Origin of the sequence: Acidisoma cellulosilyticum (genome assembly GCF_020621385.1) — a bacterium.
GTDB lineage: Bacteria > Pseudomonadota > Alphaproteobacteria > Acetobacterales > Acetobacteraceae > Acidisoma > Acidisoma cellulosilyticum.
Window position 1 is genome coordinate 221,652 of record NZ_JAESVA010000007.1, and the last position, 40,486, is coordinate 262,137.

Annotated in this window: 38 protein-coding genes and 2 tRNA genes (1 of these 40 running past the window's edge); 19 read left to right on the top strand and 21 right to left on the bottom strand. The window is 63.9% G+C overall.

The annotated features are described in order from the left end of the window. Both ACELLULO517_RS19810 and ACELLULO517_RS19815 read left to right on the top strand, forming a co-directional pair. A protein-coding gene (locus tag ACELLULO517_RS19810) for an NAD(P)-dependent alcohol dehydrogenase (RefSeq protein WP_227309150.1) crosses the window boundary here: on the top strand, positions 1–429 show its 3' portion. 606 nt of this gene lie to the left of the window's left edge; 429 of the gene's 1,035 nt are visible here — the last part of the coding sequence; its start codon lies beyond the left edge, outside the window; it ends in the stop codon at positions 427–429. A gap of 11 nt (positions 430–440) precedes the next feature. Continuing rightward, positions 441–1,208, top strand: a complete 768-nt coding sequence (locus ACELLULO517_RS19815; RefSeq protein ID WP_227309151.1) for an SDR family NAD(P)-dependent oxidoreductase — start codon at positions 441–443, stop codon at positions 1,206–1,208. 78 nt (positions 1,209–1,286) lie between these two features. Here ACELLULO517_RS19815 and rlmB read toward each other — a convergent pair whose 3' ends face one another. Beyond that, positions 1,287–2,093 (bottom strand): 23S rRNA (guanosine(2251)-2'-O)-methyltransferase RlmB, encoded by an 807-nt coding sequence (gene rlmB, locus ACELLULO517_RS19820; RefSeq protein WP_227309198.1) that lies wholly within the window; start codon positions 2,091–2,093, stop codon positions 1,287–1,289. A 717-nt stretch (positions 2,094–2,810) separates the two neighbouring features. On the opposite strand from rlmB, the gene ACELLULO517_RS19825 reads away from it, so the two are divergent. Next, positions 2,811–2,896 (top strand) — tRNA-Tyr (locus ACELLULO517_RS19825). Between the two features lie 677 nt (positions 2,897–3,573). Then, positions 3,574–5,514: a hybrid sensor histidine kinase/response regulator gene (locus ACELLULO517_RS19830; RefSeq protein ID WP_227309152.1), complete on the top strand. Its 1,941-nt coding sequence runs from the start codon at positions 3,574–3,576 to the stop codon at positions 5,512–5,514. A 6-nt stretch (positions 5,515–5,520) separates the two neighbouring features. Here the strand turns inward: ACELLULO517_RS19830 and ACELLULO517_RS19835 are convergent, their stop codons facing one another. The 5 genes from ACELLULO517_RS19835 to ACELLULO517_RS19855 all read right to left on the bottom strand — a co-directional run bounded on the left by ACELLULO517_RS19835 (position 5,521) and on the right by ACELLULO517_RS19855 (position 9,177). Continuing rightward, positions 5,521–5,748: a hypothetical protein gene (locus tag ACELLULO517_RS19835; RefSeq protein ID WP_227309153.1), complete on the bottom strand. Its 228-nt coding sequence runs from the start codon at positions 5,746–5,748 to the stop codon at positions 5,521–5,523. Positions 5,749–5,771: 23 nt separating this feature from the next. Next, positions 5,772–6,017 carry a hypothetical protein gene (locus ACELLULO517_RS19840; RefSeq protein WP_227309154.1) on the bottom strand — a complete coding sequence of 82 codons (246 nt, stop codon included), beginning with the start codon at positions 6,015–6,017 and terminating at the stop codon, positions 5,772–5,774. A 40-nt stretch (positions 6,018–6,057) separates the two neighbouring features. Beyond that, the gene (locus ACELLULO517_RS19845) at positions 6,058–6,537 is read right to left on the bottom strand and encodes a DUF2938 domain-containing protein (protein WP_227309155.1); all 480 of its coding nucleotides are present in this window, start codon (positions 6,535–6,537) and stop codon (positions 6,058–6,060) included. A gap of 44 nt (positions 6,538–6,581) precedes the next feature. Further along, a complete protein-coding gene (locus ACELLULO517_RS19850) occupies positions 6,582–7,577 on the bottom strand; it encodes a sensor domain-containing diguanylate cyclase (RefSeq protein ID WP_227309156.1) in 996 nt (331 codons plus the stop codon). Between the two features lie 112 nt (positions 7,578–7,689). Beyond that, complete coding sequence (locus ACELLULO517_RS19855) at positions 7,690–9,177, bottom strand: mechanosensitive ion channel family protein (protein ID WP_227309157.1); 1,488 nt, start codon at positions 9,175–9,177, stop codon at positions 7,690–7,692. A gap of 269 nt (positions 9,178–9,446) precedes the next feature. Here ACELLULO517_RS19855 and ACELLULO517_RS19860 point away from each other — a divergent pair, with 269 nt between their 5' ends. Continuing rightward, entirely contained in the window at positions 9,447–10,079 is a 633-nt protein-coding gene (locus tag ACELLULO517_RS19860) for an ABC transporter substrate-binding protein (RefSeq protein WP_227309158.1), read from the top strand. Positions 10,080–10,099: 20 nt separating this feature from the next. Here ACELLULO517_RS19860 and ACELLULO517_RS19865 read toward each other — a convergent pair whose 3' ends face one another. The 3 genes from ACELLULO517_RS19865 to ACELLULO517_RS19875 form a co-directional block, all read right to left on the bottom strand. Next, entirely contained in the window at positions 10,100–10,900 is an 801-nt protein-coding gene (locus tag ACELLULO517_RS19865; RefSeq protein ID WP_227309159.1) for a Cof-type HAD-IIB family hydrolase, read from the bottom strand. After that, positions 10,900–11,859, bottom strand: coding sequence for a carbohydrate kinase family protein (locus ACELLULO517_RS19870; protein WP_227309160.1), 960 nt, complete (start codon positions 11,857–11,859; stop codon positions 10,900–10,902). The genes ACELLULO517_RS19865 and ACELLULO517_RS19870 overlap by 1 nt, the downstream gene beginning before the upstream one ends. 78 nt (positions 11,860–11,937) lie before the next feature. Then, positions 11,938–13,998, bottom strand: a complete 2,061-nt coding sequence (locus ACELLULO517_RS19875) for a bifunctional aldolase/short-chain dehydrogenase (RefSeq protein ID WP_227309161.1) — start codon at positions 13,996–13,998, stop codon at positions 11,938–11,940. A 127-nt stretch (positions 13,999–14,125) separates the two neighbouring features. On the opposite strand from ACELLULO517_RS19875, the gene ACELLULO517_RS19880 reads away from it, so the two are divergent. After that, positions 14,126–15,151 (top strand): sugar-binding transcriptional regulator, encoded by a 1,026-nt coding sequence (locus tag ACELLULO517_RS19880; protein ID WP_227309162.1) that lies wholly within the window; start codon positions 14,126–14,128, stop codon positions 15,149–15,151. Between the two features lie 172 nt (positions 15,152–15,323). On the opposite strand, the gene tal is transcribed toward ACELLULO517_RS19880, so the two are convergent. The 3 genes from tal to ACELLULO517_RS19895 form a co-directional block, all read right to left on the bottom strand. Beyond that, positions 15,324–16,406 (bottom strand): transaldolase, encoded by a 1,083-nt coding sequence (gene tal, locus ACELLULO517_RS19885; RefSeq protein ID WP_227309163.1) that lies wholly within the window; start codon positions 16,404–16,406, stop codon positions 15,324–15,326. Positions 16,407–16,503: 97 nt separating this feature from the next. Beyond that, positions 16,504–17,502, bottom strand: a complete 999-nt coding sequence (gene glk / locus ACELLULO517_RS19890) for a glucokinase (protein ID WP_227309164.1) — start codon at positions 17,500–17,502, stop codon at positions 16,504–16,506. A gap of 130 nt (positions 17,503–17,632) precedes the next feature. Then, entirely contained in the window at positions 17,633–18,382 is a 750-nt protein-coding gene (locus ACELLULO517_RS19895) for a helix-turn-helix transcriptional regulator (RefSeq protein ID WP_227309165.1), read from the bottom strand. Between the two features lie 465 nt (positions 18,383–18,847). Between ACELLULO517_RS19895 and ACELLULO517_RS19900 the strand changes: the two genes are divergently transcribed. The 3 genes from ACELLULO517_RS19900 (at position 18,848) to ACELLULO517_RS19910 (ending at position 21,695) form a co-directional block, all read left to right on the top strand. Next, a complete protein-coding gene (locus ACELLULO517_RS19900; RefSeq protein ID WP_227309166.1) occupies positions 18,848–20,086 on the top strand; it encodes a type III PLP-dependent enzyme in 1,239 nt (412 codons plus the stop codon). Positions 20,087–20,156: 70 nt separating this feature from the next. Next, entirely contained in the window at positions 20,157–21,563 is a 1,407-nt protein-coding gene (locus ACELLULO517_RS19905) for a homospermidine synthase (RefSeq protein ID WP_227309167.1), read from the top strand. A 58-nt stretch (positions 21,564–21,621) separates the two neighbouring features. Continuing rightward, positions 21,622–21,695 (top strand) — tRNA-Gly (locus ACELLULO517_RS19910). A 470-nt stretch (positions 21,696–22,165) separates the two neighbouring features. Here the strand turns inward: ACELLULO517_RS19910 and ACELLULO517_RS19915 are convergent. The 3 genes from ACELLULO517_RS19915 to ACELLULO517_RS19925 all read right to left on the bottom strand — a co-directional run bounded on the left by ACELLULO517_RS19915 (position 22,166) and on the right by ACELLULO517_RS19925 (position 24,155). Beyond that, positions 22,166–22,549: a type II toxin-antitoxin system death-on-curing family toxin gene (locus tag ACELLULO517_RS19915; protein WP_227309168.1), complete on the bottom strand. Its 384-nt coding sequence runs from the start codon at positions 22,547–22,549 to the stop codon at positions 22,166–22,168. Further along, entirely contained in the window at positions 22,546–22,770 is a 225-nt protein-coding gene (locus tag ACELLULO517_RS19920; protein WP_227309169.1) for an AbrB/MazE/SpoVT family DNA-binding domain-containing protein, read from the bottom strand. Before ACELLULO517_RS19920 ends, ACELLULO517_RS19915 begins: the two co-directional genes overlap by 4 nt. Before the next feature lie 155 nt (positions 22,771–22,925). Beyond that, positions 22,926–24,155: an argininosuccinate synthase gene (locus tag ACELLULO517_RS19925; RefSeq protein ID WP_227309170.1), complete on the bottom strand. Its 1,230-nt coding sequence runs from the start codon at positions 24,153–24,155 to the stop codon at positions 22,926–22,928. Positions 24,156–24,241: 86 nt separating this feature from the next. Here ACELLULO517_RS19925 and ACELLULO517_RS19930 point away from each other — a divergent pair, with 86 nt between their 5' ends. The 3 genes from ACELLULO517_RS19930 to ACELLULO517_RS19940 all read left to right on the top strand — a co-directional run bounded on the left by ACELLULO517_RS19930 (position 24,242) and on the right by ACELLULO517_RS19940 (position 27,338). After that, positions 24,242–25,201: a DUF2125 domain-containing protein gene (locus tag ACELLULO517_RS19930; protein ID WP_227309171.1), complete on the top strand. Its 960-nt coding sequence runs from the start codon at positions 24,242–24,244 to the stop codon at positions 25,199–25,201. A 97-nt stretch (positions 25,202–25,298) separates the two neighbouring features. Next, on the top strand, positions 25,299–26,264 hold the full coding sequence (gene hslO, locus ACELLULO517_RS19935; protein WP_227309172.1) for an Hsp33 family molecular chaperone HslO: 966 nt from the start codon (positions 25,299–25,301) through the stop codon (positions 26,262–26,264). A 12-nt stretch (positions 26,265–26,276) separates the two neighbouring features. Beyond that, positions 26,277–27,338, top strand: coding sequence for a hypothetical protein (locus tag ACELLULO517_RS19940; RefSeq protein WP_227309173.1), 1,062 nt, complete (start codon positions 26,277–26,279; stop codon positions 27,336–27,338). An 8-nt stretch (positions 27,339–27,346) separates the two neighbouring features. Here the strand turns inward: ACELLULO517_RS19940 and ACELLULO517_RS19945 are convergent, their stop codons facing one another. From ACELLULO517_RS19945 to ACELLULO517_RS19960, 4 genes are all read right to left on the bottom strand, one after another. Continuing rightward, entirely contained in the window at positions 27,347–27,754 is a 408-nt protein-coding gene (locus tag ACELLULO517_RS19945) for a DUF2000 domain-containing protein (RefSeq protein WP_227309174.1), read from the bottom strand. A 31-nt stretch (positions 27,755–27,785) separates the two neighbouring features. Beyond that, positions 27,786–28,628, bottom strand: a complete 843-nt coding sequence (locus tag ACELLULO517_RS19950) for an AraC family transcriptional regulator (protein ID WP_227309175.1) — start codon at positions 28,626–28,628, stop codon at positions 27,786–27,788. Between the two features lie 19 nt (positions 28,629–28,647). Next, entirely contained in the window at positions 28,648–30,099 is a 1,452-nt protein-coding gene (gene tldD / locus ACELLULO517_RS19955; protein WP_227309176.1) for a metalloprotease TldD, read from the bottom strand. A 157-nt stretch (positions 30,100–30,256) separates the two neighbouring features. After that, positions 30,257–30,520 carry an usg protein gene (locus ACELLULO517_RS19960; protein ID WP_227309177.1) on the bottom strand — a complete coding sequence of 88 codons (264 nt, stop codon included), beginning with the start codon at positions 30,518–30,520 and terminating at the stop codon, positions 30,257–30,259. Positions 30,521–30,857: 337 nt separating this feature from the next. Here ACELLULO517_RS19960 and groES point away from each other — a divergent pair, with 337 nt between their 5' ends. The 3 genes from groES (at position 30,858) to ACELLULO517_RS19975 (ending at position 33,332) form a co-directional block, all read left to right on the top strand. Next, entirely contained in the window at positions 30,858–31,145 is a 288-nt protein-coding gene (groES, locus tag ACELLULO517_RS19965) for a co-chaperone GroES (RefSeq protein ID WP_227309178.1), read from the top strand. A gap of 71 nt (positions 31,146–31,216) precedes the next feature. Next, a complete protein-coding gene (gene groL, locus ACELLULO517_RS19970; protein WP_227309179.1) occupies positions 31,217–32,860 on the top strand; it encodes a chaperonin GroEL in 1,644 nt (547 codons plus the stop codon). A 268-nt stretch (positions 32,861–33,128) separates the two neighbouring features. Next, positions 33,129–33,332 (top strand): cold-shock protein, encoded by a 204-nt coding sequence (locus tag ACELLULO517_RS19975; RefSeq protein WP_227309180.1) that lies wholly within the window; start codon positions 33,129–33,131, stop codon positions 33,330–33,332. A gap of 156 nt (positions 33,333–33,488) precedes the next feature. Here the strand turns inward: ACELLULO517_RS19975 and ACELLULO517_RS19980 are convergent, their stop codons facing one another. Together ACELLULO517_RS19980 and rpsU are read right to left on the bottom strand one after the other, a co-directional pair. Further along, complete coding sequence (locus ACELLULO517_RS19980) at positions 33,489–34,544, bottom strand: glycosyltransferase family 4 protein (protein WP_227309181.1); 1,056 nt, start codon at positions 34,542–34,544, stop codon at positions 33,489–33,491. A 232-nt stretch (positions 34,545–34,776) separates the two neighbouring features. Beyond that, the gene (gene rpsU, locus ACELLULO517_RS19985) at positions 34,777–34,980 is read right to left on the bottom strand and encodes a 30S ribosomal protein S21 (protein ID WP_141459012.1); all 204 of its coding nucleotides are present in this window, start codon (positions 34,978–34,980) and stop codon (positions 34,777–34,779) included. Between the two features lie 141 nt (positions 34,981–35,121). Between rpsU and def the strand changes: the two genes are divergently transcribed. The 4 genes from def (at position 35,122) to clpB (ending at position 40,167) form a co-directional block, all read left to right on the top strand. Continuing rightward, positions 35,122–35,670: a peptide deformylase gene (gene def, locus ACELLULO517_RS19990; RefSeq protein ID WP_227309182.1), complete on the top strand. Its 549-nt coding sequence runs from the start codon at positions 35,122–35,124 to the stop codon at positions 35,668–35,670. Positions 35,671–35,712: 42 nt separating this feature from the next. Further along, on the top strand, positions 35,713–36,366 hold the full coding sequence (locus ACELLULO517_RS19995) for a COQ9 family protein (RefSeq protein ID WP_227309183.1): 654 nt from the start codon (positions 35,713–35,715) through the stop codon (positions 36,364–36,366). Positions 36,367–36,413: 47 nt separating this feature from the next. Continuing rightward, entirely contained in the window at positions 36,414–37,484 is a 1,071-nt protein-coding gene (locus ACELLULO517_RS20000) for a transglutaminase family protein (RefSeq protein WP_227309184.1), read from the top strand. 97 nt (positions 37,485–37,581) lie between these two features. Further along, a complete protein-coding gene (clpB, locus tag ACELLULO517_RS20005; RefSeq protein WP_227309185.1) occupies positions 37,582–40,167 on the top strand; it encodes an ATP-dependent chaperone ClpB in 2,586 nt (861 codons plus the stop codon). The last annotated feature ends 319 nt before the right edge of the window (positions 40,168–40,486 follow it).

The following is a 40,486-nucleotide window of genomic DNA, read 5'->3' on the forward strand; positions in this document are numbered from 1 at the left end:
AAGCTCGCCATCGCCGGTGGCTATGACGGCATCGTGCCGGTCAATGTCTCCGAGGTGAAGGCGGCCGACCGCGTGAAGGAACTCACTGGCGGGTGGGGTGCCGATGTGGTCTTCGAAGCCTCCGGCAGCCCGCATGCCTTCAAGGGTATCTTCGATCTCGTCTGCCCGGGCGGTTGCGTCGTGCTTGTCGGCATGCCGCCGGCCGAAGTGGCACTCGACGTCGTCGGCGCGCAGATCAAGGAAGCGCGGATCGAGACGGTCTTCCGCTATGCCAATGTCTATCCGCGCACGATCGCGCTGCTGGGCTCCGGCAAGATCGACCTCAAGCCGCTGATCTCCCGCACCTTCCCGTTCGAGCAGTCGGTGGAAGCCTTCGAATTCGCGGCCCAGGGCTCGCCCGAGGTCGTGAAGACGCAGATCGTCTTCTGAGGAAAAGCCCCATGAGCGTTACCGACAGGTTTTCGCTATCGGGCAAAAAGGCCTTGGTGACCGGTGCCTCCAAGGGCATCGGCACCGAGCTGTGTTCCGTTCTTGCCGAGGCTGGGGCCGATATCGTGGCCTTGGCGCGGGATCAAGCGGGCCTTGCCGAGGTGCAGAAGGCGGTGGAGGCGCGGGGCCGCCGCTGTCTGGTGATTCCAGCCGATCTGGGCCAGCCCGAGGCGCCGGAACGGGCGGCGCGGGAGGCCTTGGCGGCCTGGGGGACGATCGACATCCTGGTCAATAATGCCGGCGTCAGCTTTCCGAAGCTGATGGTCGATCAGACGATCGCGGAATGGGATCTGATCCAGGCGGTCAATCTGCGCGCGCCCTGGCTTATCGCCCGCACCTTGGTCCCGGCCATGATGGCGCAAAAGTCTGGCAAGATCGTCAATGTCAGCAGCCAGACGAGTGCGGTGGCCCTGACCGAACACGGCGCCTATGCGGCGTCGAAGAATGGCCTCAATGGCCTCACCAAGGTCATGACGGCGGAATGGGCGCCCTACAATATCCAGTGCAATACCGTCTGCCCGACGGTGACGATGACGCCGATGGGCCAGCAGGTCTGGGGCGACCCCGCGAAGCTTGGTCCCATGGTCGCGAAAATCCCGGCCGGCCGCGTGGCGCAGACGGTCGAGGTCTGCGACGTGATCCTGTTCCTCTGCTCCCAGGCATCGGACATGATCAACGGCCAGGATATTTTCGTCGACGGCGGTTACACGGCGGTTTGAGAAAAGCGTCGCCCGCGCACTTGTTGCGCGGGCGACGGCTTTTTTCTCCTGCGCGTGACGCGCTTTTGCAGGCGAGCCTTAACCCTTACGCCCCAGTTCATACAGCGAAACGGCAGCGGCGGCCGAGACGTTCAGGCTTTCCATCTCGCCCGGCATCGGCAGCTTGGCGAGTTCGTCACAGGATTCGCGCGTCAGGCGACGTAGCCCTTCGCCTTCCCCACCCAGCACCAGCGCCACGCGGCGCTCGGCGAAGGACGGACCGTTGAGGGCCTGGGTCGCTTCCGCGTCCAGCCCGACCACCCAGCAATCGGCGGCCTTCAGCATGACGAGGGTGCGCGCGAGATTGACGGCGCGCAGCAGCGGCACCGTCTCCAGCGCGCCGGAGGCAGCCTTGGCGAGCGATCCGGTCTCTTCCGGCGCATGGCGTTCCTGCACGATGACGCCGGCGACGCCAAAAGCGGCGGCCGAGCGCAGAATGGCGCCGACATTGCGCGGGTCGGTGATCTGATCCAGCACCAGGACCGGGCCCGGACGCTCCAGCACTTCGCCGATCGTCAGCTGCGGCAGCAGATCGGCCAGAACCGCCAGGCCTTGATGCACGGAGTCGCGGCCGAGCATCTGGTCCAGCCGGGCGCGATCGACCGTTTCGGCCTGCACGGCCCAGGGCTGCGGCAGGCGGGTGCTGAGATTGGCCTCGCCCTCTTCCGTCGTCAGCAGCCGGCGCAGGCGCCGGGCAGGGTTGGCGAGGGCCGCCTGCACGGCGTGGGTGCCATAGATCCAGACGGTGCCGCGCGGCGTGTCGGCCGCGTTCGGACGGGGTGCGCGCGGGGTGAAGCTCTGCTCCTCCCGATCACGGTCGAGCCCTTCGCGGGCGCGGTCCTGCACACGGGACGGGGCGGTCAGCGGCGCGCGCTCGCGAGGCTCAGCGCGCGGCGCGCGGTCGCCGTCATGGGAACGAGGGCGGTCGGCCTGCGGCGAGCGCGGCCGGTCCGTCTGCGCCGGGCGGCGATCCGGCCGTTCGTCGCGCGCGGGACGCTCTGGCCGTTCAGCACGTTCGGGGCGGTCTGACCGCTCGGGGCGTTCGGTGCGGTAGGTCGGTTTGACGTCACGCTCGACGCGCGGACGCGGTGTCGCCGGACGCGGCCCGTGGGAATTGCGCATCCCTGGCTTGGCCGTACGCGGCGTGGCCGAACGCGGCGCGGCCAAACCTGGACCGGCCGAACCTGAGCTGGCCTGACGGGGCGCTGCCGAGCGGGGCCCAGCCGAACGCGGCGCGGCGGAGCGCGGTGCCTCGTCACGAGATCCGTCACGATCGCGGGTATTGCCTGCGCTGGATGCATGGCTTTGGCTGCCATGCGGCTTTGCCGGACGGCTATCGCCGCCACGGCCGGCGCTTGCCGAACTGCCTTGATAGGGCTTGGAATAAGCTTTGCCGCCGGCCGGCTGGCCGCGAGAACGGTCTGAACGGGGCGGTTTCATGAGGAGCTTCCTTGCATGGACGGGGTAATGGGCTGTCGCGGCCGCAGGTCAGATTATCGGCCGCCGCACCCATAGCCTTCGTTGACAAGAACGAGCAAATGAGGGATTTGCACGTCCCACGCTGGAGGGGTGCCCGAGTGGCTAAAGGGGACGGACTGTAAATCCGTTGGCGCACGCCTACGTTGGTTCAAATCCAACCCCCTCCACCATTGCCTCGCGCTAAGGCAATGACATGGTTCCCCAAATTCCAAATGAGATATCGGCATCCGGCAGGCCTCTGGTCAGCCAGTCTGGCCGACCGCACTGCGCTTGGCGCAGACAAGCCCTGCCGTCGCATCTGCGATGCGCCGCATCAGTGGGCCTTCGGGGGCCGGGATTTTTCGTTTGTCCCGATATCGGCCGGCGAGGCGCGGCCGGCGAGGCGCGGCCGGCGAGGCGCAGCCAGTCAGGATTCCGTCAAAGCCGGACGGACTCTCTGGCTAGAGGGGAACCCAGCGTAATCGATGCGGTGCTGCGGGAGCCCCGATGCGTCGGACAAGCTTAAAGATCCATGCCTGATATGGAAATCAGGACGTTTCTTTTAAGAAATATCAAAGAATCTAAGCTAAAATCCGCATCGCAGGCGGCTTGAATCAGGACCGCTATACTGATCTCATTGGTCCTGGGCATCATGCACCGAGCGCAAGGGAACGCCAGGTCTTGAAGGCTAGGTATGCGCTGCGCTCTATCAGGGGCCGGTTTGATGAGGCATAGTACAGGCCTGCGGGCCTCACGGACGCATAGGTCCGATTTCTGACGATTTTAGCCGTGGATAGTGCCGTGTGTAGAGAGTTTTCGAGCCAGGCCAGGGCTGCGCGCAGTCCGACCGATCCGTCGGCGGCATAGTATGGCGCGCGAAACCTCAAGCGAAATCGCTAATCTGCACGAGCTTCTGGTGCGGGAAGTGGTTGATTACGCGATCTATATGCTGAACCCGGACGGCCAGGTCATCAGCTGGAACACCGGGGCGGAGCGTATCAAGGGCTATAGCGAGGCCGAGATCCTCGGGACGCATTTCTCGCGTTTCTATACCGATGAGGATCGGGAAGCCGGCATTCCGGCACGCGCTCTGCAAACCGCCGCCGATATCGGCCGTCTGGCGGCCGAAGGCTGGCGGGTGCGGCGGGACGGCAGCCGATTCTGGGCGATGGTCGTAATCGACGCGATCTATCAGGACGGTAGCGTCATGGGCTTTGCCAAGATCACGCGTGACATGACCGAGCAACGTGCGGTTCAGATGGCGGCGCTGGACAGCGAGCGCCGCTTCCGCCTGCTGATCGAGAGCGTCACGGACTATGCTATCTGCATGCTGGATACGGTCGGCTTCGTGACGCATTGGAATGCCGGCGCGGAACGGATTACCGGCTATCGGGCCATCGATATCATCGGGCGCCATTTCGAGGATTTCTACGCCGAGGAGGACAAGGTTCTGGGCCTGCCGGCCTTGGCCTTGCTGACGGCCCGTGCCGAGGGCCGCTACGGGATCGAGGGGTGGCGCGTGCGCCGCGACGGCAGCCGCTTCTGGGCAAGCGTTGTGCTCGATCCCATCTACGATAACGGCATCCTGGTCGGTTTCGCTAAGATCACCCGCGACCTGACGGAGCGGCGAGACACGCAGCTGCAACTGGAGGCATCGCGCCAGCAGCTGTTTCAGGCACAGAAGATGGAGGCGGTGGGCCAGCTGACCGGCGGCCTGGCCCATGACTTCAACAACGTCCTGACCGGCATCATCGGCAGTCTGACCTTGATCGAAGCGCGTATCCGCGCCGGCCGCCGTGACGGGCTGGATCGCTATATCGCGGCCGCCCAGGGCGCGGCTGCCAGGGCCGCGGCGCTGACCCATCGCCTGCTCGCCTTCGCGCGCCGCCAGACGCTTGATGCCAAGGTGACCGAGATCAATACCCTGATCCTCAATATGGGCGAGCTTGTGCGGCAGACCGTCGGGCGCAGGGTCAAGCTCAGCACCGATCTGGAACCCGATCTTTGGACGGTGTGCTGCGATCCCAATCAGCTTGAGAGCGCCATACTCAACCTCTGCCTCAATGCGCGCGACGCCATGCCGTCCGGTGGATGCATCGTGATTCATACCGGCAATCTGGCGCTTCTGGGTCGTGCAGCCAGCGACCTGCGTCTGGCGAATGGCGATTATATCGCGGTTGCCGTCAGCGATACCGGCACCGGCATGACGACCGAGGTGCTGGCGCGGGCCTTCGATCCCTTCTTCACGACCAAGCCCATCGGGCAAGGAACCGGTCTCGGCCTGTCGATGATCCACGGTTTTGCCGAGCAGTCGGGCGGTCGGGCCCGCATTGCGTCGGAACCCGGCGCCGGCACAACCGTGACACTCTACTTGCCGCGCTATCATGGCGCATTGCCCGAAGAGATAGAAAAAGGACAGGCGATTGACCTGTCATTTTCCGATCGCCGGGGATCGACGATCCTGGTGGTCGATGATGAGGAGGCGATCCGCATGCTGATCGTCGAAGTGCTGGATGACCTGGGCTATATTTGTCTGGAAGCGAGCGACAGCGAATCCGCCTTGGCTCAATTGCAGGATCATCCGGAGGTGGATCTGCTGATCACCGATGTCGGCCTGCCGGGCGATATGAACGGACGGCAGATGGCCGAGGCGGCAAGGTCATCGCTGCCTGATCTGAAGGTGCTGTTTATCACCGGCTATGCCGACAGCGCTGTGATCGGCGAAACATTCGGCCTCGGAACAAGGGTTTTAGGAAAACCCTTCTCGCTCGACGTCTTGATGAATCAGGTCAGGGATCTTTGTTCCTGACGGGGTTCACCATCGCCGGCGGTCACCCGCACGCGCCAGAATGAACATCACGACAAGCACGACCAGGACAAGCAGCCCGGCCTGACCGAGCGTCAGATGGTGCAGCAGCCGGAAGATGAAGCTGTAGATCAGCGCATGAATGACAGCGGACGCGACCGTGTGGCCAAGCCAGTCCGTCCAGCCTTGGTGATAGCCATAGCCGTAATGGGCGGAGAGAAAATCAGACAAAAACATGGGCGCTGAACCGAAGGCTGAGACTATCCAGGGAAGAGCTCGGAATTGACGTGGAACGCGGCACGGCAGGCGTCCGAGTCCCGCGCCGCTTCATAGTGATTTTCGCAATAGATCAGCTCTTTCAGAAAGGCCTTGTGATCATGCCGATAGGTCGTGACATGCTCATCCGTGCAGGCAACGAGGCATGTGGTAACCATCACGATCAGCAGCGCCCGCATGGCGTGCCGTGAATATTGCCAAATCAACGGTATCGCTCCCGCTTCATCCAAGTCAGGGGCGATACCGCGGAATTGGCCGCGACAGCACCCGCTACCTTATTAGCAGCGCGGTCGCGTAAAGGCCAAAACCAAAAACCGTATGCGCGATCAGACCCATGATGCGCACGCGGTTGGGATTGGGAGTGCGCGACGCCGCCCAGCCGATGCCGAGGCCCGGCTGAAGCAAAAACCAGCCGCCGGCAATGGTGACGATGCCCCAGATCCAGGCCGGCCAGAAGGTCGGATGCACCAGCCAGCCGGGACCGGTGAGAGCGACGAGGATGGCGCCATAGAGCGCACCGACGATGTAATGGAAGGCCCAGCCCATCGAATTTTCCAGTGCGAAGGGCGCGGCGGTGGCGATATCGTTATGAAAGACGCGGCCATTGCCAAGATGCCCGACCCAGCGGCCGACAGGCCGCCAATTGGGGCGCGACTGGCCAGGGAAATAGGCGAGGATCAAAGCCCAGATATCCATCAGGATCGTCGCCCCGATGCCGATCACGAGGCCGCGCCACAGAAGATCAATCATGAATTGCCTCAGCTAGGAACAAGTACAAGGGGGCGATGGCGCGATCAGTCAACGGACATGTCAAAGCGGCAGCGATTGCGCCCGCTTTGCTTCGCCTCATACATCAACAGATCGGCGCGCGCGATCCAATCGGCGACCGAAGCAAGGCTTGGCACCGTCGTCGCGACACCGAAGCTTGCCGTCACCGGGCGCGCGCTCATGCCGGGAATGGCATAAGCTGCCAGACCGCTGCGCAGCGCTTCCGTCAGGCTGCGCGCTGTCTGACGGTCCATATCCGGCAGGAGGACGGCGAATTCTTCCCCGCCCAGCCGACCGAGTTCAGCCTCGGGCGGCATCGTCTCCCTGACGAATTGCGCGACGCTCGACAGCACCAGATCACCCGCTGCATGGCCGCGCTCGTCATTGATGCGCTTGAAATGGTCGATATCGAAAATGATGAGGGCGGACTCACGCCCCCCGTCCTGAAACGCGGCCCAGGCGCCGTTGAGCGCGGCGCCGAAGGCACGGCGCGTGAGGGCGCCGGTCAGGAAATCGCTTTTGGCGATAAGGCGCAGTTCCAACTCATCCATGACGAGGGCCGCGAAGCTGGTCATGATCTGGATCTGGGTGGCGTCAAAGCTGCGCGGTTTCGTGTCGAGCGCGCAGAGCGCGCCCAGATTATAGCCGTCCGGGGAGCTGAGCGGGATACCGAGATAGCTGCGAATGAAGGGCGGTCCCAGCACGACGGGATTGCTCGCGAAACGCTTATCTTCCGCCGCATCGGCGATCACCATCGGCTCCCGCCGCTCGATCGTATGGGTGCAGAAGGATATCGTGCGCGGCATATTGGCGGCGACCGGGCCGGTCATGGATTTCAGCCATTGCCGGTCTTTCGCGACCAGGGACACGATCGAGATCGGCACGTTCATAACGGTTTGAACTAAGGACGTGATCTTGTCGAACGCGGCTTCCGGTGCGGTGTCGAGAATTTGACAGCGATCGAGGGCCGCCAGCCGGGCCGGCTCATCCATCAGCTTATTCTGCACGTCCTGGACCCTCATTCAGCCCTTGGTTCGTAATGGGATCTTATTGTGACGCCTCATAAAGGATTAGACGCAGATTTTTCCGACAAGACAAGCAAGCCCGAGGATCCTGAACCTTGGGCTTAGTCGGTCAGGCGGATAGCAGCCGCAGGAAGTTGCGCAGCTTGATGCGCAACTCATCGGGCGGTTGCGGCCCTGGCGCCTGATTGGCTGCCATATCCCGCTCGATGGCCGCCTGGCTGCGATGGGCGAGGTCTTCCAGCCCGGCGGCAAGGCCGGGGGCGGTCGCGATGGCCGTCGCGATCGCGGCCTTATCCATGCGGAAGACGTGGACGGGCGTGATGGCGGTCGCGGTCGCGGCATAGGGCGTATTGGTGATGAGGCCGATGGCCCCCAGGCTTTCACCCGGGCTCATGCGGCGCAGCAGGTGCGGGCCGGCGGGCGTGCTGCGGGTGATTTCAACCACGCCGCTGGCGATCAGGAACAGATAGACGGGCGAGCCGCCTTGCTCCAGCAGCGCCTCCCCGGTTTCCAGGCTCGCCTGGGTAAAGCCTTGCGCCAGCAGTTTGCGGTCAGCCTCGGACAGCACGCCGAAGAGGTCCGATTGTGCGAGTAGCTCGATGAGGTCGGGTGTGCCGGTTGAGATCGGTCTCTCGGCGGCGGGCGCGACCGCGAAGGCGATATTGGCATGGCGTAGATGCCGGTGGATCTGGCTCCACAACTCCGTGCGGGCCGTGCCCAGCATGCTGCTGGTCGATACCGAATAGCTGATGGCATAGCTTACGCTATCCAGATGCAGGCCCGTGCAGGACACCGAAGGCGCGGGAACGGCGAGGGGGAGCAGGGCCGCCTGGGTCGCGGCCTGCAGAACGGCCATGGCCTGATCCGGCGGTACGGCCGGGTCGAGCTTGATGTCCAGCGTGTCGCCGCGGGTCGATACCGGCAGGCTGCGATTGATCAGCCGCGCCTTGGCGATGACGCTGTTGGGGACGATCGCGATATTGCCGTGTCCGGTGACGATTTGCGTCGAGCGCCAATTGACCTGCGTCACATGGCCTTCGATGCCGCCTTCGATCCACAGCAGATCGCCGGCCTTATAGGGGCGTTCCAGCCCGACCGCGATGCCGGAAAAGACATCGGCGAGCGTATTCTGGGAGGCGAGGCCGAGCACGATGGCGATCACGCCCGAGGTCGCCAGCAGACCGGCGATGGGCACGCCGAGGACGAAATTCACGATGGCGAGAAGGGTCGCGATCGTGATACCGCCCGCGATCAGGTCGGAGACCATCTGCGTCTCACGCGGGCGATGTTCCAGAACGACGACGATACGGATGATGCTGATGGCGACACCGGCGGCCAGGAACCACCAGCCGGCTTCGATGACATGGTCCCAGAAGCTGGTGCCGGAATAGGGCAAGCTGAAATGCGGGTGCAGCGGTGAGCCCAGCACGCGCTGAACGATGATCGTCAGCACCGCAAAAATGCCATAACGCCATAGCAGCTTGAACCAGATCGGCCAGTTCGGCCGCAAACGCCCAATGACAACGGAGGCCACCAGCAATGTGGTCGCCAGGACATGCATCGGAAGCTCAGACCCCATCGGTCCCGCGGTCGCCATGTCCAAGATGCTGGCCCTGTTCTGTCTAGTGTGGCGATTAGGAAATTAGCCATCGCTGCCGGCGGCCTGAGCGCGAATTTCCGGATCAAGGCCACACTAGCAAAACTATGATTCTAGTGTGCTTTTTGGATTTGAAGTTCGCAACCCACGGGTGGCGATGATAGAGCGAACTTCATATCCAGCACACTAGGAGTGAATGGTTGTAAAAATACTGTCCGCGCGATCTAAAGATGAGACAATTTTTCAGCAATGCCCAAGGAGAGCTTCGCATGACGGTGTCAAGACGTAAGCTGCTGGCGATGAGCGTGCCGCTCGTCATGGCCGCAAGCGGTGCCCAGGCCCTGGCCCAGTCCGCTGCCGGACCCACGGCCACGATCAACCAGTTCTATGTGCCCTTGCTGCAAATCATGAAGGAAGGCCGCCATACGCCCTTCCAGCAGCGCTACCAGACCTTGGCACCGGCCGTGGATCAGGCCTTTGACCTTCAGGGCATTCTGCGGGTCTCAGTCGGCGCCTATTGGTCGTCCGTGCCGCCCGCGCAGCAGCAGGCGCTGTTGAGCGTCTTCCGTGCCTTCACGATCGCGAACTATGTCTCGAATTTCCACGCCTATAAGGGCCGGGTGATTTCCGTTTCACCGACGACCCGCGCGGTCGGCGCCCAGCAGATCGTTTCGACAACTATCACGAAACCGCAACGCGATCCGTTGCGCATCGATTACGTGATGCGCAACGAGAGCGCGGGGTGGAAGGTGGTCGACGTGCTGCTGGACGGCACCATCAGCCGTGTTGCGGTGCAGCGTTCGGATTTCGCCTCGCTGGTCACCAAAGGCGATGCCAGCCAGTTGATCGCTACCCTGAAGTCCAAGGTTTCGACGCTCTCGAACGGCGCGATCACCGTCTGAGATGAAGACGATCGACCGTGTCAGCCGAGCGCGATGATACGGTCGACCGCTTCCGCCCAGCCGTCGCTGTCATTATCGGCGACGGTGATGGCGGCCGCCGCCTTCACCGCGTCCGAGGCATTGCCCATGGCGACGGCAAGTCCGGCGGCGGCGAACATGGGCAGGTCATTGGGCATATCGCCGATCGCCGCCATTTCTGCCGGATCGATGCCCAGCAGACCGGCGATGACCTTGGCCGCTTCGCCCTTATTCGCCCGAGGGTGGGTGACATCGACATAGTAATCCTGGCTGCGGAGCACGACAGCCTGCCCCCCCAGAGCCAATGACAAGCCTGTTGCCGCTTTCGCGCATCGGGCGAAATCCTTGCTCGATCCCATCACTTTATGCGCGGAGCCCAGATAGGGCGTGAAGTCCGGCACGACCCGCCAGCCCATGCTGATCGAAAGTTGCTCGCGAGCGATATAGGCTGCCTGCGCGTCGCGCAGGAGCCATTCGCCGCCCGCGAAGACCCAGACATCCAGCCCGTCCCGCTCCAGCCTTGCCACGGCTTCCCGGCAGGCGTCTTCGGGGATGGTGTGTTCAGCGACGGTCTGTCCTGCCGCGTCCTGCACCAGCGCGCCGTTGAAGCCGGCGCAGGGCGTGTCGAGCCCGAGCGGTGTGCGGAGCAGGGCGAGCCCGCCCGGCGGGCGGCTGCTGATCAGCGCGAGGCGAATGCCGGCTTGTCTGAGCCGCGCGGCCGCCAGGATGGTGCTGGGGGCAAGGTGGCGGTCATGCCGGACGATGGTGCCGTCAACGTCGGAGACGAGAAGACGAGGACGCATCAGTGCTTGATCGGCAGGGTGTTCATGGCCAGGACCGTCTGATCGAAATCGACGATGCCGGCATCCGACCCCAGGCCGCCCGCGACCAGCGCACCGCAGGCGCCGGCGAAGCGCGCCGCTGTCTCGATATCCCAGTCGTGATGGAGCGCCGTGATCAACCCGCCCGTGAAGGCATCGCCGCAACCGGTGGTGTCGACGACCTTGATGTCATGCGCCGGCAGCCGAAAACTTGCGTCGCCGGTCGAGATGAAGGCGCCGTCGCCGCCCATGGTCAGCACGCAGGTGCCGACGCCGAGATCGTGAAAGTATTTGGCGCAATCTTCCGGCGTCTCATGCCCGCAGAGGGCTGAGGCTTCCTCGATGCTTGGCACGAAATAGTCGACATATTCCATGGCCGGCCTGATCTTCGCCATCAGCGGGGCCTCCGCGAAGATGAGATCGAAGGTCGTGACGCGTCCGGCGGCTTTCGCGGCCGCCAGCAAGGCGCGCGTGGGCTCGCCGTCCATTTTCCCCAAAAGACCGTTGCCGCCCATATGGACGAAGCGCGCGTCGAGCACGCGGGGATATTCGGCTTCCGTGATCAGCAGTGCGTCGGACGAGCCGCGGACATGCAGGCAGGGCCGCTCCCCATTGGGCCGGACGGCAAGGATGGACGCCGCCGTATGAACGCCCTTGTAGCGCTGCATCGCACTGGTATCGATGCCGAAGCTTTCCAGCGTCGCACGGACGAAAAAGCCCTTCTCGTCCTCCCCCACGGCGCCGACCGCGAGTGCCTTGAGGCCGAGCTTGGCACAATCGACGATGGTGCCGCCGGCGGTGCCCGCGACGGTCAAGCGGATCTCATCGATGAAATCCGCATTGCCGCCGTCGGGGATGCGCCGGACCGGGCGGCCCAGGATATCGATGCAGTAGAGTCCTACGACGCTGACATCGTAGGTCGGTTGCGTTTTCTCGGACATGGTTCCTGTTCTTTTCCGTGAATTCTACGATCCATCGGGAGGCAAGTCGGTTTTGGGGTTAGGCTGGCTCCGTCGGTTTCAGCGCAGCATGGCGGCGACATTGCCACCATCGACAGTGATGATATTGCCCGTTGTCTTGGCAAGCAGCGCGGAGGCGACGAAGGCCTGCGCCACGTCCTGAGCGGTGACTTCCTGACCCAGGATATTGCCCGCCATATAATCGGCGGTCGAGACGCCGCGCGCGGCGGCGCGGGCCGCGATCATCTCCGGATTGAGCAGGCCGGAGCGGATACGATCGGCATTGACGCCGTTGGAGCGGATGCCTTCCGCGCCATGTTCCAGCGCATATTGCCGGACGAGGGCGAGCAGGGCCGCCTTGGCCGTGCCGTAGGCACCGAAATTGGCACCGGGATTGACCGCCTGTTTCGAGACATTGAAGAGCAGCGCCCCACCGAAGCCCTGCATGCGCATGACGCCGACGGCCGCGCGCGCCATGCTCTGATGCCCGAAGAAGTTGAGCTCGAAACTCTGCCGCAACACCGCGTCCGGCATATCCGCCATCATGCCGGTGGAGGCCGAACCCGCGTTGGAGACGAGGATATCCAGCCCGCCGAAATGCGTGGCGACAGCGGCCATGGCGCGCGCCACGTCGGCCGCGTCAGTGACATCGCAGGCGAGCGCCAAGGCGCGGCCGCCGATGAGCTTGCGGGTGGCCTCTGCCGCCGCCGCGTCCCGGTCCAGCACCGCGATTTCCGCACCTTCCGACGCGAAGGCGCGGGCGACGGCCTGGCCGATAGCGCCACCGCCGCCGGTCACGGCCACGATCTGCCGGGCGAGCGGCTTCTCCGCGCCCTTGCCAAGCTTCGCCTGTTCCAGCGACCAGTATTCCATGTCGAAATGGTCGGCTTCGCTGATCGACTCGAAGGTGCCGACCGCTTCCGCGTCCAGCACGGCGTCGATCCAGGCTTCCGCGACGTCCGAGGATATGCTCGATTCCTGCGCGGTCTTGCCGATGCCGACGATGCCGAAACCGGGTATGGCGAGAACGCGGGGCAGCGGATCGAGCGGCTTCTTGATGCCGCCGACGCGGGCATTGTGGCGCGCGAAATAATCATCGTAGTCGGCGATGAAATCCGCGATCGCAGTTTCCGCCTCTGCTGCCCAGTTCGCGAGATCGCTCGTGCTCGCCGCAGGCAGAATGGCGGGCGCGGATTTGATGCGGATGACCTGTTCGGGGGTCGCGACACCGCGCTTGCCGTAATCCGCCAGCGCGCTGCCATTGACGAAATGCAGGATACGGTCGCTGCTGCGGTGATTGAGCAGCCAACGCGTCGGCACGCCGGCCGGCGCGTATTTCGCCAGGATGCCGCGCAGAACAGGGAAGATGGCCGATGCCGGTGCCGGATCGGCCGGCAGCGTCACCGGATGCAGGCCAGGATTGTCCTGTCCGTTTTCCGCGACATAGCGCTCCATCAGCGTGACCATTTCGATCATCAACTCATAGGCTTCGCGCGCCGTCTGCCCCATCGTGAAGATGCCGTGCTTGGCGAGCAGCAGGCCCTGGACGGAGGGATCGCGGTCGAAGGCATCACCGGCCGCCTTCGCCAGCTGAAAGCCCGGCATGATATAGGGCACGAAGCCGACGCGACCGCCGAAGATACGGGCGCAAACCGCTTCCGCGTCCGGCAGGCAGGCGATGGCCGTCGAGACGACCGAATGCGTATGATCGATGAATTTCTGCGGCAGATAGGCGTGCAGCAGGGTTTCCACGGACGGGTTGGGCGCCGTCGTATCCAGAAGATTCTGCCGCTGGGCGTTGACCATCTCCTCGTCCGACATGCGCTCCAGCTTGCGGAACTGGTCCAGCGGTGCGCGGCGCACGGCGGGATGGCCGTCCGGCTCGATCACCGCCAGGTCGCGGCCGCTGCCTTTGATGCAGAGCACATCGACAGGCTGCCCAAACAGATCGGGCAGTTGCGTCTTGACCGAGGTATTGCCGCCGCCATGCATGACCAGCCAAGGCACGCTGCCCAGCAGGCGCGACGTATAGGTGCGCAGCGCGAGATCCTCACCCACACCACGCTCCGCGTAATGGCGGACGCAGGCGCGGGCATCATCATCCGACCAAAGGCTTTTCATCGTCCTCGACGCCGTGTTGGGCTGCTCTGGCGGCAACCTTGGTGAACCGATGCGGATAGTAGAAGTCAGTCTGGACATATGTCAATAAACTCTGACAAAGTTACGGGCACGAATGGAGAGCACCGTAATGGGTCGGACCAAGCTTGCCGAGACGAAGCCGGACGCGCCCGCACGCATGCGGCGCGACGCGCTGACGCCACCGGTCGAATTCGCGGGCGATGCCATCGTCTGGGCGGCCTGGCTCTATTACGAGGAGGGGCTGACGCAGGAGGACATCTCCCGCACGCTGGGCATTTCGCGGGGCAGCGTCGTCACCATGCTGCAGGAAGCGCGGGAGAACGGCACCGTCTCCATCGCGGTCGCGACGGAGCATCTGCGGAGCGTGACCTTGGCCCGCGCCATCAAGGCGCGCTTCGGCATCCGCGACTGCCTGGTCGTTCCGGGCGATGGCGGGCGTTCAGCGGATCATGACCGGGTCGGCCGCGCGGCGGCAAAGCTGCTGTCTGAGACGCTGCGCCCGGATGACGTGCTCGGCGTCTCCTGGGGGCGCACGGTGCTGGCGCTGTCCCAGGCGATGGTGCCGCAGGTATTGCCGGGCGTTTCCGTCGTGCAGATCACCGGCAGCGCCATCGGTACCTATCGCTTTTCGGCGGAGGCCTGCGCGTCGAACATTGCCAATCGCATCGGCGGGCGCTGCGTCTATCTGCATGCGCCGGGCATCGTTTCCAGCGCCGAGATGAAGCGCATGTTGATGAACGAACCGACGCTGATCGAGCAGTTCCGCATCATGAGCACCTGCAACAAGATCATCTACGGCGTCGGCAGCGTGGAAGCGTCAAGCACGGCCTTCGACACCGGTTTTCTGTCACCGGAGGAAGGACAGCCCTATCGGGACCGTGGTGCGGTCGCGGTCCTGGCCGGGCGGTTTATCGATGCCGAGGGCCGCGTCGTCGACGGGGAGCTGGACGACCGGCTGATCGGCATGACGATCCCGGATATCGCGCTGATCCCCGAGCGGATTTGCGTGGCCGCCGGCCCTGACAAGGCAGCGCCAATCCTGGCTTTGCTGGCCGGCGGCTATGTCACGGTGCTGGTGACGGATGAGGCGACGGCGCAAGCCCTGCTGGCAATGCCCGAGCCGCCAGGGGGCTGAACGAAAACGCCCCATGCTGTCACCAGCATGGGGCGTTTTCGCGATGTTAATTGGAACATTCCCTAAATTCGTCATGGCCGGGCTTGACCCGGCCATCCAATCGTCTGGACGCCCAAAAGATGGGTCCCCGGGTCAAGCCCGGGGATGACCATTTAGAAAATTCAGGCCTGATTTAGCTCAGAACCTTCGACTTTTCGTCGATCGCGGCCATCAGCTCGTGCCAGGATTTCACGAAGCCCTTGGCGCCGGCGGCCTGCAGCTCCTCGGAGAGGGCGGTCAGGTCGATGCCGGCCTCCATATGGGCCTTCAGCACTGCGGCGAAATTACCGCCATCAGCCGTCAGCGCGCCACCCATCACGCCGTGATCGGCGAAAGCGAGCAGCGTGCCTTCCGGCATGGTGTTGACGGTATTCGGCGCGGCCAGACCCGTGATGTACAGCGTGTCGGACGCGTTCTTGTCCTTGGTGCCGGTGGAGGCGAAGAGCAGGCGCTGCGGATGGGCGCCAAGGTTTTCCAGGCGCTGCCAACGGTCGCTGGCGAGCAGGTCACGATAGGCCTTGTAGGTCTGCTGACCGACCGCGAGGCCGAGCGTGTTCTTGATCTCGGCCGGAACCTTGTCGCCCACGGCGCCGTCCCAGCGGCTGATGAACAGCGAGGCGACCGAACGCACGTCCGGGGACTTGCCTTCGGCGACCCGGCGCTCCAACCCACGCAGATAGGCTTCGGCGCAGGCCAGATAATGGTCGGCCGAGAAGAGCAGCGTCACGTTGATCGGCACGCCGGCATAGATGGCGTCTTCGATCGCCGGCAGGCCTTCCGGGGTGCCCGGGATCTTGATGAAGAGGTTCGGCTTCGCGGCCTGGGCGTGAAGCGCCGCGGCCTGCTTCACGGTCGCGGCGGTGTCATAGGCAAAGAGCGGGGAGACTTCGAGGGAAACGAAGCCGTCCACCGTGCCGGTACGCTCATAGATCGGCAGGAAGAGGTCGGCGGCGCGGGACAGGTCCTGGATCGCCATGTTGAAGAACAGTTCTTCGCCCTTGTGGCCGGCGTCGAGCTGCTTGTGGATTTCCGCGTCGTACCAGGTGCTTTTGGAAATCGCATTGTCGAAGATGGTCGGGTTGGACGTCAGGCCCGTGACCGACTTCGTCTCGATATAGCTTTTCAGCGTGCCGCTATCGAGAAGGTCGCGGGTGATATTGTCCAGCCACAGACTCTGGCCGAGCGTGTTGAGTTCCTGAGGTGCGGTCGAAGCCATGATGTGGTTCCTTTATCGCTTGCCTGTGTGGCGTGTCGTCTGGATCTCGGTCGGCACGTCGCAACTCTGAGAGGCGTATTATAACAGAGAGCGCTGACTATTTCGCCGCTTGTTCCAGCCCGTAAATGGAGGCGCCCAGAAGGGCTGCATTGATCATGATGACATGCACGGGAACGTTGCGCAGCATATTCGCGAAGCGGCCCTTGGCGGCGAAGGTCTGCATGAAGGCGCCATCCTGAAGCTGCGGCATCAGGCGCGGCGGCATGCCACCTGCCAAGTAGATGCCCCCCGTCGCCATCACTTTCAATGCCAGATTGCCGGCCTCGGCGCCCCAGATGTCGATAACGATGCGGAGCGTTTCGGCGGCCAAGGGGTTATTATCGGCGTCGTGCAAGGCAGCGTCGATGATCAGCGGCGTGCGGTCATGCGCTTCATGCAGCTTTGTCGCGAAAGCCGGCGGTTCAGCCGCCGGGTCGCGGGAACGCACGAAGTCATAGACATTGGGAACGCCGGAGCCGGCGCAGACGCGCTCATACCCCGCGTGGCGGAAACGGTCGGTGACGTAAGACCAGAGGCCGTCCTGGACCTGGTTGATGGGCGCGAAATCCGTATGGCCGCCTTCGGACTCGCAGGCGATATACCGATCGCCGGCCCAGATCAGGAAGGCTTCGCCGAGACCGGTGCCCGGCGCCATGATGCCGATGGCGGCATTCTGCACGGCGCGGCCGGCATTGATGACGGTCGTCTCCTCCGGCAGCAGATGCGGCACGGCATGGGCGATGGCTTTGAGGTCGTTCAGCAGGCTGACCGTCTTGAGGTTGAGGTCGCGCGCCAGGACCTTCTCGTCCAGATTCCAGGGCAGATTGGTGAGATGGGCATGGCCGTCGATGACGGGACCTGCGACATCGAAGCAGGCATTCGTGACCGGCTCCGCAGTCTTCATGTGCGTCTTGAGGAATTTCTCGATGATCGGTTCCAGCCCCGGATAGTCCTGGCTGGGAAATTCCTCTTCGGCGAGGAAATCCCGGGGCCCCTTATCAGGCGAAACAAGGGCGAGGCGGGTCTTGGTTCCGCCAACGTCACCGGCAATGAGCATCAGTCAAGCTCCTCCCAGATCGGGGGCCGCGCGCAGGCTAGAATTCAGACACCGCATCGTTGGTCCGTGGCCGATCTCGGCGGCACCATAGCGTGATGCGTGAGCAGGTCAAACGCGGCCAGGCCGCCGGTTAGGAGCCGGCAGACCGACGGGCTTTCGGCGGGTTTGCCAGCCTTTCCGCCCCGCTCATGATCACCGAAGCGCGCTGCAGCATCGCCGCCAGAGAAGCCTGGGAGCTTGTGCCTGTCTGGATCAGGAGTTTCTTGAGCCGCGTGCGCACGGTGCCGATCGGCAGGTTATGGGCTTCCGCGAAATCGGCCAGGCTATGGCCGTGGGCCAAGCTTTCCGCCAAGGCCGCATGGGGGGCGGAGAAGCCGAAAGCGGCTGTCGACCAGCCTTGCGCCAACAGCATGGGGGCGCGCAGCTCGGCGATGGTGACGATGACCAGCGGCCGTTCAGGCACGGCGTGAAGCCGCATCAGCGCGCTGGCTTCTTCCTGCCGGGTCAGGAAGCGCAACAGCTCCCCCGTGCCATGAGCGATGACCCGGCCGACAGCCTCAAGCATGGCCTGGGTATCACTGGCTCGGCGCACCGTCAGTTTGCCGTGATGGGCGTAGAACGCACGCGATGTTTGCAGCAAAGCCGGGCCGGTACCGCTGGAGGCGATGATTTCGCAGTTCGAGCGGACAAGAAACGTGGGCAAGGCGAACATGTTCAAAGCCAGCGCCGCGATATTGAGGGCCGCACCATCCTCGGCCGCATTCTCCAGCATCGGCAATGACGCGATGAGCGCGGCAGCCTGATCTGCACCCGCTCCCATGACGCTGACCGCTTTGACGGAGGCCGGTGGCGGGGCTTTGGTGCGCTCTGTCGATATCATGAATTCGTAACCTTGAGCCGCGGCCCGAATGCCGCAGTGAGCCAATTCCAGAAAACCCCGATTAGTCACGCTCTACAAGCATAACCGAGGGGAAAGATCGGCATCCCCGCAGGCTGCAATTCGCTCTATATCACCTTCCGCGCTGACTATCGGCGCATGGCTTGACGCAATCGCACGTGCCGCGAGCCCCAAAGGGGCACAGCAACGACGTAACGCGTCCTTTTTGGTCCAGTCGGTCCCAAGTCTGACCGGCGTCCTGAAGGGAAACGATATGTTTTCTGTTACGCACGCTGCGATGCTCGCTCATCGCAAAACCGTCTGAGGGTGATGCCGGTTAAGCCGGCCTGAGCCCCAGCCTTCTTCGTCGCCCTGTGGTTTCGCGCCACGGGTGACGGTCCCCTGCGTTCCATCCTTGTTCAAGACGTCACATTCGTGGGTAACCGCGGGTGTTAGGAGGATTGCCCGATGAGCCATATTCGCCCCCCGAATGCCTTGACCGCTCTGCGCCGCACCGCTGTTTCCGCTGCGGTCCCGCCGTCGGTGGATGAGATCATCCAGTCCAGCCGGCCCGAGGAATCGATCCATTGCCTGCGCCCGGCCGTGCTGCGGGCGACCGCCGCGCGTTTCGTCGCGGAATTCCGGGGTGACGTGCTCTATGCCGTGAAGTGCAACCCGGACGCGGACGTGCTGGAAGCCCTGTGGGATGGCGGCGTGCGCCATTTCGACTGCGCGTCCGCCGGCGAAGTGGCGCTCGTGCGTGGCCTGTTCCCGGACGCGGTGATCCATTTCATGCATCCGGTGAAGGCCCGCTCGGCGATCCGCGAGGCTTACCGCCTTCATGACGTGCGTGACTTCGTGCTCGACAGCGCGGAAGAGCTGGCGAAGATTATGACCGAGACCGGCAATGCCCAGGATCTTGGCCTGGTCGTGCGCCTGGGCCTGCCGCGCGGCAATGCGCTGTATGACCTGTCCGGCAAATTCGGTGCGCCGCTTGAGGAAGCTGTGGCTCTGCTGCGTGCGGCCCGTCCGCTCGTGGTGCGCCTTGGCGTCTCCTTCCATGTCGGTTCGCAATGCATGGACCCGCTCGCCTATCGCCGCGCCCTGGCGCTGGCCGGCGAGGCGATCCGCCAGGCCGGTGTCGCGATCGACGTCGTCGATGTCGGCGGTGGTTTTCCGGTGAGCTACCCCGATCTGGAGCCGCCCCCGCTCGGCGCCTATTTCGCTGAAATCGAAGGGGCTTTCGACGACCTGAACCTGCCCCAGGCGCGCCTTTGGGCCGAGCCTGGCCGGGCGCTGGTCGCGGCCGGCAGCTCCGTCGTCGTGCAAGTGCAGCATCGCCGCGGCGATACGCTGTACATCAACGACGGCGTCTACGGCAGCCTGTCGGATGCGGGCGCACCGGCTTTCCGCTTTCCGGCGCGTCTGATCCGCGACGGTGGCGCCCGTTCGGCGGCGACGCTGGAGGCTTTCGCCTTCTTCGGCCCGACCTGCGACAGCGCCGACTATATGAAGGGTCCGTTCTTCCTGCCGGCGGATATCCGCGAAGGCGATTGGATCGAAATCGGTCAGCTCGGCGCCTATGGCGCTTGCCTCGCGACCGAATTCAACGGTTTCGGCTGTGCCGAGACGGTGGCCGTGCGTGACCAGCCCATGCTGCAGACCCCGGGTCATCCGGGTGACGACCAGCTCGATCTGGCGGCCTGACCAAGCTGCCGCCCCTGTCTGCGGGCGGCGGTTCTTCTCTCACCGTCTTCTCACTGGGAGTTCTCGATAAGTGAAGCACGTTTCGTTCTCTGGCCGCTTGGTGATGGTTGGTTGTGGCAGCATTGGCCAGGGCGTTCTGCCCTTGTTGCTGCGTCATATCGGCATGGAGCCGTCCCAGGTCACGATCGTGAATTCGGACGAGCGCGGCAGCCGGGTCGCCGCAGAAATGGGCGTCCGCTACATCATCGCGCCGCTGACGCGGGAGAATTTCCGCGAGGTCCTCAGCCCGCTGGTCGGTCAGGGCGATTTCCTGCTCAACCTCTCGGTCGATGTCTCCTCCGTGGCGCTGATCGCCTTCTGCCGCGAGGTCGGCGCGCTTTATCTCGATACCTGCGTCGAGCCCTGGCTGGGCGGCTATACCGATACCGCGCTTTCGGCTTCCGCGCGCTCCAACTACGGGCTTCGCGAATCAGCTTTGGCTTTGCGCGAAGGCGACAATAACGGCCCGACCGCGCTGATCACCCATGGCGCCAATCCCGGCCTGGTCTCGCATTTCGTAAAGCAGGCGCTGCTCAACCTCGCGCAGGATACCGGCGTGGTCACGACCGTGCCGACGACGCGCGCGGAATGGGGCGCGCTGGCCCAGACCCTGTCGGTCAAGGTCATCCATATCGCCGAGCGCGACACGCAGGTCGCCAATATTCCGAAAGAGCGCGACGAGTTCGTCAATACCTGGTCGGTGGACGGTTTCGTGGGTGAGGGCTGCCAGCCGGCGGAACTCGGCTGGGGCACGCATGAGACGGTCTGGCCGGCTGACGCGCGCCGCCATGATTTCGGGTCGGGTGCCGCGATCTACCTGGAACGTCCCGGTGCCTCCACCCGCGTGCGGACCTGGACGCCGCAGGAAGGTCCCTTCCATGGCTTCCTGATCACGCATAACGAGTCGATCTCGATCGCCGACTACTACACCGTGAAGAACGGTGACGAGGTCGCCTATCGCCCGACCGTTCACTACGCCTATCACCCGGCCGATGACGCGGTGCTGTCGGTGCATGAACTCGCCGGCAAGAACTGGAACATGCAGAGCCGCACCCGGCTGATGATGGATGAGATCATCTCCGGCACGGACGAGCTCGGCGTGCTGCTGATGGGCCATGCGAACGGCGCCTATTGGTACGGCTCGCGCCTGACGATCGAGGAAGCGCGCAGCCTGGCGCCCTATAACAATGCGACCAGCCTGCAGGTGACGGCGGCGGTGCTGGCCGGCGTCATCTGGGCGATGGAAAACCCGCGCGCCGGCATTATCGAGCCCGACGCGATCGACCATGACCGCATTCTGGAAATCACGAAGCCCTATCTGGGCGAGGTTGTGGGCGTCTATTCCGACTGGACCCCGCTCGTCGATCGCGGCGTGCTGTTCCCCGAGGCGGTCGATGCCAGCGATCCCTGGCTGTTCGGCAATTTCCGCGTCGTCTGAGGAAGAGCCTGGAGGGCTTGCGATACCCGCCGGAAGGCGGGTATTGAGGCTCATATGGGCGGGCGTAGCATAGTGGTAATGCTCTAGCCTTCCAAGCTAGCTAGGAGGGTTCGATTCCCTTCGCCCGCTCCATCTCATTGCCTTTTTGTATTTTACGCCGCCAGCTCTCTTATCGTCGCCCGCGCACTCCACTTCACTGTCGCCCGCGGCTTCATGCCGCGGGTCTACCCGTTCCGGCGCCCAAACGCCGTCAGGGCGCCCCGTCGGGTCGTTCCCCGGAACAAGTCCGGGGATGACGAGAAGAGAGAGCGCCGCAGCGGGTCTACCCGTTCCGGCGCCCAAACGCCGTCAGGGCGCACCGGCGGGTCGTTCCCCGAAACAAGTCCGGGGATGACGAGAAGAGAGAGCGCCGCAGAGGGTCTACCCGTTCCGGCGCCCAAACGCCGTCAGGGCGCCCCTTCGGGTCGTTCCCCGGTCTGAACAACAAGTCCGGGGATGACGAGAAGAGAGAGCGCCACGGCGGGTACCGAGGACGACGAGGAAGGGAAGCAAGGCGGGCAAGACAGAAAAGGAAAGCGACGTCGTTGCCCGCTTCATCTGTTTCAGCCTTTCAGTTCCGCATTCTGTTTGACCCAGGATAGAAAAACATCGTCGGTCAGGTCACCGGCTGCCATTTGCAGCATGGTGACGACCGCCTCGGCATCGGTTGCCGCAAACCGCATACCGTTCAGCGCCAGGAAAAGTTCCAGGGCGACATAGGCCGTGCGCTTGTTGCCGTCGATGAACGGATGGTTTCGTGCAATCGCGATGGCGTAGATGCCGGCCAGCTCGGCTGTCTCCAATGTCTCATAGCCTGCCCTATTCAATGGGCGGGCCAGAGCGCTCTCCAACAGCCCTTCATCCCTGATGCCGGCAGCACCGCCATGCTCGCGAAGCTGTTCGTCATGGATTGCGAGAATAAGTTGACGCCCGAGCCAAACCGTCACTTGGCCAGCTCATGCAGGACGGCGCGCCGTTCCTTCATGATCCGCCGCGCCTCATCCATCTGTGCTTCGAAAACAGGATCGCTCGTGGAAAGTCGGACACCCTCGGGCGTCTCGATCGCATAAAGCGTGTCGCCCTTACCGATGCCTAGTTTCGCCAGCATATCTTTGGGCAGGATGACACCGACAGAATTGCCGATGCTCGTCAGCTTCAACGCGACCATCGCGACCCCCTGTTTGCACAGGGGTTATAACACATCTTTCACGCTTATTCGCGGACTTGTTCGGCGGCGCCTAACGATGCGGGCGCCCAAACGCCGTCAGGGAGCCGCGACGGGTAGACCCGCGCAACGAGTGCGCGGGCGACATATTGATACAGTTAAGGCGTGCCGCCGCGCCGGCCGGCGGCGGCCCCCAGGCGCAGGCGCAGCGCCTGCAGCTTGATGAAGCCCTGCGCGTCGACCTGATTATAGGCGCCCTGATCGTCCTCGAAGGTCACGACCTTCATGGAATAGAGGCTGTTCGGGCTCTCGCGGCCGATGACCGTGACATTGCCCTTGTACAGCTTCAGCGTGACGCGGCCGGTGACCGAGCCCTGGCTGGTATCGATCAGCGCCTGCAGCATCCGCCGCTCGGGGCTGAACCAGAAGCCGTTATAGATCAGCTCGGCATAGCGCGGCATCAGGCTGTCCTTGAGATGGGCAGCCTCCCGATCCAGCGTGATGCTTTCGATGCCGCGATGGGCGGCGAGCAGGATGGTGCCGCCCGGCGTCTCGTAGATGCCGCGGGACTTCATACCGACGAAGCGGTTCTCGACCAGATCGAGCCGGCCGATGCCATTGGCTTTGCCGAGGGCGTTGAGCTCGGTCAGCAGGGTCGCCGGCGACAGCGCCACGCCATTGATCGCGACCGCATCGCCGTTGTGGAAATCCATGGTGATGGTCGTCGCCACGTCCGGCGCATTTTCCGGGCTGATGGTGCGCTGATAGACGATCTCATCCGCTTCGACTGCGGGGTCTTCGAGGATCTTGCCCTCGGAGGACGAGTGGAGAAGGTTCGCGTCGACCGAGAAAGGGGCCTCGCCGCGCTTGTCCTTGGTGACCTGAATCTGGTTCTTTTCCGCGAATTCGATCAAGCGCGTGCGGCTCGTCAGGTCCCATTCGCGCCAGGGGGCGATGACCGTCACATCCGGCTTCAGCGCATAATAGGCGAGTTCGAAGCGAACCTGATCATTGCCCTTGCCGGTTGCGCCATGGGCGACGGCGTCGGCGCCGACTTCTTCGGCGATCTCGATCTGGCGCTGGGCGATGAGCGGCCGCGCGATGGAGGTGCCGAGAAGATACTGGCCTTCGTACAGCGCATTGGCGCGGAACATGGGGAAGACGAAATCCTTCACGAATGTTTCGCGCAGGTCGTCCACGAAAATCTGCTTCACCCCGGCCAGTTCGGCCTTGCGGCGAGCGGGTTCCAGCTCCTCGCCCTGACCGAGATCGGCCGTGAAGGTCACGACTTCACAGCCATAGGTCTGCTGCAACCATTTCAGGATAACGCTGGTATCGAGCCCGCCCGAATAGGCGAGCACGACTTTCTTCACGGATTTCGCGGCCATCTTGGTCTCCGGTCACTAACGATCCCCCAAAGGCATAAGCATGGGGCAGGGTGGCGACAAGCGCCGCCATCGCGATATGGATGTGCATGAGCAAACGGCGTCGCTTCAGACGGTCCCTCGCGGTCCTGATTCTGCTGGTTCTGGTCCTTGTCGGGGGCTGGACCGGCGCCTGGTATCTGCTGGCCGGACGGCTGGCGGATCATCTGGCGTCCTGGGAAAGCCAAGCCCAGGCGGCCGGTTTCACCATCCGCCATGACCCGCCGGTGCGGACCGGCTGGCCGATGGCGGCCGGCATCCGGCTGACGAATGTCTCGGTCCAGGTCAGCCGGTCTTATCTACCCGGCGGCGGTGTCTGGCAGGCGGGACAAGTGACGCTCGCGCTGGATATCCGCCACACCGGCAATCTGTTCATCGGCATCGACGGGCGCCAGTCGGTCACCCTCGGTCAAAATCCGCCGATTGCCTTCCAGGCGCAGACAATGACGGCGCTCGCGGCTTTGCTGCCCGGGGATCGGCTGGGCCTGATCCGGGGCAATGCCTCAGCCATTCTGGCTGCCTGGCCGGCGGGTTCGGGCAAGGTTCAACCCGTGTCGATCGCCAGCATAGCGGCCGCGCTGAACGCCGCTGGCCCGGACCTTACCCTCGCAGCCCAGTTGCACGACATCGGCCTGCCGCGCTCGCATATGGCGGCCCTCGGCAATCCGGCGTTTCTGTCCTTCGATACGGTGGTTTCGGGCCTGCCTGCCAAGCCCAGCCTGACGCTTCGTGCCTTCCATCTCGACGACGGTCCGCTGACGCTGAATGCGACCGGGCAGTTCGACCTCGCCGCTGACCGCAAGCTGCAAGGGATGGTGAATGTGACGGCGCAAGGCCTCGATCAGGCCATGCTGACACTGGCGGAGGCGAAGGTCATGACCAAGCCGGAAGCCCGTGCCATGACCGCCGTCGCAAGCCTGGTGATGGCACCGAACAGAGCCGCGCCGCTGATCTTGGATGACGGTCTCGTAAGGCTGGGGCCAATTCCCTTGTTCCGCTGGCCGCAGTAGAGGCGGGATTGCTCTTATCGCCGGGGCTCGAAATCTCGGGTGTTCAATGCGCAATAGCAGATGGCGAAACCGACCTCGGCGCCTTAAGTGAGTTGGTATGAACGATCTTCCCGCCTTTCTTGACAGTGGCCGTCCCAATCTTCCCGATGTCGTCGTGCCTCAGGGTGTGACGCCGTTTTTCCTGCCCGACCGTCCGGTGCGCGGTCGCCTGATCAAGCTGGGGCCATTGGCCGAGGCGCTGCTCAGCCGCCATGCGCATAATCCGCATGCGGTGACGCGGCTGGCCGGCAAGGCGCTCGCTCTGACGGCGGCGCTGGCGACCTCGCTGAAATATTCCGGCACCTTCAGCCTTCAGGCCAAGGGCGACGGGCCGGTCGATCTGCTGCTGACGGATTGCACCGATGAGGGCACGCTGCGCGGCTATGCCCGCGGCGACAATGATAAGCTCGCGATGCTTGACGATCCCGATACCGCGACGGACGCCGAATTGCTGGGCCAAGGCTATCTGGCCTTTACCGTCGATCAGGGGCCAGAGACCGAACGGCACCAGGGTATCGTCGCCATCGAAGGCCCGGACCTGTCCAATATGGCGCTGCATTACTTCACGACCAGCGAGCAGTTCCAGTGCTCCATCCATCTTGCCTGCGCCCAGACTGAACAAGGCTGGCGGGCGAGCGCGCTGATTCTGGAGCGCATCGCCTCGGGCGGCGACGGCAATCTGGCGATGTCGGACGCCGAGCAGGACGAGAGCTGGCATACGGCGGTTACGCTCGCTTCCACGATCTCGGACGCGGAACTGCTGGACGATGCGCTGACGCCCGAGCGTCTTCTCTATCGCCTATTCCATACCGAAGGCGTGGCCGTCGACCGCGCCCGGGCGCTGGGCTATGGCTGCCGCTGCTCGCGCGCCAAGCTGACCGGAATTCTGGAACAATTCACGCCGGATGAGCTGGACGAGATGGCGCAGGGTGACGACATCACCATGACCTGCGAATTCTGCAACATGGATTTCCGTTTTCCCCGCGCCGATCTGCGCGGTCAATCCGACGCCCGCCTGCAATAGGAGAAGACCTTCGTGAGACGCTCGTCGATGTTCCGCCATCTGCTGCTCGGTGCCGCGCTGTCGGCGCCGCTTCTGCTCGCCGGCTGCGGCGGGGATGACAGCGTGCCGCAAAACTTCCCGCCCTTGCGCTACAACTATCTGGCGCCGATCTCGCTCAATGTCGCCTCCGTCCAGACGGTCGTGAATTTCGCGCCGGGCCAGGGCGGCACCGATCTTGACCCGATGAGCCCGGAGGCGCCGCTGCAGGCGGTGCAGCAGATGATCCAGGATCGTCTGGTCGCCGGCGGCGCCGGCGGCACGGCGACGATCACCATCAACAGCGCGTCGATCAATCAGGTGAACGACACGGCTGTCGGCAATATCTCGCTACGCCTGACCGTGCGCTCCGCCGACGGCCGCTCGCGCGGCTATACGGATGCGAGCGTCAGCCGGACCCGGACCATGCCGGACGATACTAGCCAGACTGCGCTGCGGGCCTTCCTGTATGCCATGACGCAGGATCTGGTGAATGCCGAGAATGTCGAGCTTGAGTATCAGATCCGCAACAATCTGCCGCGCTGGATCGTCGGCGGGGGTTCCGCCGTCATTGGCGGGCCGTCAGCGCCGACGCCGGTGCAGGCCGTACCGTTGAGCGGACCCGGCGCCCCGGTCATTGGCGCCCCGGTCACTGGCGCGGCGGTGCCGCTGGGCGGCAGCCAACCCGCCCCGGCGATGCCGGGCATGGCCATGCCGGCAGCGGTGCCGCCGATGCCGACCGATACGGATACGATGCCGGGCGGTGATCTTGGCATGCCCCAGGGCAATCCGGTGCCGACCGACCAGGACCTCTCGGCCCCGGCGATGCCGGGCGCGCCGACGCAGCTGACGCCGGCCATGCCTGCCGCCCCGGCCGCGATGCCGCAATTGGTGCCCGTGCAGCCGAACGGCACGATGGGTGCGACCGTGCCGGCAGCCATACCCGCGCCGGCTCCCGCACCTGCGCCCGCGCCTGCTCCGGCACCCGCCCCGGTACCGAAACCGGCCCCGGCGTCTTCGGCCAATTTGCCGGCACTGCCGGCAAACATTACGCCGTAACGATGGGTTCAGGGATGGAGCTTGGCGCCCTTGGTGGCCTTGTCGACATCCTTTTTCAGACCCCGCAGAGCGAGCCCGACCAGATCGGGCTGCTCTGCGGGTTCCTGTTTGAAGACCGCGCGGTTATCCGCGTCATTCCCGGTTGCGAACATCGCCCTGACATAGACGGCGCGGTCGATCCCGCGCTCGATCGATTGGGCAAAGGCCCTTTGCAATAAGGCTGATGTCGCCGCGAAGATCAGCATGGGCTGGATGAGCATCCGACCATGCGGCCGGCCGAGCGCATCCTCGTAAAACTCACCGATAGCGTCCGGTGCTGCCGCCGCGACGCCGGTTGCCAGAAATGCCGTCACGTTCAGCTTCTGCCAGACGGCGAGATCTTCCAGCACCAGAATGGCCACCTTGGTCTCGAACATGCTTTTTCCCCTCACAAGAAGGGCGAGACTTTCAGGGCATCGTTGGCTGTCGGTCTGGAACGCCCGTGCAGAGCAGGCGATAGGCGCCGGGCGCGATGCCATAGGCGCGGCGAAAGCGCCGGCCCAGATGGCTTTGATCCGCGAAACCGCAATCAGCGGCGACGGCCGCTGGGCTGATCCCTGTGGCGAGCAACTGCCGCGCCTGGAGCAGCCGGGTCTGCAGCCGATAGGCATGGGGGCTGGTGCCGTAGGCGGTGCGAAAGGCGCGCGCGAGCTGGAACCGGTCTGCCGCGCCGGCCGCTTTGGCCAGGGCATCCGCGCCGATATCCTCGGTCAATGCATCATGCAGACGGTCGCGGGCACGCCGGGCGATGGCAGGGGCTTCTTTGTTTGCGGATGCGCGCTCAGGCCGCAGCAGATGCGGCCTTAGCCTATCCAGCACGCTGTCCAGGGCAGCATCGCGCCGCAATTGCTCGGCTGATTGCCGCAGGGCCACGTAGGCATGGCCGATGGCAAGACCGAGCGCCGGATCGTCGCAGAGCGTCGTCAGAAAACCCGGATCGCTGTCCTGTCCGTCCCGCAGCCCCCGCTTCAACCATTTACGCGGCAGATAGAGCATGCGGTATGCGAATCCGCCTTGGGCGCCGGCCTGACCGTCATGCGCTTCCTGCGGTTCAATGAGAATCACGCGCCCGGTCGTGCTCTTTTGGCGTGTGCCGCGGCACAGAAAATCCTGCACGCCGTTATCGGTGACGCCGACCAGCCATTCGTCATGCCGGTGCAGGTCATAGGCATGGCCCGCGAAGCGCGCAGCCAGCCCCTCGATACCGCTGGCCGCGTCGCGCGCGAAGGAAATCCGGTCAGGCGAAGACATCGGCTCCGCCTGAATGGAATCAGCGCGCGGTGCCGCCGATGGTCAGTCCCGCCATCTTCAGATGCGGCTGCCCGACGCCGACCGGCACGCCCTGGCCTTGCTTGCCGCAGGTGCCGATGCCGGGATCGAGCGCCAAGTCATTGCCGATCATCGTCACCTTGGTCAGTGCATCCGGACCATTGCCGATGATGGTGGCACCCTTCACCGGGGCGCCGAGCTTGCCGTCCTCGATCATGTAAGCCTCGGAGGCCGAGAAGACGAATTTGCCCGAGGTGATATCGACCTGGCCGCCGCCGAAATTCACGGCGTATAGGCCGCGTTTCACCGAGCGGATCATCTCCTCCGGCGAATGCTGGCCGTTCAGCATGATCGTATTGGTCATGCGCGGCATCGGCGCATGGGCATAGGACTGGCGGCGGCCATTGCCGGTCGCGCGCATATTCATCAGCCGCGCATTGAGCCGGTCCTGAATATAGCCGACGAGAATGCCGTCCTCGATCATGACCGTGCGGCTGGTCGGCGTGCCTTCATCATCGACCGTCAGGCTGCCGCGCCGGTCAGGCAGGGTGCCGTCATCGACGATGGTGACGCCCGGGCTGGCCACGCGCTGGCCGAGCAGGCCCGCGAAAGCCGAGGTCTTCTTCCGGTTGAAATCGCCTTCCAGCCCATGGCCGATCGCTTCATGCAGCAGGATGCCGGGCCAGCCGGAGCCGAGCACGACCTCCATCTCCCCCGCAGGTGCCGCGACGCTGTCGAGATTAAGCAGCGCCTGGCGCAGCGCCTCATCGGCGGAGGCCCGCCAGACGGCGCCGTCCATGATCTGGGCATAGCTGAACCGCCCGCCGGTACCATGGCCGCCCGTCTCGCGCCGTCCGTCCTGCTCGACCACGACCGAGACGTTCAGCCGCACGAGCGGGCGCAGATCGGCGACGCGGCTGCCATCGGCGCGCAGGATCTGCACGGCCTGCCATTCGCCGTAGAGCGAGGCCATCACCTGCGTCACCCGGGGGTCAAGCGCGCGGGCATAGGCGTCGATCTCAGACAGAAGCGCGGCACGGACCGCGAATTCCGTCGTGCGCAGCGGATTGTCGCCGCTGTAAAGACGTTGATTGGTTGCCTGCGGGGCGGCCATGAACTCCCCCGAATGGCCGGATCGCACGGCGCGGACGCTGTCGGCGGCGCGATTCAGCGCAGCCTCGGACATCTCGCCGGCATGGGCATAGCCGGTCGCCTCGCCCGAGACGGCGCGCAGGCCGAAGCCGAGGGCGGTATCGGAACTGGCCGTGCGGATGCGGCCGTCTTCCAGCGCCAGGGCCTCGCTCTCCCGGTATTCCAGGAAAAGCTCGCCGTCATCGGCGCCGGTCAGCGTCTGCTGCACCAATTGCTCGGCGGCGGCACGATCCAGCTCGCTGCCGTCCTGGCCGAAGAACAGCCCGTCGGTGGTTTCCAGTGGGGTCGCGGAGGGCAGCATGGGACAAGGACTTTCACAAGAATCGGGCGCAGGCCGCATGGCGACGCAGGCCCCTGACTGCCAAATGGCGATGCCAGAGGCCTATTGCACCATCACAGTCCCGTCCTCGGCAAGCACCGTGTCATGCGGTGCCCGCGCGGCGGTCCTGAAAGTCCGGTCAATGGAGGGTGAGGTTGACGTCCACATGGCGCCATCGCGGCGGGGCGATGAGGCTGCCCGCGTGACTGACGCGGACGGAATGGAGCGGTCCTTCGATCTCGCGTTTCCAGAAATCGAGAAAGCGGCGGAGCGTCGGGTAGTCCGGGGCCAGATCCAACTCCTGCCAGATATAGGTCTGCAAAACGGCGGGGTGGTCTGGCAGGCGATAGAGGATTTCCGCGGTCGTCAGGCGAAAGTCACGCAGCTGGAGAGCCAGGCTCATTCTATCATCCTTGCCGTTTGAAGAGGGTGGTTGGAATGCGGCTGTCGTTACCAATCTGATGCTGTGGACGGTCGGGATCCGGCGGGTATTGGGGCGCCTTCACCCTGGCCATCAGGACGATGACAAATTCATCAAGTTGCCACAAGAAAAAACGCAACAAGATCAGCGCATTAGCACTCGACCCCTGAGAGTGCTGCCGAAATCATTGACACTGGCGGGGGGAGTGGCTAGATCGCTGGCACTCTCACGAAGAGAGTGCCAAGACGCGCAGGCCGGTGCCGCTTTTTGGGCCGCCAGCGGGTTAAAGCTCAACACACCCCATTCAGGAGCGATCCGAATGAAATTCCGTCCGCTACACGACCGCGTTGTTGTTCGCCGCTTGACCGCGGAAGAAAAGACTGCCGGCGGCATCATCATCCCCGATACCGCCAAGGAAAAGCCGATGGAAGGCGAAGTCATCGCCGTCGGCGCCGGTGCGCGTAACGAGCAGGGCGCGATCGTCGCGCTCGACGTTAAGGCCGGCGACAAGATCCTGTTCGGCAAGTGGTCCGGCACCGAGGTCAAGATCGATGGTGAAGAACTCCTGATCATGAAGGAGTCTGACATCATGGGTGTGATCGCCTAATCACGCGACGGCGGCCTTAAGGGCGCCTCGCCTCAGCCGATCCTGTCTCTATTTTAGAAGGACATAGTCCAATGGCAGCGAAAGACGTTCGCTTCTCCACCGACGCGCGGGCCCGCCTGCTGCGCGGCGTCGATATCCTGGCCGATGCCGTTAAGGTGACGCTGGGTCCCAAGGGCCGCAATGTCGTCATCGACAAGAGCTTCGGCGCCCCGCGCATCACCAAAGACGGTGTGACGGTCGCCAAGGAAATCGAGCTGGCCGACAAGTTCGAGAACATGGGCGCACAGATGCTGCGCGAAGTGGCCTCGAAGACCAATGACCTGGCCGGTGACGGCACCACGACGGCGACCGTTCTGGCCCAGGCCATCGTGCGCGAAGGCCTGAAGGCCGTTGCCGCCGGCATGAACCCGATGGATCTGAAGCGCGGCATCGACAAGGCCGTTGCCCTGGTCGTCACCGAGATCAAGACCCGCTCCAAGAAGATCAACTCCCCGTCCGAGACCGCGCAGGTTGGCACCATCTCCGCCAACGGCGAGGCCGATATCGGCGAGAAGATCTCCGAAGCGATGCAGAAGGTCGGCAACGAGGGTGTCATCACCGTCGAAGAGAGCAAGGGCATTGAGACCGAGCTCGACGTCGTCGAAGGCATGCAGTTCGACCGCGGCTATGTCTCGCCCTACTTCATCACCAATCCGGATAAGATGGTTGCCGATCTCGACAGCCCCTACATCCTGATCCACGAGAAGAAGCTCTCCGGCCTGCAGCCGATCCTGCCGCTGCTGGAAGCCGTCGTTCAGTCCGGCAAGCCGCTGCTGATCATCGCCGAGGACATCGAAGGTGAGGCTCTCGCCACCCTCGTCGTCAACAAGCTGCGTGGCGGCCTGAAGATCGCGGCCGTTAAGGCTCCGGGCTTCGGCGATCGCCGCAAGGCCATGCTGGAAGACATCGCGATCCTGACCGGTGGTCAGGTCATCAGCGAAGATCTGGGCATCAAGCTTGAGACCGTGACGCTCGCTATGCTCGGCCGCGCCAAGAAGGTGCTGATCGAGAAAGAGAACACCACGATCATCGAAGGCGTCGGCAAGAAAGAAGACATCGCCGGCCGTTGCTCGCAGATCCGCGCTCAGGTCGAAGAGACCACGTCCGACTACGATCGCGAGAAGCTGCAGGAGCGTCTGGCGAAGCTCGCCGGTGGCGTGGCCGTGATCCGCGTCGGCGGCTCGACCGAAGTCGAAGTGAAGGAGCGCAAGGATCGCGTCGATGACGCGCTGCATGCGACCCGCGCGGCGGTCGAGGAAGGTATCGTTCCGGGCGGCGGCGTTGCGCTGACGCGCGCGTCCACCGTTCTCGTCGGTGTGAAGGGCGACAATTCCGACCAGACCTTCGGCATCGAAATCGTCCGCAAGGCGATCCAGACGCCGCTGCGCCAGATCGCTGAGAATGCCGGTGCCGATGGCGCCGTCATCGCCGGCAAGATCCTGGAGAAGGACGAGTACAATTGGGGCTACGACGCTCAGACGGGCGAGTTCAAGGACCTCGTTGTCGCCGGCATCATCGACCCCGCGAAGGTCGTGCGCACGGCGCTGCAGGACGCGGCTTCGGTTGCCGGTCTGCTCGTGACGACCGAGGCGATGGTCGCCGAGCGTCCCGAGAAGAAGTCTGCTCCGATGCCGGGCGGTGGCGGCATGGGCGGCATGGGCGACATGGACTTCTAAGATTGTGAATTTCGCCGGGGTGGAGGTCATCCTCCCCGGTGATTTTTCCGTTCTAGTTCAGGAACAAGGGGCAGGCCCAGTCTGCCCCTTTTTCTATGTCCGGACTGGGAATTCCATTGTGATTGACAACCCCTGCCGTTTTCTGCATGGCTAATGCGCATTCAAATTCTGGCCTATCTTGTTGCGCCTGTCTCTTGCGGCGTCGTCAAGTCTACAAGGCCCGATTGTTGCGGCGCGCGGTTTATCGAAGACGGAGATGGGTACAGCTATGGCGATCGGCACTGTTAAGTGGTTCAACACCACCAAGGGCTTTGGTTTCATCATGCCCCAGGATGGTGGCAAGGACGTATTCGTCCATATTACGGCGGTCCAGGCCGCTGGCCTGCGCGGCCTCAATGAAGGCCAGAAGGTCAGCTACGAAGTCGCCATGGAGCGTGGCAAGGCAGCGGCCACGAATCTGAAGGCGATCTGATAGACCGATCTTCGGGTTCCTGCCGGGAGCCTTCCAGGACCGTGCATGAATAAAAAGGGCGCGCCTTCCGGCGCGCCCTTTTGTGCTGTTTGCACTTTATAATCCCCATCAGGTGTATCCACCTGATGGGGATTTCCTTGCGGATTGGACCCGCGGTCAGCGCACCAGGCGCAGGCGCGGACGGTTGGCCAGGGTCAGCGCGCGATAGATCGAGAGGTAATCCTCCGCCATGCGGCGGGCGGTGAAGCGCGTGTCGAAGGTTGCCCGCACCACGTCGCGCGAAATTTCCGGCAAATGGCGCAGCGCAGCGATGGCGCCCTTCTCGTCTTCGACGATAAAGCCGGTCACGCCGTCATCGATGATTTCCGGCACCGAACCATGATTATAGGCGATCACCGGCGTGCCGCAGGCCATGGCCTCGATCATGACCAGGCCGAAGGGCTCCGGCCAATCGATCGGCATCAACAATGCCTTGGCACCGCTGAGGAAGGCGGGCTTCTGGGCCTCGTTGATCTCTCCCACCAGTTCGACGCCACCGCCTTCGGCGATCAGCGGTTCTATCACGGTTTCGAAATATTCCAGATCGACCTTGTCAACCTTGGCCGCGATTTTCAGCGGAATGCCGGCAGCCCGCGCGATGCGAATGGCGCGGTCTGGGCGCTTTTCCGGGCAGATCCGGCCCAAAAAGGCCAGATAGCTGGGTTCCACCGCCTGCGGCGTCAGCAGATCCGCGGGCAGGCCGTGCAGCACGGTGCCGACGTAATTCGCCTCTTTCAGCGGGCGGCGCTGCGATTCCGAAATCGAAATCACATTCATCGGCGGCAATTCGGCATAGACCGGCTTGAGTTCCGGCAGGTCGAGGCGACCATGCAACGTCGTCACATAAGGAATATTGTGCCGGGCGAAGAGCGAGGCCGGCCAGTAGTCGAGATGGAAGTGCAGCACGTCGAATTCGTCCGCGCGGCGGCGCACCCGCTCCAGCAGCATGGCGAGCGGGGCCAGACTGTCGCGAATGGTGGGGTCGAGACGAAGAGCTTGCGGCCAGACGGCATCAAGCTCGGCCTTGGTGACGCTGTCACCGCTGGCAAACAGGGTCACCTCGTGACCGAGGTTCACAAGTTCCTCGGTCAGGTATGAGACAACGCGCTCGGTTCCGCCGTAGAATTTCGGGGGAACAGCTTCTGCGAGGGGCGCGATCTGGGCAATCCGCATATCAATCTCTCCTGCGTCGCTTGGGCATCTGCCTTGCTGCAACAACAGATAGGCGGTGTTTCTGGCCAAGCTGAGGCAATGGCGTGCCACACTTGCCACAGTTTCGTGGCCTCAGCTGTAACATACGGAAATGCTTTGAAATTTGCCGGGTATCACAAGATGGTGCGACGCAGCAGGCAATAAAAAACCCGCCGATGAGGCGGGTTTTTTATTCGTCGAAAAGACGGACGGCTTAGAAGCCTTCACGCTCCAGACGCTTACGCTCCATCTTGCGAGCGCGACGGACGGCTTCGGCGGCTTCCCGCGCGCGACGCTCCGACGGCTTCTCGAAATGACGACGCAGCTTCATTTCGCGGAAGATTCCTTCCCGCTGCATCTTCTTCTTAAGCGCCTTAAGCGCTTGATCAACATTGTTGTCACGAACGAGAACCTGCACTTGGTCGCCTGCTCCATCTCATGGAATTGCTATAAAGGGTCGGGACCACAAACGTCTGCGCATCCCGGATCAGGCGGGCGCTATACCATGGCCCGCCGCCTGCTCCAAACGCTTTCCGTTTCACACTTGTTGGAGCTGACATTGGCTATTCTCAAGATCGCCCGCATGGGCCACCCGGTTTTGCTGCAGGAGGCGCTGCCGGTCGAGGATGTCGCGGCGCCCGAGATTCAGCGTCTGATCGACGATATGATTGAGACCATGCTGGATGCCGGGGGCGTGGGCCTCGCTGCCCCGCAAGTCCATGTTCCGCTTCGGCTTTTCGTGTTTCATGTGCCGGCCGCGCGGGCGGCTGAGGGCGAAGACCAACCGGCGGATGAGGGCCTGGCACCGCAGGCGCTGATCAACCCTGTGATCACACCTATCGGCACCGACAGGCGCTTGGGCTGGGAGGGATGTTTGTCGATTCCGGGCCTGCGTGCGGCCGTCCCCCGCTTCGCGCAGATCACCTATTCCGGACTGGACCGCACCGGCGCGCCGCTGGAACGTAATGCCATTGGATTGCATGCGGTGGTTATACAGCACGAATACGACCATCTCGACGGGGTCCTTTACCCCATGCGCATGCGCGATTTCTCGCTCATGGGTTTTAACGAGGAGCTGGCCCGCTTTCAGCCGGTTCTGCCCCAATGAGGGCTATGCCTCATGGTGGGAAGAATGAAAGAAGCTTGAGTCATGACCGAAACCGCTGATCCGCTTCTGGATGCCGAGCAACTGGCGACGCTCGAAACGATGCTGCCGCATGTCTCTCTGTTCGGCTGGACCCGCCGCGCGCTCGCCGAGGGGCTGCGCGATACGGGCCGAGATGCGTCTGAGGTCGCTTGGCGCTTTCAGGGTGGCGCGCCCGAGATGATCGAGCTGTTCTTCGCGCGTGCGCTGTCTCGGGCCGTTCTGGCAGCCGAACCGCAGGTCGCGAGCGAGATAAGGCTGACCAAGCGGGTCCGTGCCGTGGTGGCATGCCTGCTGAACGAATTCGGGCCGGATAAGGATGCGCTGCGGCGGGCCGTCGCCTGGCTGGTTTTGCCGGTCAATGCACGGCGCTTGGCCGCGATCACGGCCCGCCTCGTGAACGGCATCTGGGACGCTGCCGGCGACCGGTCGACGGATGCCAGCCGCTACACCAAACGCGCGACGCTGGCGGCCATTCTGGTGCCGACGCTGCTGTTTTTTCTGTCGGATATTGATTTTGAGCATGAAGCGACGCTCGCCTTCTTCGACCGTCGGCTGCAGGGCGTGGGCCGTATCGGCCGGTTCCGCGCGAAAATGCAGGGCGCCTGCGGCGGTCTGATGGGCCGGCGGGTCCGCTTTGCGGGGCGCGCCGCGGCATGACCGGTTTTTTGTCGCAAGCGCCTCACGGCCGAAGCTTAGGATAAGTCATGCCTCGGGTCCGTATCGTCCACACCACAGAATATACCTATCGGCGGCCGGTGAAGCTGACGGAGCATCGGTTGATGATGCGGCCGCGCGACAGCCACGACCTGCGCCTGCTGGAAGCAACGCTCGGTATCATGCCGCCGGGCGCCAGCACGCGCTGGGCGCATGATGCCTTCAACAACTCCGTCTGCCTGCTCGACTGGCAGCATGTTTCGACCCACAAGCTGCGCATCGTCTCCCGGCTGGACCTGCAACATTACCCGGTCGCGACCGAGCTGCCGCTTGATCCGGCCGCCGAGATCTACCCCTTCCGCTATGCGGGCAACGAGTATCCCGACCTCAGCCGCCTGATCGAGCCGCATTATCCGGACCCGGACCGCCGGGTGGAAGCCTGGGCCAGGCGCTTTTTGCGCCGCGAGGGCAATACCCCGACCTGGGAATTGCTGATCGGCATGACCAAGGCGATCAAGGCGGAATTCACCTATGAGGGGCGCGAGGCCAAGGGCACTTATGGGCCGCTGCAAACCCTGGCCGAAAAGCGCGGCGCCTGCCGGGATTTTGCCGTGCTAATGATGGAAGCCGCGCGGTCGCTCGGCTTCGCGGCGCGTTTCGTCTCCGGCTACTTATATGATGAGGCGCTGGTCGATAGCGTCGACACCATGGTCGGCGGCGGTGCCACCCATGCCTGGTGCAGCATCTACCTGCCCGGCGCCGGCTGGGTGGAATTCGACCCCACCAACGGTCTGGTCGCGGGGCGCAACCTCATCCGCGTCTGCACGGCGCGGGAGCCGTATCAGGCGACCCCGCTATCGGGCGGCTATATCGGCGAGCCCGAGGATTTCGTCTCCATGACGGTCAATGTCGAGGTGACGGTGGGCGAACCGCGTCCGGCCATCGAGAAGCGGCCCGCGGTGTCGCCGGCGTCAGTGGAGCAGGAGGCGCGGGTGCCTGCCGCCCCGGCCGATGCGCCGATCGCGGCCGAGACGGAGAAGGCGTCGTCCGCCGCCGCTCGTGCGTCGGAGTTTGCGATGGAAGAGCGTTCTTTCGGCAGTCTTGACCTCACGACCCCTTGAGGTAACGCAAACCGCTTCCTACCTTCATCCTGCAAAGTGGACCTGTCGCCTCCTGAGGGGCAGTCTCCGCCGGTCGCCTGATTGAAGGGACACAGATATGGATATTGAGAAATTCACCGAGCGGTCGCGTGGCTTCCTGCAGGCCGCGCAGACCATTGCCATCCGCGAATTCCACCAAAGGATCACGCCGGACCATCTGCTGAAGGCGCTGCTGGATGACCCCGAGGGTGCGGCCTCGGGCCTGATCCGTGCGGCCGGCGGCGATCCGGCGGTCGCGCAGCGCGCGGTCGAGGTCGAGATCGCCCGTCAGCCCAAGGTGCAGGGCGGCGGCGCCGGCCAGCCGCAGATCACCCCCGAACTCGTCCGCGTGCTGGACGCCGCGCAGACATCCGCGCAGCGTGCCGGCGATGATTATGTGGCCCAGGACCGGCTGCTGGTCGCGCTCGCCGCCAGCGACGGACCGGCCGCCCGCGCGCTGCGCGACGCGGGTGCCCCTGCCCAGGCGCTGGACCGTGCCGTCACCGATATGCGCAAGGGCCGCAAGGTCACCAGCCAGGCGGCCGAGTCCACCTTCGACGCGCTCAAGAAATACGCCCGCGACGTGACCGAGCTCGCCCGCAACGGCAAGCTGGACCCGGTCATCGGCCGTGACGAGGAAATCCGCCGCACCATTCAGGTGATCGCGCGGCGCACCAAGAACAATCCGGTGCTGATCGGCGAGCCCGGCGTGGGCAAGACCGCGATCGTCGAGGGGCTCGCCCTGCGTATCGTCAATGGCGACGTGCCGGAGGCGCTCAAGAATAAGAAGCTGCTGGCGCTCGACCTCGGCGCGATGGTCGCGGGTGCCAAATTCCGCGGTGAGTTCGAGGAGCGGCTGAAGGCCGTGCTGCAGGAGATCGAGGCCGCGCAGGGTGAGGTCGTGCTGTTCATCGACGAGATGCATACGTTGGTCGGTGCCGGCAAGGCTGACGGCGCCATGGATGCGTCCAACCTGCTGAAGCCGGAACTTGCCCGTGGGGCGCTGCATTGCATCGGTGCGACCACGCTCGACGAATACCGCAAGCATGTGGAGAAGGACGCGGCCCTCGCTCGGCGCTTCCAGCCTGTCTATGTCGGTGAGCCCTCGGTCGAGGATACGATCTCCATTCTCCGCGGCATCAAGGAGAAATACGAGCTGCATCACGGCGTGCGCATCACCGACGGCGCGCTGGTTGCCGCCGCGACCCTCTCCAACCGCTATATCGCCGACCGCTTCCTGCCGGATAAGGCGATCGACCTGATGGATGAGGCGGCGAGCCGTCTGCGCATGCAGGTCGACAGCAAGCCGGAGGAGCTGGACGAACTGGACCGGCGCCTGCTGCAGCTCAAGATCGAGCGGGAGGCGCTGAAGCGCGAGGAAGATGCGGCGTCGCGCGACCGGCTGGAGAAGCTGGAGCATGAGATCGCGGATCTGCAGGAGCGGTCGGATGCGCTGACGACGGCCTGGCGCAACGAGAAGGATCGTCTGCAGGACGCGCAGAAGCTGACCGAAAAGCTCGATCAGGCCAGAAGCGAGGCGGAGATCGCCGAACGTCAGGGCAATTACGCGCGCGCCGGCGAACTGCGCTACGGCGTCATTCCGCAGCTGGAGCGGGAGATCGCAGCCAGCCAGTCCGGCGAGGGTCGTCTGGTCAATGAAGCGGTGACGGAGGAGCAGATCGCCTCCGTCGTCTCGCGCTGGACCGGCGTGCCGATGGAGCGGATGCTGGAAGGCGAGCGCTCCAAGCTGCTGCGCATGGAGGATGACCTGCGCCATCGTGTCGTCGGGCAGGAGGATGCGCTGAAGGCCGTCTCCAATGCCGTGCGGCGGGCGCGGGCCGGTCTGCAGGATCCGAACCGGCCGATCGGCAGTTTCCTGTTCCTCGGCCCGACCGGCGTCGGCAAGACGGAGCTGACCAAGGCGCTGGCGTCTTTCCTGTTCGATGACGAGAAGGCGCTGCTGCGCATCGACATGAGCGAGTTCATGGAGAAGCACGCGGTCTCCCGTCTCATCGGCGCGCCGCCGGGCTATGTCGGCTATGACGAGGGCGGCGTGCTGACGGAAGCGGTCAGGCGCCGGCCCTATCAGGTCATCCTGTTTGACGAGGTGGAGAAGGCGCATGAGGACGTCTTCAATATCCTGCTGCAGGTGCTGGATGACGGGCGGCTGACGGATGGCCAGGGGCGGACGGTCGATTTCCGCAATACGATCATCGTCCTCACCAGCAATCTCGGCAGCGAGATCCTGGCGGCTCAGCCGGAAGGCGAGGCGGCGGCGATGGTGCAGGGCGAGGTGATGACGATCGTCCGTCACCATTTTCGGCCCGAATTCCTCAACCGGCTGGATGAGGTGATCCTGTTCCGTCGTCTGCAGCGGGTGGATATGGCGTCGATCGTCAATATCCAGCTGCAGCGGCTGCGGTCTCTGCTGGCGGATCGCAAGATCACGCTGGGCCTGGATCAGGCGGCGCAGGAATGGCTGGCTGAGGAGGGGTATGACCCTGTCTATGGCGCGCGGCCGCTGAAGCGCGTCATTCAGCGGCAGTTGCAGAATCCGCTGGCCGGGCTGCTGCTGGAAGGGGCGATCCATGACGGTGAGCCGGTTGCCGTGACGGCGGGCCGGGATGGCTTGATCATCAATGGCAGGCTCGCGGAAGCAGCCTGATCGGACGCAAAGCGCCGATGATCCCATCAGGCTCATGCGGCTGATGGGATAGCAGAGTGGGGGCTAATCCTGGGTTCTTCGGCTTGGGATTAGCGCTTTCTGCATATCGTCACACTGACCACTCACAATTTTGCATGGCCTTCATTCCTATCGGGTAAGTGGGTTTTGTGGTGAGGCAGACCCCTGATTTTCCGCTCATCTCGTTGATTTTGTTACATTATTCTTTCTTTTCTTAGTTTGTCATTGTTTTGAAATTGGGTGTTGACGGGTGTTGGGGTGGGGCGTAAAAGCCCGTTCACCGACGCGGTGCGGGGTTGAA

Excerpts from the sequence above, each read along its gene's own strand:
- ACELLULO517_RS19815 (WP_227309151.1), top strand. The coding sequence starts at position 441 with ATGAGCGTTACCGACAGGTTTTCGCTATCGGGCAAAAAGGCCTTGGTG.
- ACELLULO517_RS19830 (WP_227309152.1), top strand. The coding sequence starts at position 3,574 with ATGGCGCGCGAAACCTCAAGCGAAATCGCTAATCTGCACGAGCTTCTG.
- ACELLULO517_RS19835 (WP_227309153.1), bottom strand. The coding sequence starts at position 5,748 with ATGTTTTTGTCTGATTTTCTCTCCGCCCATTACGGCTATGGCTATCAC.
- ACELLULO517_RS19845 (WP_227309155.1), bottom strand. The coding sequence starts at position 6,537 with ATGATTGATCTTCTGTGGCGCGGCCTCGTGATCGGCATCGGGGCGACG.
- ACELLULO517_RS19850 (WP_227309156.1), bottom strand. The coding sequence starts at position 7,577 with ATGAGGGTCCAGGACGTGCAGAATAAGCTGATGGATGAGCCGGCCCGG.
- ACELLULO517_RS19855 (WP_227309157.1), bottom strand. The coding sequence starts at position 9,177 with ATGGCGACCGCGGGACCGATGGGGTCTGAGCTTCCGATGCATGTCCTG.
- ACELLULO517_RS19860 (WP_227309158.1), top strand. The coding sequence starts at position 9,447 with ATGACGGTGTCAAGACGTAAGCTGCTGGCGATGAGCGTGCCGCTCGTC.
- ACELLULO517_RS19865 (WP_227309159.1), bottom strand. The coding sequence starts at position 10,900 with ATGCGTCCTCGTCTTCTCGTCTCCGACGTTGACGGCACCATCGTCCGG.
- ACELLULO517_RS19870 (WP_227309160.1), bottom strand. The coding sequence starts at position 11,859 with ATGTCCGAGAAAACGCAACCGACCTACGATGTCAGCGTCGTAGGACTC.
- ACELLULO517_RS19875 (WP_227309161.1), bottom strand. The coding sequence starts at position 13,998 with ATGAAAAGCCTTTGGTCGGATGATGATGCCCGCGCCTGCGTCCGCCAT.
- ACELLULO517_RS19880 (WP_227309162.1), top strand. The coding sequence starts at position 14,126 with ATGGGTCGGACCAAGCTTGCCGAGACGAAGCCGGACGCGCCCGCACGC.
- tal (WP_227309163.1), bottom strand. The coding sequence starts at position 16,406 with ATGGCTTCGACCGCACCTCAGGAACTCAACACGCTCGGCCAGAGTCTG.
- glk (WP_227309164.1), bottom strand. The coding sequence starts at position 17,502 with ATGCTCATTGCCGGTGACGTTGGCGGAACCAAGACCCGCCTCGCCCTT.
- ACELLULO517_RS19895 (WP_227309165.1), bottom strand. The coding sequence starts at position 18,382 with ATGATATCGACAGAGCGCACCAAAGCCCCGCCACCGGCCTCCGTCAAA.
- ACELLULO517_RS19900 (WP_227309166.1), top strand. The coding sequence starts at position 18,848 with ATGAGCCATATTCGCCCCCCGAATGCCTTGACCGCTCTGCGCCGCACC.
- ACELLULO517_RS19920 (WP_227309169.1), bottom strand. The coding sequence starts at position 22,770 with ATGGTCGCGTTGAAGCTGACGAGCATCGGCAATTCTGTCGGTGTCATC.
- ACELLULO517_RS19925 (WP_227309170.1), bottom strand. The coding sequence starts at position 24,155 with ATGGCCGCGAAATCCGTGAAGAAAGTCGTGCTCGCCTATTCGGGCGGG.
- ACELLULO517_RS19930 (WP_227309171.1), top strand. The coding sequence starts at position 24,242 with ATGAGCAAACGGCGTCGCTTCAGACGGTCCCTCGCGGTCCTGATTCTG.
- hslO (WP_227309172.1), top strand. The coding sequence starts at position 25,299 with ATGAACGATCTTCCCGCCTTTCTTGACAGTGGCCGTCCCAATCTTCCC.
- ACELLULO517_RS19945 (WP_227309174.1), bottom strand. The coding sequence starts at position 27,754 with ATGTTCGAGACCAAGGTGGCCATTCTGGTGCTGGAAGATCTCGCCGTC.
- ACELLULO517_RS19950 (WP_227309175.1), bottom strand. The coding sequence starts at position 28,628 with ATGTCTTCGCCTGACCGGATTTCCTTCGCGCGCGACGCGGCCAGCGGT.
- tldD (WP_227309176.1), bottom strand. The coding sequence starts at position 30,099 with ATGCTGCCCTCCGCGACCCCACTGGAAACCACCGACGGGCTGTTCTTC.
- ACELLULO517_RS19960 (WP_227309177.1), bottom strand. The coding sequence starts at position 30,520 with ATGAGCCTGGCTCTCCAGCTGCGTGACTTTCGCCTGACGACCGCGGAA.
- groES (WP_227309178.1), top strand. The coding sequence starts at position 30,858 with ATGAAATTCCGTCCGCTACACGACCGCGTTGTTGTTCGCCGCTTGACC.
- groL (WP_227309179.1), top strand. The coding sequence starts at position 31,217 with ATGGCAGCGAAAGACGTTCGCTTCTCCACCGACGCGCGGGCCCGCCTG.
- ACELLULO517_RS19975 (WP_227309180.1), top strand. The coding sequence starts at position 33,129 with ATGGCGATCGGCACTGTTAAGTGGTTCAACACCACCAAGGGCTTTGGT.
- ACELLULO517_RS19980 (WP_227309181.1), bottom strand. The coding sequence starts at position 34,544 with ATGCGGATTGCCCAGATCGCGCCCCTCGCAGAAGCTGTTCCCCCGAAA.
- ACELLULO517_RS19995 (WP_227309183.1), top strand. The coding sequence starts at position 35,713 with ATGACCGAAACCGCTGATCCGCTTCTGGATGCCGAGCAACTGGCGACG.
- ACELLULO517_RS20000 (WP_227309184.1), top strand. The coding sequence starts at position 36,414 with ATGCCTCGGGTCCGTATCGTCCACACCACAGAATATACCTATCGGCGG.
- clpB (WP_227309185.1), top strand. The coding sequence starts at position 37,582 with ATGGATATTGAGAAATTCACCGAGCGGTCGCGTGGCTTCCTGCAGGCC.